This is a genomic window from Achromobacter sp., assembly GCF_050285585.1.
Taxonomy (GTDB): domain Bacteria; phylum Pseudomonadota; class Gammaproteobacteria; order Burkholderiales; family Burkholderiaceae_B; genus Achromobacter.
This window is the reverse complement of record NZ_JBLZXF010000030.1, coordinates 1-56123: the sequence shown is the minus strand read 5'-3', so window position 1 is coordinate 56123 and position 56123 is coordinate 1. Positions and strand designations below refer to the sequence as shown.

Below are 56123 nucleotides of genomic sequence, written 5' to 3'. Positions count from 1 at the left end.
GGTCGCCCTGTACGACCGCCACCTGCACGACCAGAACGAACGGCGCTTCATCATCGAGCACGATACCGGCCAGCCGGCCGGCCTGGTCGAACTGGTGGAGATCGATTACATCCACCGCCGCGCGGAATTCCAGATCATCATCGCGCCCAGCTACCAGGGCCGGGGCTACGCCAAGGCCGCGACCCGCATCGCGGTGGGCTATGCCTTCCGCGTGCTGAACCTGCACAAGGTCTACCTGGTCGTGGACAAGGAAAACAGCGCCGCCGTCCACATCTACGAACGCTGCGGCTTCCGCATCGAGGGCCTGCTGAAGGAGGAGTTCTTCTCCAACGGGGCCTACCGCGACGCCTACCGCATGGCGCTGCTGCAGAAAGACCATCTGCGCGACGTCGGCCCGGGTGCGCCGGACGCGCCCGTGCTGCGCGACTGGCCGCAGGAAGAGCAGGCGGGCTGAGGGCCGCGCCTGCCCGCCTGCTCACTTTGCTTCGGCGGGGGCTGCCTGCAGCAGCCGCAGTCCGTTGGCCACCACCAGCAGGCTGGCGCCCACGTCCGCGAAGACGGCCATCCACAGCGTGGCGTGGCCCGTCATGGCCAGCCCCAGGAACACCGCCTTGATACCCAGCGCCAGCGCGATATTCTGCACCAGCACGCTGTGCGTGGCGCGCGACAGGCGCAGGAACACACCGATCTTGCGCAGGTCGTCGTCCATCAGGGCCACGTCGGCGGTCTCGATGGCGGTGCCGGTGCCGGCCGCGCCCATGGCGAAGCCGATGTCGGCGCGGGCGAGCGCGGGGGCGTCGTTGATGCCGTCGCCCACCATGCCGACGCCGCCCTCGCGCGACAGTTTGCTTTCGATGGCGGCCAGCTTGTCCTCGGGCAACTGGTCGCCGCGGGCCTCGTCGATGCCGACCTGGCGCGCGATGGCCTGCGCCGTGGGGGTGTTGTCTCCCGTCAGCATCAGCGTGCGCACGCCCAGGGCGTGCAGGTCGGCGATGGCGGAGGCGCTGCTGGGCTTGACGGTGTCGGCCACGGCGGCCAGCGCCAGCACCCGCTTGCCGTCGGTGAGCGCGATGACGCTCTTGCCCTGGCGTTCCAGTTCGACCATGCGTGCTTCCAGCGCGTCGCTGGCAACGCCGGCTTCGCGCATCAGGCGGAGATTGCCCAACTGGAAACCGACGCCGTCGATCGAGCCGGAAACGCCGCGTCCGGGCAGGGCGGCGAAATCGGCCACGTCCAGCAAGGCGTTGCCGGCCTCGCGCGCCGCGGCCGCCACGGCCAGCGACACGGGGTGGTCCGAACGGGCCGCCAGGCTGGCGGCGACCAGCGCCGCGGGGTGGCGCGTCAGGTCGGACGCTTCCCAATCCTGCATATCGGTCTGCACGGGCTTGCCGTGGGTCAGCGTGCCGGTCTTGTCCAGTGCCAGCCACTTCAGGTTGCGGCCTTCTTCCAGGTAGACGCCGCCCTTGACCAGGATGCCGCGCCGCGACGCGGCCGTCAGGCCGCTGACGATGCTGACGGGCGTCGAAATCACCAGCGCGCAGGGGCAGGCGATGATGAGCAGCGCCAGCGCGCGGTAGATCGCGTCGTACCAGGGCTGGTCCCACAGCAGCGGAGGCGCCACGGCCACCAGCGCCGCGATGCCCACCACCACTGGCGTGTAGATGCGCGAAAAGCGGTCGATGAAACGCTGGGTCGGCGCGCGGGCGCCCTGGGCCTGCTCCACCGCGTGGATGATGCGCGCCAGCGTAGTGTTGCCGGCCGCGGCGGTGACGCGGTATTCGAAGGAGCCGGACGCGTTCACGGTGGCGGCGTAGACGGGGTCGTCCTGCGCCTTTTCCACGGGCAGGCTTTCGCCCGTAATGGGGGATTGGTCCACGGCGGAACTGCCGCTGACGATGATGCCGTCGGCCGCAATGCGTTCGCCCGGACGCACCCGCACGATGTCGCCCACGCGCAGGCTGGCGGCCGGGATTTCCGCCCAGCCGCCATCGGCCTGGCGCACCGTGGCGGTTTCGGGCGCCAGGTCGAGCAGGCCGCGGATGGCATGGCGGGCCCGGTCGAGGGAGCGGGCCTCGATCAGTTCGGCCACGTTGAACAGGAACATCACCATGGCCGCCTCCGGCCACTGTCCGATCAGCACGGCGCCGGTCACGGCGATGCTCATCAGCGCGTTGATGTTCAGGTTGCCGTTGCGCACGGCGATCCAGCCCTTGCGGTAGGTGCTGACCCCGCAGGCGAGGATGGCGGCCAGGGACAGGACGGCGGTGGCGGCCAGCGGCCAGCCCGCGAAATGCGAGAACTCGGACAAGGCGGCCAGCACGCCCGCGCCGCCGATCAACCACCAGTTCACGGGCTTGGCCGCGGGCGCCGGCGCCTGCGACGCGCCTTCGTTCAGCGGCTCCGGCGTCATGTCCAGGGACCGGATCGCGGCCATGATGCGGTCCAGCGCGCCCTCGGCGTGCACCACCGTCAGGACGCGCTGCATCAGGTTGAAGTCCAGCGCGTGCACGCCGTCCATGTTGTCCAGTTTCTTGCGGATCAGCGTTTCCTCGGTGGGGCAGTCCATCTGGCCGATGCGCAGGCGCGCCAGCGACTGGCCGGGGCCGGCGCTGAGCGCGGCCGCGCCGGCCGCCGATAGCGTGAAGGGCTGGGCGGCGTGGTCGTGGCCGCAGCACGACGCTTCGGCGTGGCGGCCGGCCGGGCCGACGTGATCATGGCCATGGCCGGAGTGACCGTGGCCGGAATGATCGTGGCCGGAATGATCGTGCGCCGCGTGGCCGTGATCCGCATGATCGGGCCCCTTGCGGGCGTGCGTGTCGCCCGGTTGTCCGCAGCAGGCGCCGCCGGGGCCGGCGGACGCGTGTTCATGTTGTTTGACTGGAGGTAAAGACATCGTCCTCTGCCTTGAAATATGCTGGTGACGCTATTGCACACCTTGGAGTTACTATAGGGTCAACCCCCAATATCATTCGGATGCGATCCGGGAGGCAATGATGCGTATCGGCGAATTGGCCACGGCGACCGGCACCACGGTCGAGACCGTCAGGTATTACGAGAAGGAAGGGCTGCTGCCCGCCCCGGAACGGGGCCTGAACAACTATCGCAGCTACGGGCCGCCTCATCTGGAACGGTTGCGGCTGATCCGCAACTGCCGGGCGCTGGACATGACGCAGGACGAAATCCGCGCCATTCTGTCCCTGGCGGACAATCATCAGACCGGCTGCGGCCCTATTAACGAATTGTTCGACGAGCACATCTCCCATGTGGACGAACGCATCGCCGAACTCACCCAGCTGAAGTCCCAGCTGACTGAATTGCGCCAGCGCTGCCTGTCGGCCCAGCCCGACGCGGAGAACTGCGGCATCCTGCATGGCCTGAACGAGATGCAGGTGGAGGAGCGCCACGAACGGCACACGCATCTGGGCTGAGTCCGGCCCGATGCCCTTGCTGCGCGCCGGGGGATCGGGCCCCCGGCCGGGCCCATCGCTTAATATGAGAATATGTTTCTTTCCCATTTGCGCAGGATTCCATGACCCTTACCCAGACCGCCACCCCGCTGCACGCCCTGATTTCCCGCCGTTCGTTCAAGTTCCTTCGCGCCCCGGCGCCCAAGCCCGAGGACCTCGAACAGATCCTGCAGGCCGCCATGTCGGCGCCGGATCATGGCGCCTTGCGCCCGTGGCGTTTCGTGGTGATCCGCGGCGAAGCCATCGGCAAGCTGGCCGACCTGGCGCTGGACGCGGTCAAGCGCAGCGGCGACCCGCGCATGACGCCTGAAAAGGAGAAGTCCGTGCGCGAATGGATGGCGGGCGTGCCGCTGTTCATCGCGGTGGCGCAGAAGATCGCGCACGACAACACCAAGATCCCCGAGCAGGAGCAGTTGCTCGCCACCGGCGCGGCAACCATGAATCTGCTGAACGCCGTGCACATGCTGGGATACGCCGCGTTCTGGAGCACCGGCATCGGCACCTATGTGGAAGAGGTCCAGAACGCGCTCGGCCTGGACTCCCTGGATTACCGTTTCCTGGGCTTCCTCGCCATCGGTACGCCGGCTTGCGCGGTGCCGCAGGCCAACCGCCCCGATTACCGCGAGTTCGTCACGGAGTGGAACGGTCCGGCCTGAGCCGTCCATCCCCCTTGCCAGACGCGAACCGGCCGTTGCGGCCGGTTTTTTGTGCGTGTCGAAAACGCCCCCTTGGGGCCTGCAAGCAGGCAAAGCCCGCGCAGCGTTGGCGGAGTTTCTATTGCCGACCCGTCGTGTCAGGCGTCGGCTTCGGACTCCCGGCCGAGTTCCGGCGCGTTGGCCACCAGCATGCGGCTGAGCAGGCGCGCCAGCAACTCGCGCTCCTGCGGCGTGAACATGGCGAGCAGCTCCTGTTCGGCCCGCGCGTGCGCGGGCATGGCCTTGTCGGCCAGGTGCCTGCCCTTGGTGGTCAGCGTGACCAGCACGCCGCGGCGGTCGGCCTTGTCGACTTCGCGGCGCACCAGACCCTGGCTTTCCAGCCGCTTGAGAATGTTGGACAGGCCGCCTGAACTGCACAGCAATCGCGCCTGCAATTGCGAGGGCGCCAGGCAGTAGGGCGCGCCGTCCACCCGCAAGGTGGTCAGTACCGCGTACTCGATGTACTTCAGGCCAAAGGGTTCCTGCGACGCATTGATGGCGCGCAGCACCACTTCCTCAAGCCGGATCAGGCGGCCCACGACCTCCTTGCCCGAACTGTCGATGTCCGGCCGCTCGCGTCGCCACTGCGCGATGCCGCGGCCGATGAGATCGTCGTCGGGATTCTGGTGGGAGCCGGGCGTGGCGGCGGCCGCGGCTTGCGTCGGGTTGTCGCGATGCGTCATGGATGCGTCCGGGATCGCCGGGTCTGTCCTGTCTGGAGAAGCATTTAACGCATTCCCGACAGCCTTTGCAAGCAGCGTGAAAACCCTCATTGAATTTATCTTTTCAGAAAGATAAATTTCCGAAAAGCACCAGATACCGGGGTTCCGTGCCTGATTGTCGTCAGGTAGAGACCCGGGCCCATCTTCTCGCGAGGAGGTTTCATGGACGTCAGGATTTCCAGGGCGCTTGCATGCGTCGCCATGGTCGGTATGTGCGGTTGGGGCGGCAATGCGCTGGCGGCCGACCTGGTGGTGGGTCTTTTCGGCGGTTCGTTCCTGGACGCATCGCGCGAATGCCAGATCAAAGCGTTCGAAAAGAAGACGGGCGCCCGGGTGCGCACCAAGCTGGGCAGTTCGGCCCAGTTCGCGGCCGCGGTCCGCGCCACGGGAGGCAAGTCCGACTTCGACGTGGTGTACCTCGACAATTCGCTCGCCACCCAGCTCAAGAGCGAGAATCTGCTCGAACCCATCGACCGCGCCCGCCTGGCCAATGCGAAGTCGGTGGCGCCTTCGGCCTTCGACGGCGATTCTCCGCACTATGTGAGCTTCATGACGGGGTCCACCGTCATCGTCTACGACACCACGCAGGTCAAGACGCCGCCCAAGTCCTGGAACGACCTTGCCGACCCTGCCTACGAAGGCAAGCTGGCCATCGGCGACATCAGCGGCACGGCGGGTTCGCAGTTCCTGCTGGCGTTGAACCGGATGCGCGGCGGCACGCTGGACAATCTCGACGCGGGTTTCGCCGCCATTGCGCCGCTGGCGAAGGCCTCGGCCCTGATGTATACGCAAGCCGACCAGATCGTGTCCCTGTTCGAGCGCAAGGAGATCGCCGTGGCCGTGTGGTACTCGGACCGCGCCGGGTCGGCCATAGACAGCGGCCTGCCGCTGGCGGTGGTCTATCCCGAGGAAGGTGCGGTCGGCATCCTGCCTTCGGTGGCGATTCCCAAGGGCAGCAAGAATCCCGACCTGGCCACGCAGTACATCGACGCGCTCTTGTCCAAGGAGGTGCAGACCTGCTTCGCCGAAAAAAAATACGCGGGGCCGGTCAACACCGAGGTCCAGCTGTCGGAGAAAGCGTCGCGGATCGTGGCGGTGGGCAAGCACTTCGACGAACTGTGGCTGCCCGATCCGGCGGCGGTGGCCCGCGGCATGCCGGCCTGGGTCGGCCGCTGGCAGCGCGAAGTCGCGCGCTGAGGCGCCGGAACACGGGATATCGCCATGCCTGCATTGACACTGGATCGTCTTGAAAAGCGCTATGAGGGGCATACGGCCGCCGCCGGCGTGTCCTTGTCCGTGAAGGACGGGGAATTCGTATCGCTGCTGGGGCCATCGGGCTGCGGCAAGACCACGGTGCTGCGCATGGTGGCGGGCCTGATCGCGCCCACCAGCGGCCGCATCCTGGTCGACGACCGCGACATCACCAGGCTGCCGCCCAACCAGCGTCAGGTCGGGCTGGTGTTCCAGTCGTACGCCTTGTTTCCCCACATGACGGTGTTCGAAAACGTGGCCTTCGGGCTGCGCCGGCAGGGCATGGGCGGGGCGGCCCTGCGGGCGCGCGTCGAGCAGGCCCTGGCCAGCGTGCGCCTGTCCGGCCTGGGCGAGCGCATGCCCAGGCAGCTTTCGGGCGGCCAGCAGCAGCGCGTGGCGGTGGCGCGTTCCATCGCGCCGCGCCCGAGCATCCTGCTGTTCGACGAGCCGCTGTCCAACCTGGACGCGGTGTTGCGCGATGAGATGCAGATAGAGCTCAAGCGCCTGCAGCGCGAGGTCGGCATCACGACGCTGTTCGTCACGCACGATCAGACCGAAGCCATGAGCATGTCCGACCGGGTCTGCGTGCTGGCCGGGGGCGTGGTGCAGCAATTCGACACCCCCGAGGCCATCTATCACCGGCCCGCCACGGGTTTCGTGGCCGGCTTCATCGGCCGGCCCAACCGGCTGCATGGCCGCCTGACCATCGACGGAAGCGGCCCGCAGGCGGAACTGCAGGGCGGGCACCGCCTGCCGGTGGCGCGCGCCGACGGGCTGGCGGCCGGCGACGCGCTGGACGTGGTGGTGCGCCAGGAGGATATTTCCATACAGCCGTTGAAGGACGCGGCCGGCCCGGGCCTGCCGGGCAGGATCGCGCTGCGTTCGTTCGTGGGCGCGCGGGTCCAGTATGTGGTGGCGCTGCCGGGCGGCGGGGAACTCATCGCCGATACGCCCACCAACGGCCCGCAGTCGGGGCTGGCGGCCGGCGTGGACGTGTGGCTGGGAGTGCGGCCCCAGCACGTGTACGCCACGCGCCGCGCCCGCGCGGAGACCGCGGCATGAGCCGCCGCTCGGCGGGCGCGCTGCTCGCGTCGCCCCTGTTGCTCGTGCTGCTGCTGGCCTTCGTGGGGCCGGCACTCTTCATGGCGCCGCTCAGCCTGCGCGAGTACCTGCCGGGCGCGGGCATAGGCACGGGCTATACGCTGGGCAACTACACCCGGCTGGCCACGGATCCGTTCTACCGCGAGGTCATTCTGCGCAGCCTGGGGCTGGGCTTGAGTGTGACGGCGCTTTGCCTGCTGCTCGGCTATCCGCTGGCCTGGGTCATCGCGCATGCGCGCCCGCGCCTCAAGCTGGCCCTGACCCTGCTGGTCATTTTCCCCATGCTGCTGAATCTGGTCGTGCGGTCTTTCGGCTGGATCGCGCTCCTGTCCAACCGCGGGCTGCTGAACAATGCCTTGATGGACCTGGGGCTGATCGAGCGTCCGCTCAAGCTCATGTTCAACCTGACCGGCGTCCTCGTGGGCATGGCGCATATCTTCCTGCCCTTCATGGTGCTGATGCTGGTGCCGGTCATCCAGGCTGTGCCGCGGGACCTGCGGGACGCGGCCTATACCTTGCAGGCGGGCAGGCTGCGCACTTTTCTGTCCGTGACGCTGCCGCTGACGGCGCACGGCATCCTGGCCGGGTCCATCATGGTGTTCGTGCTGACGATCAGCGCCCTGGTCACGCCCCGCATGCTGGGAGGGCCGACCTACAAGGTCATGGCCACCATGATCTACGACGACTTCCTGCTGACGCTGGACTGGCCGTCCGGAGCGGCGATGGCGTTCACGCTCACGGCGCTGACGCTGGCGGTGATCGGGGTTTCCAGCCGCATGCTGAAACGCTGGGGAGGCGAACAATGAGCGAACGCCGCGCGAGCGGGCCGGTCCTGACCGGCGTCGCCTTCCTGGTCGTGCTGTTCCTGCAGCTGCCGGTGCTGGTAGTGCTGCTGGCCGCGTTCAGCGACACGGCCTACCTGACTTTGCCGCCGAAGGGCCTGACGCTGAAATGGTTCGAGGCGGCGCTGAGCGATCCCGACTACCTGGAGGCCGCCTGGACCAGCCTGTGGCTGGCGGCCAGTTCGACCGCGGCGTCGCTGGCGCTCGGGCTGGCGGGCGCATGCGCCATCCAGCGCCGCATGGTGCCGGGCGCCGCCTGGCTGAATGCGCTGTTCATGGCGCCGCTGATTCTTCCTTCCGTGGTGCTGGGGGTGGCGCTGCTGCAGTACTACGCGGCGGCGGGGCTGCGCGGCAGCAATGTCGGCCTGTGGCTGGCCCACGTGGTCATCACGGTTCCCTACGTAGTGCGCGCGGGCCTCGCCAGCCTGGCGTCGGTGGACGAGGCTCTGGAGGACGCGGCCTGCGTGCTCGGCGCCGGCCGCCTGGAAGCATTCCGGCTGGTGACGCTGCCGCTGCTCAAGCCCGGCCTGGTGGCCGGGGGCCTGTTCGCCTTCATCACTTCGCTCGATAACGTGCCGGTCTCGGTGTTCCTGTTGTCCGCCAGCCAGAACACGCTGCCGGTGAAGATTTTCACCTCGGTGGAGCAGGGCGTGGATCCGTCGGTCGCGGCGGTTTCGGCGCTGCTCATCCTGGTGACCGGCATTGCCCTGGTGCTCGCGGAGCGCTGGACGGGTTTCCACAAGCATGTGTAAGACAAGGAGCGGCGATGTCCGTGACGAGTAAGGGTTTTCCGTTGTTCCTGACGTTCGACGTAGACGCCGAGACCATGTGGACGGCGCGCGATGCGGCGTACGCCAAGCGCCCGATCCTGATGTCGCAGGGCGCATACGGCTGGAAAGTGGGCGTGCCGCGCGTGCTGGCGCTGCTGGCGCGCCACGAGGTCAAGGCGACGTTCTTCGTTCCCGGCGTGGTGGCGCTGGCGCATCCGGACATGGTGCGCTCCATTGTGGACGGCGGCCACGAGGTGGCGCACCACAGCCATACGCACCGCTGGATCGTCAACCTGACGCCGCAGGAAGAGCGGGAGGAGATGGAACTCGGCATGGATGCGTTGGCGCGCACCGCGGGCTACCGGCCGCGTGGCTGGCGATCGCCGGCCGCCGAGTTCAGCGAGATCACGCTGGACCTGATCCGCGAGTACGGTTTCGACTATTCGTCGAATTTCTTCGACGACGATTCGCCCTATCTGCTGGAGATCGGCGGCCAGTCCACGGATATCGTGGAACTGCCGTTTCGCTGGGTGCTGGACGATGCGCCCTTTTTCCAGTATTCGATCGTGCTGCCCGGGCGCACCATGCAGTCGCCCTCGGCCGTGCTGGAAGCGTGGAAGCGCGAGTTCGACCTGTTGTACGCCGAAGACCGGATGATGATGCTGGGCATGCATCCCGAGATCATCGGCCAGCCGTCGCGCCTGTATGTGCTGGACGAGATGATCCGCTACGCCAAGGCGCACGAGCGGGTCTGGATAGACAGATGCGACGTGATGACGGACGACATCCGGCCGCGCCTGCGGAGCGCGGCATGAGCGGGGGCCGGCGCTTTTTGGTGGCGGGCGGCGCCAGCGGCATCGGGCGGGCGTTCTCGCGCCTGGCGGTGGGCCAGGGCGCGGCGGTCGCGATCCTGGACCGTGACGCGAGCGCGCTCGCGGAGGCCGGCCGCGAGCTGCCGCTGGCCGCCGCGCTGGCCTGCGACGTGACGGACAGCGCCGCCGTCGAACGCGCCCTGCGGGAGGCCGCCGACGCGCTGGGGGGCATCGACGGCGTGGTCAATTGCGCGGGCGTCGACCTGCTCGCCGACCTGGAGTCGATGCGGGACGACGACTGGAACCGCGTGCTCGCCGTGAACCTGAGCGGTCCCATGCATGTGTGCCGCGCCGCGGTGCCACACCTGAAGAAGGCGGGCGGCGGCAGCATCGTCAACGTGTCTTCCGCGGCAGGCCTCAGCCCGCTGCCGCAGCGCAGCGCCTATTGCGCCGCCAAGGCGGGGATCAACATGTTCGGCAAAGTGCTGGCGATGGAACTGGCCGCCTTCGGCATCCGGGTGGCGACCGTGTGCCCCGGCGCGGTGGACACGCCGCTGTTCCGTTCGAGCTACGAGGACGCCCCGGATCCGCAGGCCGCTCTGGCCGTCATACGCGGGCGCTACGCCTTGCGGCGCATCGCCAGGCCGGAGGAACTGGCCGAGGCCATTCTGTTCCTCAGCGGTTCCGGCGCCAGCTATATCACCGGGGCGACCCTGGCGGTGGACGGCGGCCGCAGCTTCCATTGAAGCCGCGCCAGCGCACTCTGCCGTGAAGAAAACGGACTGGACAGGACAATGCCATGAACGCGCGTTTCGAAGGGAAAGTCGTCGTCGCGACAGGCGGCGGGCAGGGCATAGGCGCGGCCGCGGCCCGGCGTTTCGCGGCGGAGGGCGCCCGGGTGGCGGTGCTCGATCTCGATGCGAAGGAGGCGCGCCGCGAGGGATGGGCCGCGCTGGCGGTCGAGGGCGACTGCACGACGCCCGCGGTCATGGAGGAGTTCTTCGCCCTCGTGGAATCCTCGTTAGGCCCGCCGGACGTGCTGTTCAACAACGTGGGCCAGAGCGCGCGCGAGCGGTCCGGTCCCTTCGCGGAATCGGAGGAGGCCACGTGGCGCTTCGTGCTAGAAGTCTCGCTGCTGACGGCGATGCGCGCGTCGCGGCTGGTCGCGCCGGGCATGCAGGCGCGTGGTTGCGGCCGCATCGTGAACATGAGCAGCGACGCCGCTTTCGCGGGCGACGCCGGGCTGGCCGACTACGCCGCCGCGAAGATGGGCGTCGTCGGGTTCACGCGTTCGCTGGCGCGCGAACTGGCGCCTTTCGGCGTCACGGTCAACGCGGTGAGCCCTGGCGCTATCCGAACCCGCGCGCATGAGCGCCTGTCGCCCGCGATCCTGCAGCGTATCGTGGCGCAGACCCCCGCGGGCTTCGTCGGCGGCCCGGACGACGTGGCCGCCGCCGTGGCCTTCCTTGCCTCCGAAGAGGCGCGTTTCATTACCGGGCAGACCCTGTTGATCGACGGCGGGCGCTGGATGGTCTAGGCCGGCTTCGGCGCCCAGGGACCGCAGGCGGCGCTTTTCTGTTTTACGGAGGAAGGAATGGATGAATTGACGAGCCTGGATGCAGTGACGCTGGCGGCGGCGATCCGGCGCGGACAGGTATCGCCGGTGGAAGCCGTGTCCGCGGCGCTGGCGCGCATCGCGGCCCGGGCCGACCTGAACGCGTTCATCACGGTGACGGCGGAGCAGGCGCTGGCCGCCGCCCGCGAAGCCGAGGCGGCGGTGCGCAGAGGCGATGCGCTGGGGCCGCTGCATGGCGTGCCGTACTCGGTCAAGGACCTGACCTTGACGGCGGGCGTGCGCACGACGATGGGATCCGCCATTTTCGAAGACTTCGTGCCGCGCGAGGATGCGGTGGCCGTGGCGCGGGTCAAGGGCGCGGGCGCCATCCTGATCGGCAAGACCACCACGCCCGAATTCGGGCACAAGCAAAGCACCGATGCGCCTCTGTTCGGCCGCACGCTCAATCCGGTCGATCCGCGCTACACCTGCGGCGCTTCCAGCGGCGGCGCCGCGGTGGCCGTCGCGGCGGGCATGGGGCCCTTGGCCCTCGGGACCGATGGCGGCGGCTCGATCCGCATTCCCGCGTCCTGCTGCGGCATCGTGGGCATGAAGGCCACGCTGGGCGCCATCCCCAATCTGCAGCCGGCGGATCTCTTCGGCGCGAACTCCTACGTGGGACCGATGGCCCGTAACGTCGCCGATACCGCCTTGCTTTACGGCGTGCTCCAAGGCGCCGACCGCCGGGATCCCTACGGCCAGCTGCCGCTTCCGGCGCGCGGGCCGGCCCGGGCGACGCTTGCGGGGCTGCGGGTCGCCTATCTGCCTGCTTGCGGCAATCCGGTGGACCCGGAGGTGCGGGCGGCCACGGACGCGGCGTTGCGGCTCATGGAGGAGGACGGCGCGCGCGTGGAGCCGGTGTCGCTGGATTTTGCGTCGCTGGAACGGCATTTCCTGGTCATCCTGGAATCGGTGACGGCGTCGCGCGTGGGGCCAAGGCTGGAGGCCTTCCGCGAACGTCTCGATCCTTCCCTGGTGGCGACGGTCGAGCGGGGCCGCGAACACGGCGCGGCGGCGCTGCTGGACGCGATCGCGGCGCGCACGCAGGCCTTCAATGCCCTGCAAGCCGTGTTCGAGCGTCACGATGTCCTGGCGTCGCCGACGGTGTCGGCGCCGCCCCTGCCGGTTACGCAGGACCCCAACGGCATCGTCGAGATCGCCGGCAAGCCCGCGGGCACGATACGCGGGGCCTGGTATCCCTACACCTATCCCATGAACCTCACGGGCCATCCCGCGCTGTCGATGCCCTGCGGCCGCTCGGCGGGCGGGCTGCCCATCGGGCTGCAGCTCTGCGGCCGTTGGCACGAGGACTGGCGGCTGCTCGACGTGGCGGCCCGCGTCGAGCGGCTGCTGGCCGGCTGAGGGCGCGCGTCAGTTCGGCTGCACCTTGGCCCGCTTCATGACGTCCAGCCACTTCTTGTTCTCGGCCGCCGCGAAGGCCGCGAATTCGGTGGCGTTCATCTTGCTGGGAATGATGCCGTCGGTGGCCAGCCGCTTGGCGACGGCAGGCATCGCGGACGCGTCCCGCATGGCCTGGTTCAGTTGATCGACGATGGCGCGCGGGGTGTCCTTCGGCACCCAATAGCCGTACCAGGAGGTGACGTCGAAGTCCGGGATGCCGGATTCGGCGATGGTGGGCACGTCGGGCAGCAGATCGATGCGGGCGGCGGAGGTAACGGCCAGGGCGCGCAGTTTGCCGCCCTTGATCTGCGGCAGTGCGCTGGCCACCGAGGCGTACAGCACGTCGACGTGCCCGCCCAGGACGTCCGTGAGGGCCTGGCCGGTGCCGTTGTAGGGAATATGGCTGATCTGCACGCCCGAGCGCACGTTGACGAGTTCGCCCACCAGGTGCGGCAGCGAGCCCAGGCCGCCCGAGGCGAAGGTGATGCTTGCGGGCTTGGCGCGCGCGGCCTCGATCAGGTCGCGGAAACTCTTGATCGGGGATCGGGCGCGCACGACGGCCACCATGGGCGCGAAGCCGAACACGCCTACCGGGGTGAAGTCCTTCATGGGGTCGAAGTGCAGCGTCTTGAATATGCCCGGATACATGACCTGGATGGACGCATTCATCAACCCGGTGTAGCCGTCGGGCTTGCTCAGCGCCACGTCGCGCGCGCCGATGGTGCCCGCCGCGCCCGGGCGCGACTCGATCACGATCGGCTGGCCCAGCAGCGTGCTCATCTCGGGGGTGAGCATGCGGCCGAAGGTCTCCGTGGTGGAGCCCGCCTGATGCGGCACGACGATGCGCACGGGCTGTGTTGGAAAGCTGTTCGCCGCCATGGCGCCCGGACCGGAAACCAGCATGGCCGCAAGCAAAGGCAGGTGATGCAATTTCATGGTTGTCTCCTGTTTATCGTATTGCCGGATGCCGCTGTGCCGCGGTTCATGTCATGGGCGGCGCGGGGCGCGCCGCCGGAATTCAGCGGGGCGGGCCGAGCGCCCCGGCTTCCCGCAGGCGGGCGATCTCGGCGTCGCCGTAACCTGCTTCGCGCAGCACTTCCTCGCCGTGCTCTCCCGGCAGCGGAGGAAGCGTCCGCAGCGAGGCGGGCGTGCGGCTCAGCTTGATGGGAAAGCCGGGCCCGCGGTACTCGCCCAGGGAGAGCGCCATTTCCCTGTGGGCGGCATGCGGCGTCGCGATGGCTTCGGCCACGTCCAGGATGGGCGCGACGGGCACGCCGGCGGCGGTCAGCGATTCGGCAAGCTTGCGGCCGTCCTGCTCGGCCAGCAGGCGCGCAAGCTCCTCGCGCAGTTCGCCGCGGTTGGCGATGCGGTCCACGTTGCGCAGGAACCGGGGGTCCCGCGCCAGGCCGGGATGCCCGAGCTCGGCGCACAGGGTGGCGAATTGCCGTTCGTTGCCCACCGCGACATACACGGGAACCGTGGCGGTGTCGAAGGCGTCGTAGGGCGCGATGTTGGGGTGGCCGTTGCCGGAGCGCGCCGGCGTCTTGCCCGTCCAGAGGTAGTTCGCCAGGTGGGGGTGGGCGACGCTCAGCGCGCAATCGTGCAGCGAGACGTCGCATAGCTGCCCGCGCCCCGACCGGGCGCGCTCGGCGAGCGCCGTGAGGACGGCGATCGCCGCCTGCATGCCGGTGGCGAGATCCACCATGGGCACGCCCAGCCGCAGGGGCGGGCCATCCGCCGCGCCGTTGACGCTCATCAGGCCGCAAGCGGCCTGCACCGCGGCGTCATAGCCCGGCCGGCCGCCCATGGGGCCATCGTCGCCGAAACCCGTGATGCGGCAATGGATCAGCCGGGGAAAGCGCTCGCAGAGGGCGGCGGGGTCGGGGATGCCCCAGGATGCGAGGGTGCCGGGCTTGAAATTCTCGATCAGCACGTCGGCGCCTTCCAGCATGCGCCAGAACACCTCGCGCGCGTCCTCTCGGTTCAGGTCCAGGACGACCCCGCGCTTGTTGCGGTTAAGCGCCTGGTAGTAGGCCGCGCCGCCGGCGTTCACCGGCGGGCCGAACGTGCGCGTTTCGTCGCCTGCCGGCGGCTCGATCTTGACGACGTCGGCGCCGTGATCGCCCAGCATCTGGCCGCAGTAGGGGCCGGCCAGCACGCGCGAGGCGTCGATCACCCGCAAGCCGGCAAGGCTGGATCCGTTCATGTCCGGGCTCCGGGGATGGGGCCGGCCAGGATGCCGCGCGGCGCGATCCGCCATTCGAATGCGCCTTCGCCCTGATCCAGGCGGCGCGCGACCTTGAGGTCCAGCCGGCGGTTGTGCGCCGACAAGGCGCCTTCCAGCAGGCAGTTCCAGGCGTCGAACGCCGCGCCGTGCAATTGAGTCAGCCCGGCCATCAGTTTCCAGCTGGCCTGGCGCACGCCGGGGGCGCCGCCGTCCTCGATCAGTTCGGCCTCGTCGCCCTGGGCGCGGGCAAGCGCCACCATGAAGCGCGCGAAGTCTTGCGCCGAGCCCTGGTCCGGCAGGCCGAATGCGGCGGCGGTGCCGCTGTAGAACTGCATGCCGACGAGGCGGGCGGTGATCCCGCCCAGCCAGGCGGCCTCGTGCGGGCCGTGCAGGGCGATGAGCTCGGGCAGGGCCGTGCGCACGTATTCCATGGCGTAGTTGCGCCGCGCCTTCTGCAGGCGGTCCTGCGGCCAGGTGGCGGTGGGCAGCGTGGGCGCGCGGGCGGGATCGAAGTCGGGAGCTTCCTCGCCCCGGGCGAAGCGCAGGCGCTCGTCCTCGGAAATGTCATGGTCGTACTCGCAGTAGTAGCCTTCCAGCCCCGGCTGCCCGTCCATGGCCTGCTTGGTGCACACGAAACCGAGCCGGCGCGTGCCCAGCGAGACGCCGTTGTGCGCGTGCCAGCCGCGCAGCACGGCGCGGGATACCTCGCCGGGGATGGCGCAGAGCGCCGTGCCCTGCCAGGCCCAGCGCGGCGTCGGATAGCGCACCCAGACCTTGCGGCTGGATTCCTCCATGTATTCCACGCGCACCCCGCCAATGGCGTTCGACAGGTAGTGGTAGCGCGCCGCGGCCACGGCGGGCGGCAGGCCGGCGATGCCCAGTTTTGCGAGGCCCGGCAGGAAGCGTTCCAGATGCTGGCGGCGGAAGATGTGGAAAACGAGCTCGGCCGCTTCGCGGCTGCCGCGCCGGGTGACCATGGTCATCACCAGGCCGGTGAAGTAGGCGTGGTACCACTCTGCGACGGCCGACCAGCGGGCCGCGTCGCCGCCGGGAGCGGCGGGGGCAGGGAAGGGTTGCATCGTCGTGTTCCTTGTCATTGGGCGGCGCCGGCCGCGGCGTCGAGTTGCATATCGGCGGCGGGCTGGTAGGCCTGGGTCAGGCCCGACAGCACGAAGGTGGCCAGGTGCGTGGCCAGGCGCTCGCGGTCGGCCGGGGTTTCGCCCGGGCGCGGCTGGTACCACATGGTGGTCCAGTTGATGGCGCCGAACAGCGGCTTGGCGGCCAGCCGGGGATTCTGGCGGGGAAGTTCGCCGGCCTCGATGGCCTGCGTCAGCACATTCACGAACAATTCTTCGTAGTGGTCGCGCAGGCTGATCACCGCGTCCAGGCGGGCGCGCTGCTCTTCGTTGATGCGGCCCATGAGATGCGACTCCAGCCCCTGGACGGCCACGCGCTGGTAGGACAGGTGCTTCATGACCTGCATCGCGTGCGCATAGGCCATCCGGTACAGGCGGTCCACGGCGCGGACGCCGGGCTGCCGCGCAATGGGTTCCACCGTGGCGATGTTCATTTCCAGGGCGCGCTGGTACACCGCCGTGAACAGGTGCGCCTTGCTGCGGTAGTGGTGATAGATGCTGCCCTTGGTGACGCCCAGCGCGTCGCCGATCTGATCCAGGGTCGTGGCGTCGTAGGTCTGCTGGGTGAAGGCGTTGGCGGCGGCATCGAGAATTTCCGCGACGCGGTCGGGCAATTCGCCGGCGCGGGGTATCGGGGCGTTGGACATGGCGGCTGGGGTTCCGGAGAGGAGGGGGGAGGGCGGCTGGATGGCGCCGGCGAGCAGGACGGCCTGGGCGTCCTGCGCGTCGGCGGTCGCGTGGTGGACGTGACGCGCGCGCAGCAGGGCCTGCAAGGCTGACGGGTCGGCCAGGGGCGAGGACCCGGCCAGTTTCATGGCCGCCGCCAGCATGCGTTCGGCCGATTCCCCGGCCGACAGCAACGCCATGGCGCTCAGCAGGCGGATGTCCTGGCCGGCATGGGCCGCGGCGCCGGCTTCGTGCAGCAGCGCGCGCGCCGCCGCGAATGCGCTGGCGCAGGCTGCCAGTTCGTGCGCGCCGCGGGCGGGCGCCGCCTCGCCGGGCTGCAGCGCGTTCGCGGCCTGCGCGTAGGCCGCGAGCGTGACGCCGTTGGCTTGCGCGGCCGCGGCCAGCCGGCGCAGCGCGTCGGTGCGCAGCATGGCGTCGCGGGCCTGTCCGGCCTGGCCCAGCAAGCATTCCGGGCCTACGCGGGCATCCACGCGGGCCATGCCGCCGGTCGCGCCCGCGCGGCCGGATTCGACGCCAGGGGCGTCGGCCGGCAGCAGAAAGGCGGAGACCGCGCCGGCATCGGCGTGATGGGCAAAGACCAGCAGTGGCGCGCCGGGATCGGCGCCGATCCAGGCGCCGCCGCCCTGGATGCGCCAGGAGCGGCCTTCAGGGCGGGCCAGGAAGGCGGGCAGGCCGTTGGCGGGATCCAGCGCGCGGGCCGGACAGGCCCACGCCGCGCCCGCTTCCCGCCTGGCGCGCGCCGGCGCAAGCTCGCCGATCGCGGCCGCGGCGCACCAGGCGGCGGCGAGCGAGGTCGATAGCGCGGGGCGCCGGGCGGACAGGATTTCAATAACGGCCAGGAGGGTGGCGGGCGGCGATGGCGGTTGCGTGCCGCAGAGCGCGGCCAGGCCGGACTGCGATACCGATGGGCTTGCCGCCGTATCGTCGGGCGTGGCGGCCAGCCGGCGCGCGCGGGCCAGCCAGCGGGCGGACACGCCTGGAGCAGAAGGCCAAGTGAGTGTCATCGAACGGAATCCTTATGCGTATCCGGGACCATACTTGAAGGTATGTTAGATGCCGGGAATCCCTATTTCAACAGAAAAAAAGGATTGATTCATAAGGAAAACCCTTGGGTATGCAGCGGTCCATACCAATGAGTATGTCGTTAGACTGTGAATTCCACGACGACGATACCGAGGACGTTCATGAGCACCGCTTTCCTTCCCCTGCATCAGCGCGAATCGATGGATCTTCCGTTCTTCGAGCCCGCCCACAAGGACTATCTGCGGCAAGTGGAGGCCTTCGCCGACGGCCGCGACGATCCGCCGGCGACCGCCGCCAATGTCGACGCCAACTGCCGCGAACTGGTGCGCGCGATGGGGGCCGCCGGCCTGCTGCGCGCCAGCGTGCCGCAGGCTTACGGCGGCGACGCGCCGGCCATCGAGTCGCGCCGGCTGGCGCTGGCACGCGAAGCGCTGGCCTATCGGCACGGGCTGGCGGATTTCGCTTATGCGATGCAGGGATTGGGCAGCGGCGCCATCAGTCTTGCGGGTTCGGAGGCCCTGAAAGCCGAGATCCTGCCCAAGATCGTCAGCGGCGAATGCATCCCGGCTTTCGCCTTGTCGGAGAAGGGCGCGGGTTCGGACGCCGCGGGCATGGCCTGCCGCGCCCGTCTCGAAGGCGGCCACTACGTCATCGATGGCGAGAAAACCTGGATATCCAACGGCGGCATCGCCGACGTCTACACGGTGTTCGCCCGCAGCGAAGCGGCGCCCGGCACGCGCGGGATCTCGGCTTTCGTGGTGTACCCCGACGATCCCGGATTCTCCATCAGCGAGCGGATCGACGTCATGGCGCCGCATCCGCTGGCGACGCTGCGTTTCGACAATCTGCGGATCCCGGCCGAGCGTCTGCTGGGGGCGCCGGGCGAAGGCTTCAAGCTGGCCATGCGCACGCTGGACATCTTCCGCGTGTCGGTAGCGGGCGCCGCGCTGGGGTTCGCGCGCCGGGCATTCGACGAGGCGCTGGCCCACGTGCGCGACCGGCGCCTGTTCGGCGGCACCCTGGGCGATTTGCAGCTGACGCAGGCCAAGCTGGGCGACATGGCCGTCGCCATCGACGCGGCGGCGCTGCTGACGTATCGCGCGGCCTGGCGGCGCGATGCGCTCGGGCTGTCGACCACGCGGGAAGCCGCCATGGCCAAGCTGGCGGCGACCGAGAACGCGCAATCCGTGGTGGACATGGCCCTGCAGCTGTTCGGGGCGCGCGGCGTGAAGGTCGGAGAGACCCTGGAAAGCCTGTACCGGGAGATCCGGGCGCTGCGCATCTACGAGGGCGCCAGCGAAATCCAGAAGGTCATCATCGCGCGCGATGCGCTGAGGACGGCGGCCGCCGCATGAGCGCCGCCATTGGCGCGCAAGCCATAAATCCCCGGCGGCGCCAGTCTTCATGCGGGTCGCCCAATGGCGGCGGAGGCTGTGCTATTGTCTTTAACCGGCTGGCTGCGATCATCATTCCGCAGCCGAGCCGGCGATGATGCGGCCCGAGGCTACCTCCTTGCGCCGCGTCCTTGGCAAGAATAAACGCATGACACGATCAAGCGTGGAGACAATACATGAGCCAATACGGGCCGCTGAAGTTGCACGTCCCGGAACCCACTGGGCGTCCGGGTTGCAAGACCGATTTTTCCTACCTGCACCTGTCGCCGGCCGGCGACGTGCCCAAACCTCCCATTGATGTTGCCGCGGTCGATACCGGCGCCCTGGCCTACAGCCTGGTCCGGGTGATCGACGACGACGGCCGCGCCGTCGGCCCCTGGGCGCCGGATGTCAGCGACGATCTGCTGCGCGCCGGCATGCGGACCATGCTCAAGACGCGCCTCTTCGACGGGCGCATGCTGACGGCGCAGCGCAAGAAGAAGATCTCGTTCTACATGCAGAGCCTGGGCGAGGAGGCCATCGGGTCGGCCCATGCGCTGGCGCTGGAGCAGGGCGACATGTGCTTCCCGACGTACCGGCAGCAGAGCATCCTGCTGGCGCGCGACGTCTCGCTGGTCACGATGATGTGCCAGCTGATGTCCAACGAGCGCGACCCGCTCAAGGGCCGCCAGCTGCCGGTGATGTACTCCGACCGGGAGCGCGGCTTCTTCAGCATTTCGGGCAATCTGGCCACGCAATTCATCCAGGCGGTGGGCTGGGGCATGGCGTCGGCCATCAAGGGCGACACGCGCATCGCATCCGGCTGGATCGGCGACGGCGCCACGGCCGAGGCCGACTTCCACACCGCGCTGACCTTCGCCCACGTGTACCGCGCGCCGGTGATCCTGAACGTGGTCAACAACCAGTGGGCCATCTCCACCTTCCAGGCGATCGCAGGCGGCGAAGGCGCCACCTTCGCGGGCCGCGGCGTGGGCTGCGGCATTGCGTCGCTGCGCGTGGACGGCAATGATTTCCTGGCCGTGTATTCGGCGTCGCGCTGGGCCGCCGAACGCGCCCGCCGCAACCTGGGGCCGACCCTGATCGAGTGGGTGACCTACCGGGCGGGCCCGCACTCCACCTCCGACGATCCTTCCAAGTACCGCCCCGGCGACGACTGGAGCCACTTCCCGCTGGGCGACCCGATCGAGCGCTTCAAGAAGCACCTGATCCAGCGCGGCGTCTGGTCGGACGCCGAGCACGACGCCGTGCGCGCCGAACTCGACGCCGAGATCCTGGCCGCGCAGAAGGAAGCGGAAAGCTTCGGCACCCTGGTGGACGGCCACGTCCCCAGCGCCGCCAGCATTTTCGAAGACGTCTACAAGGACATGCCGGAGCACCTGCGCCGGCAGCGCCAGCAGCTCGGAGTCTGATCATGGCAATCGATAACAACATCGGTCCGGCGTCCGCGTCGATGACCATGATCCAGGCTTTGCGCTCGGCCATGGACGTGATGCTGGAGCGCGACAGCAACGTGGTGGTGTTCGGCCAGGACGTGGGCTATTTCGGCGGCGTGTTCCGCTGCACCGAAGGCCTGCAGGCCAAGTACGGCAGTTCGCGCGTGTTCGACACGCCGATCTCCGAAGGCGGCATCGTCGGGGTGGCGGTGGGCATGGGAGCCTATGGCCTGCGCCCCGTCTGCGAGATCCAGTTCGCCGACTACTTCTACCCGGCTTCCGACCAGATCGTGTCCGAGGCCGCGCGCCTGCGCTACCGCTCGGTCAACGAGTTCGTCGCGCCCATGACGATACGCATGCCCTGCGGCGGCGGCATCTACGGCGGGCAGACGCACAGCCAGAGCCCCGAAGCCATGTTCACGCAGGTCTGCGGGCTGCGGACCGTGATGCCTTCCAACCCCTACGACGCCAAGGGCCTGCTGATCGCCGCCATCGAGAACGACGATCCGGTGATCTTCCTGGAGCCCAAGCGCCTCTACAACGGCCCGTTCGACGGCCACCACGACCGCCCCGTCACGCCCTGGACCGGACGTCCGGGCAGCGTGGTGCCCACCGGCTACTACACCGTGCCGCTGGACTCCGCCGCCATCGTGCGCCCAGGCAGCGAACTGACCGTGCTGACCTACGGCACCACGGTCCACGTCTCGCTGACGGCGGCCGAGGAAACCGGCATCGACGCCGAGGTCATCGACCTGCGCAGCCTGTGGCCGCTGGACCTGGACGCCATCGTCAATTCGGTGAAGAAGACCGGCCGCTGCGTGGTGGTGCACGAGGCCACCCGCACCTGCGGCTTCGGCGCCGAACTGATTGCGCTGGTGCAGGAGCATTGCTTCCATCATCTGGAAGCGCCCGTCGAGCGCGTGACCGGCTGGGACACGCCATATCCGCACGCCCAGGAATGGGCGTACTTCCCCGGCCCGCGCCGGGTCGGCGAAGCGTTCAAGCGCGCGATGGAGGGTTGAGCGATGGGTATTCATATCATCAAGATGCCCGACATCGGAGAAGGCATCGCGGAAGTCGAACTGGTGGGTTGGCACGTCAAGGTGGGCGATACCGTCGCCGAAGACCAGCCGCTGGCCGACGTAATGACCGACAAGGCCACGGTGGAGATTCCTTCGCCGGTGGTGGGCCGCGTGGTGGCGCTGGGCGGCGAGGTGGGCGAAGTGATGGCGGTGGGCGGGGAACTGATCCGCCTGGAAGTGGAGGGCGAGGGCAACGTCAAGCCGGGCGCGGACGCGCCGCCGGCCAAGGCGCCCGCGGCGGCGCAGGCCGCCGCTACCTCCGGGGCGTCCCGGGAGGCGCCCGAGCCGGCCGCGCCCGAGCCGGCCCCGGCCAGGCCTGCCGCGGCCAAGCCGGCTTCTCGCCAGGCGCCCGCCGCCGTCGCGCGGCAGCCCGGCGAGAAGCCGCTGGCGTCTCCCGCCGTGCGCAAGCGCGCCTGGGACCTGGGCATCGAACTGCGCTACGTGCACGGCAGCGGACCCGCCGGCCGCATCCTGCACGAGGACCTGGACGCCTATCTGCAGGGCCAGGGCGCATCGGGCCAGGCGCGCGGCGGCGTGGCATACGCCGAGCGCAACGACGAAGAGAACGTGCCGGTGATCGGCCTGCGCAGGAAGATCGCGCAGAAGATGGCGGAATCGAAGCGCCGCATCCCGCATTTCAGCTACGTCGAGGAGATCGACGTGACGGAACTGGAAGAACTGCGCGCCCAGCTCAACCTGAAATGGGGCGAGTCGCGCGGCAAGCTGACCCTGCTGCCGCTGCTGGCGCGCGCCATGGTGGTGGCGCTGCGCGATTTCCCGCAGATCAACGCGCGCTATGACGACGAGGCGGGCATGGTGACGCGCTACGGCGCCGTGCACATCGGCATCGCCACGCAAAGCGACGGCGGCCTGATGGTGCCGGTCATGCGCCACGCCGAGGCGCGCGATCTCTGGTCGATGGCGGCCGAGATCGGGCGGCTGGCGCAGGCGGTGCGCACCGGCAGCGCCGGGCGCGACGAACTGTCGGGTTCGACCATCACCATCACCAGCCTGGGGCCGCTGGGCGGCATCGTCACCACGCCGGTCATCAACCATCCCGAGGTCGGCATCGTGGGCGTGAACCGCATCGTCGAGCGGCCCGCCTTCCGCAATGGCGCGGTGGTGGCGCGCAAGCTGATGAACCTGTCGTCGTCCTTCGACCACCGCGTGGTCGACGGCATGGACGCCGCGCGTTTCATCCAGGCCGTGCGCGCCCTGCTGGAACAACCCGCGCTGCTTTTCGTGGAGTAAGCATGAGCCAGACAACCAAGACGACAACCCTGCTGGTGATCGGGGGCGGACCTGGCGGCTACGTGGCCGCGATCCGCGCGGGCCAGCTGGGCGTGCCCACCCTCCTCGTGGAAGGCGAGCGGCTGGGCGGCACCTGCCTGAACATCGGCTGCATTCCCTCCAAGGCCCTGATCCACGCGGCCGAGGAGTACGAGAAGGCGCGGCATTACGCGGAAGGCTCGGCGCTGGGCATTTCGGTGTCCGCGCCGTCGATCGACGTGGCGCGGACCGTCGCGTGGAAGGACGGCATCGTCGGCAAGCTGACCGGCGGCGTCGCCGCGCTCCTGAAGAAGAACGGCGTGGAAGTGGTGCAGGGCTGGGCCCGGCTGCTGGACGGCAAGACCGCCGAGGTCGAAACGGCCGCCGGCCTCGTCCGTATCCAGTGCGAACACCTGCTGCTGGCGGCGGGGTCCGAGCCGACCCCGCTGCCGTCCGTGCCTTTCGGCGGCATGGTGGTGTCTTCCACCGAAGCGCTGTCGCCGGCCGACATTCCAAAGAAGCTCGTGGTGGTCGGGGGCGGCTACATCGGCCTGGAACTGGGCACGGTGTACCGCAAGCTGGGGGCGGAAGTGGCCGTGGTCGAGGCCCAGGACCGCATCCTGCCGACCTACGACGCCGAACTGACCAAGCCCGTGGCCGCCGCATTGGCGAAGATGGGCGTCGAACTGCACCTGGGCCGCAAGGTGCTGGGGCTGAACGGCAAAGGCAACGCGGTGCGCATACAGGACGCCACCGGGGCCGAAACCCAGCTGGCCGCCGACCGCGTGCTGATCGCGGTGGGGCGCCGTCCGCGCACCCAGGGCTGGGGGCTGGAGAGCCTGCAGCTGGACCGCAAGGGCAATGCCCTGCGCATCGACGACCAGTGCCGCACCTCGATGCGCGACGTCTGGGCGATCGGCGATATCGCGGGCGAGCCGATGCTGGCGCACCGGGCGATGGCGCAGGGCGAGATGGTTGCGGAACTGGTGGCGGGCAAGCGCCGCCATTTCACGCCGGCTTCCATTCCCGCGGTGTGCTTCACCGATCCCGAGGTCGTGGTGTCGGGGCTGTCTCCGGCGGACGCGGAGAAGGCGGGGCTGGACTGCCTGTCCGCCTCGTTCCCCTTCGCTGCCAACGGCCGGGCGATGACGCTGGAATCCACCGACGGTTTCGTCCGCGTGGTGGCGCGGCGCGACAACCACCTGGTGATGGGCTGGCAGGCCGTGGGCCGGGGCGTCTCCGAGCTGGCCGCGGCGTTCTCGCAGTCGCTGGAAATGGGCGCCACGCTGGAAGATGTGGCGGGCACCATACACGCGCATCCGACGCTGGGCGAAGCCGTCCAGGAGGCCGCGCTCAAAGCCTTGGGGCACGCGCTGCATATCTAGCGCGTGCGCGGGGCATCGTCCGGCAACGATGCTCCCTCCGGCGGCCCGGACCGCGGGCCGGCCGGAGCCCTGCCGGTTCCTAGCGGCTGCCGTCGACGTAGGGCCGCGCCTGCAGGATCAGGATGTCGTCGCCGACCGCGGCCCATTCGATGTCCTGGTCCGCGCTGCCGCCCAGCGCCTGCTTGACCCGCCGGCCCACGGCGGCCAGCCGCGCGACCCGTGCATCGTCCAGCACCTGGCGCGAGCCGCTGACCGGCACCTCGCGCACGCCGCCCGCGGCGTCCGGAACCAGCTGGGTGTCTTCGGCCGAGCGGCTCAGCACCTGGACCGCCTTGGACCAGCTCGAATACATCACCTGTTCCGCCTGGCGCTTGCCTTCCACTACCTTGATGCCCAGGCCGCGCTTGGCCGAAATGTAGGTCACGAAGCGCCGGCTGGCGTCGAAGGGATCGCGCGTGATCATGACGCCCGAACTCTCGGAGGGCGCCGCCAGCTGCACCAGCACGGCCATCGCTACGGCGTCGTGGCCGATGCCGGCGGCGCGGCGGGCCTCGTAGGCCTCGAAGTTGTAGACGGAGGCCCAGACGGCCAGCACCGCCCGGGCCAGCGCGTCGGCCTGCGTTACGTTGGGCACGGTGGTGTAGAGGCCCGCGCCGCTGAATCCGGGCAGGTCTTCGGAGTTGGACGAACTGCGCACGAAAACCCCGCGCCCTTTGAGGCGCGTCTGCCATCGCTCGCGCCAGGCGCGAACCTGTTCCGCGCCGGGCCGGGCCTGCTCGATGTCGTGACGCAGCGCGGCCAGTTCCGCGCGCCGCACGTTGGCGTCGCCGGCGAAATCGGCGCGCTGCTCCAGCGCCGCGATGCGGCCGGGGATGTCCAGCCGCGCCATGAAGTCCGCGAACTGGGCGTAGGGAATGCAGAACCCGTCCGGCACGCCGGCCAGGGGCGGCAGGGTCTTTTTCAGGGTTCCCAGATTGGCGGCCTTGACGCCGCAATAGCGGCTGTCGCGCGCGGCGAGCGCGTCCAGCGGCTTGAGCGCGCGCACGGTCAGGTCGGGCTTGGGCAGGGAACGCGCCGCCTGAGGCCGTTCGGGGACGGCGGGCGGGTCGATCGGCGTCACCCGGTAGCCGTTGCCCGCCACCGTCAGCTCGACCCATTTACCGTCATGCTCGCGCAATGCCGCCACGGCATCGCGGACATAGGCGTTGGGGATGCGCCAGCCCTTGGCCAGCAGGTTGACGTGCGACAGCAGGGTGGAGGGCCGTTGCGTGACCAGCCCCGCCACCGGCGGCAGCGCCACGGGGACTTCGTCCAGCACCACGATATCGGCGGGCGACAGATCCGTCGCGTCGTCGATCGAGGCGACGATGCGCAGCCGGCCCTGCGCGCGGCCGGTATTCAGGGGCAGGAAGGATTGTTCGCGCAGCAGCGCCTCCTGCGTCACGAACGCCAGGCCCGCTTGCCGGGCGGTTGCCTCCTGCCGCGTGGAGTTGGTCTTGAAGCGCAGCGTTTCATAGAACGCCGGGCGCAGCGTCGCGTCGGCGAGGGCCAGCAGCTCGGGCGTGAGCCGGTCGCCTTCCCAGAATTCGTAGGTGTAGCCGGGCAGATCCCGTTGCCAGCTCAAGGTACCGAACAGGAAGCGCCGCTTGGGGTCCTTGTATTGGGCGATCAGCGTCGCCTTGTCCATGCCTGGCATCAGCCCCCCCTGGCGCACGAAATTCTCGTGCAGCGCATAGCGCGGCGTGTCGATGAAGTAGAGGCGGTTGGCGCGTTCCCGGTCGATCACGAACAGCACGTGCGGAATCTCGAGCGGCGTGCCCGGGTTATAGACGCGCGCCAGCCGGGTGAATTCGGCCTGGCTGCCGATCTGGCCGGCCGACGGCGGCGCGGCCCGGCGAGCCTCGGGGGCGGCGCCGGGCGCGCCTTCTATCCGTAGCTGCTGCTGGTTCTCGTACGGCGAGGGCTTGCGGGCCGTCTGGGCCTGGGCCGGCGGCAGCAGGGCCGCGAGCAGGCCGGCGCCGGCCAGCAGGATGAAGGAGTAAGAGGACGGAAAACGCCCAGGCCGCGCACGCGACAGACCCATGCTTCAGGAACCATGAACACAGAAAGCCGGGATGATAATGCAGACGCGCGTAGCAGACGCGTGTAGCAGACGCGCGTAGCGGACGCGCGTAGCGGACGCGCGTAGCAAGCCCGCGGCCGAAGGCGCCTGCGGGGCGCCGCCGGACCGTGTTTCAGCTCGCGGCGGCTTCCTGGCGTCCGGCCGCAAGGGCGTCCAGCCCCAGCTCCGCCAGGATGCCCGCCGTGTGCTGCCCCAATGCGGGCACCGCGCCCATCGCCGCGCCGGCGCCGGACAGCGTGGCGGGCGGCAGCAAGGCCTGGATCGGTCCGCCGGGGGTGGCCACTTCGCGCCAGCGGCCGCGGGCGGCTAGCTGGGGATGGTCCCAGACTTCGTGCATGGTGTTCAAGGCGGAGTTGGCGATGCCGCCGCGATCCAGCCGGGCCAGCACCTGTTCGCGCGATAGCGGGGCGAAGCATTGCGCGATGCGTTCGTCGAGCGCCTGGCGGTTCCGCACGCGCTGGACATTGGTGGCGAAGCGTTCGTCGCCGGCGAGCGCGGGGTCTTCCAGCACGGTGGCGCAGAAACTCTGCCATTCGCGGTCGTTCTGCAGGCCGAATATCACCGGCTTGCCGTCGCCCGCCAGGTACTGGCCGTAGGGGGCGATCGCGGGGTGGGCCACGCCGTTGCGGGCGGGCGGCGTGCCGCCGTAGTGCGCGAAGTTCAGGGCATAGGAGGTCCATTCCGTCAGCGCCTCCAGCATCGTGACTTCGATCCGCAGGCCGGCGCCGGTGCGGGAACGCTGGATCAGCGCGGACAGGATGCCGGAATAGGCATACATGCCCGCCGCGATGTCGGCGATGGAGATGCCCGCGCGCGCCGGCGCCTCGGGCGTTCCGGTCACGGAGATGAGGCCGGACGCCGCCTGGATCAGCAGGTCGTACGCTTTTTTGTCACGGTAGGGGCCGTCGTCGCCGTAGCCGGAGATGTCGCACACGATCAGTCTGGGGAAGTCCGCGCATAGCGTCGCATAGTCCAGGCCCATGCGGCGCGCGGCGCCGGGCGCGAGGTTCTGGATGAAGACGTCGGCCTGGCCAAGCAGCCGCCGCAACACTTCCGGCGCGCCCGGCGCCTTGGTGTCCAGCGCCAGGCTCTCTTTGCCGCGGTTGGTCCAGACGAAGAAGGATGACTGGCCATGCACGGTGTCGTCGTAGCCGCGCGCGAAATCGCCGGTGTCCGGCCGTTCAATCTTGATGACGCGGGCGCCCAGGTCGGCCAGCTGGCGACTGGCGAAAGGGGCGGCGATGGCGTGCTCAAGCGCGACGACGGTGATGCCGTCTAGGGGTCTGGGTGCTGCGGTCATATCGTCCTGGAATCGGGATGCCGGGGCGCGTGCCGGGCCCGGCGGCGGCGAAGCATTATGGAATGCCCTTTCCGCGCGCGGCCAGTCGATATTTTCAAAGCGGGATTCGAGTTTTTCTAATCGTCGTCCAGGGTTTCATCGGGCTGCGTCACGTAGCCGATGAAGGCGCGCGCGTAGCCGGGCAGGGCGTCTTGGTCGCGCATCACCGCGCGCTGTTCGCGCACCGCCCAGGACTCCTCGATCTGCACGCATTCGACTTTGTGCTGCGCCAGGGCGGGGGCGGCCACGGACCGCGGCACCAGTGAAATGCCGGCCCCTTCCTGCACGCAGCGCAGCACCGCGTCGAAGTTGGGCGCGTGCACGCGGACCCTGGGCTTGAGGCCCATCTGCTCGGCCATTTGCTGCAGGTACAGGAAATTGCTGCTTTTACGGCCGATGGCAACCAGATCGTGCGATAGCGCGGTTTCGAGCGAAACGCGGGGATGGAGGGTCAGCGGATGGCGCGGCGGGACGATGAAGACAAGCTCGTCCTGTCCGTAGCTGATGTATTGCAGCCCCCGCATTTCGATCGCGCCGGCAACCAGCCCGATGTCCGCGCGGCCGTCCAGCACGGCCTTGACGGTTTCCTCGCTGAGATGTTCCTCGAGATTCACGTTGACGTTCGGATAGGCGGCCAGAAACCGGCTCAGCGCGCCTGGCAGGCTGCTCAGGGTGCTGCTGTTGGCGTAGACGCGGATGTGGCCCTCGACGCCGTCGGTGTGGCGGCGCATTTCGGCCTGCAGGCGTTCGACGTTGCCCAGGATGGTCTGCGCATAGCGCAGCACGGTCATGCCGGCGGCCGTGAGCGACATGCCTTTCTGGGTCCGCACGAACAGCGGAACGCCCATGGCCTGTTCGAGATTCTTGAGGCGGTAGCTGGCCGACGGCGCGGTCAGGTGCAGGTCGGAGGCGCCGCCCGTGAGGCTCTTGGCTTCGGCGATGGCGACAAAGACGCGCAGGTCGGTCAGTTCGTAACGCAAAGGGGACACCTGGATTCTGGCGGCAAAGCGCCGGGGCAGGCCGCTGTTAGAAAGGCTCTAAGCCGGATAAGAAACTTTCGACTATTCCTCGGTTCGGCCTCGTCTCTATATTGTGCCGCACATAAAAGACCAACGGAGACGAGCATGAAGCATGGATTTCCCTGGCGCGCCCTGGCGGGCGCCGCAGTGATCGCAGCGGGCGCGCTGGCAGCGGGCGCCGCGGTGGCGCAAGACTATCCCGCCAAGCCGGTGCGCCTGGTGGTGCCGTATGCGGCGGGCGGGCCCACCGATACGTTTGCACGGGCCCTGGCGGAGAGCTGGGGCCGCAAGCTGGGCGCGACGCTGGTGGTGGAGAACCGGACGGGCGCTGGCACGCTGGTCGGCACGGAAACCGTGGCCAAGGCGACCGCCGACGGGTACACGCTGCTGCTGACCACCGTGGCGCATGCCGTCAATCCCAGCATTCACGCCACCCTTCCGTACCGCACCGTCGAGGACTTCGCGCCGGTGGGCCTGGCCGCCAAGGCGCCGCTGGTGCTCGTCGTCAACAAGCATGTGCCCGCCCGGACCCTGCCGGAGTTCATGGCCTATCTCAAGGCCAATCCGGGCAAGGTCAATTACGGCTCGGCCGGAATCGGCAGCGCGCCGCACCTGGGCGGCGAGCTTCTGAACTACCTGGCGGGCGTGCGCGCCATGCATGTGCCGTACCGCGGCAGCGCGCCGGCGATGGCGGACGTCATCGGGGGCCATTTGGAGTTCATGATCGACAGCGCGCCCACCGGCCTGGCGCAAGTGCAGGCCGGCACGGTGAGGCTGCTGGCGACGTCCATGGCGCAGCGCCTGCCGCAGACGCCCGATACGCCGCCCATCGCGGATGCGGTGCCCGGCTACGAGGCCTATACCTGGAACGCCGTGTTCGCGCCGGCGGGCACGCCCGCGCCGGTCGTCGAAAAGCTCAACGCGACGCTGCGCGCCGCGCTCGCCGATCCGGAATTGCGGCGCCGCGCCTACGATATGGGCCTGGTGCTGCAACCCGACACCACGCCGGCGGAACTGGCGGCGTTCCTGCAAAGCGAATTGAAGAAGTGGAGCGAAGTCGCCCGCGCGGCGCACATGGCCGCGAACTGAAGCCCATCAATGCCAAGGAAGGAATATTCCGCATGCCCAAGCACCAACTCTGCGCCCAGCGTTATTTCGAGGACTTCGAGACCGGCGAGGTGTTCGTCCTGCCGTCGCGCACCATGACCGACGCGCTGTTCGCCGCATTTCAGCTCGCCAGCGGCGACAACCATCCCGTGCACTACGACGTCGAGTACTGCCGCGCCCATGGCATGCCGCACATGCTGGCGCACGGCTTCCAGGTGGCCATCCAGACCGCGGCCGGCGCAGGCCTGTTTCCGCACATGGTGGAAGATTCGCTCAAGGCGTTCCTGGAGCAGAGCAGCCGTTTCCTGAAGCCCGTGTTCGTCGGCGATACGCTCTACGCGTCGCTGACGGTGTCGGAACTCGTGCCTGGGCGTACGACCGGCGTGCTGGTCATGCAGAGCCTGGTGCGCAACCAGCGCGACGAAACCGTAATGGACGGCGTACAGAAGTATCTGTTGCGCAAGCGCGGGACGCAGTAGCGCGGCGGCCGCGCCCGCGGGCTGCGCCGTTCAGTGCCCGCCCGCGGGCCGGATCCGGGCGATGCAGGGCACGGCCAGGACGGCAAGCAGCGCCACCGCCGCCGCCGCGCCGCCAACGCTGGCCAGCCCCCATTGCGGGATCGCCATCCCGCCCAGCATCGCTCCCAGCCCGATGCCGGCATTGGCCGCCGACACGTTCAGCGTGCCGGCCAGCGCCTGGGCCTGCGGCGCGGCCTTCATGACGCGCACCTGGCAGACCGGATACAGCGCGGTATTGGCTATGCTCCATGCGGCCAGCGCCGGCAACCGCCATGCGGACGCGCCGGCCAGGGCGGTGCTGGCCAGCGCGCCCAGCCCCAGCAGCCCTGTGAAGACGAGCGTCGCGCCCAGCGGCCTGCGATCCACCGCCCGGCCGCCCAGCCAGTTGCCGGCGAGTCCCGCGGCGCCGAATCCCATGAGCCACCAGCCCACGTCCTGCGGCGGCACGCCGGCCAGGCGTTCGAGGATGTCCGCCAGATAGGTATAGGCAGTGAACATCGCGGTGAACACGGTCACGGACAGCGCCACGTTGGCGATCAGCAGCGGATTCTTGAGCAGGCGCGCCTGGCGCCTGAGCGGGGGCCTGGCCGGTTGGGGCAGGGCGGGGAGGCCGGCGCGGGTCAGCGCGGCCAGCAGCAGCGACAGCGCCGCCAACGCCCAGAAACTGCCGCGCCAGCCGACGGCGGATGCCGCCAGCGTGCCTAGCGGGATGCCGAAAAGCATGGCGGCGGCGATGCCCAGATAGACGCGCGACACCGCCTGGCCCGCCCGCGACGGGCCGGCCAACTGGGCGGCGGTTTCGCTGGCCGTGCCCCAGAAGACGGGCAGCGCCAGGGCCGGGATGAAGCGCGCCAGCGCCAGGACCCAGAGATCCGAGGCCAGCGCGGCGAGGGCATTGGCGGCGGCGAAAACCAGCAGGATGGCGGTGAACAGGCGCCGGCGCTCCAGGTGCGAGAGCGCCGCCGTCAGGAACGGGCCCGCCAGCATGACGGTGAAGGCGAACAGCGTGACGAGCTGGCCGGCGGCGGAGACGGACAGGGCGAGATCGCGCGCCATCGCGGGCAGCAGGCCCACGATCAGGAACTCCGTGGAGACGATGGCAAAGGCGGCGACGGCAAGAACGCCGATGGCAAGGCCGCTCGCGGGCGGGGCCGCGGGGCGCGCGGCGACGGAATGCGTAGACATGGAAGAACCCTTCGGACTGAGATGCGTCGAAGGATATTCAAGATTTAAATGATTATCTCGGGTATAAATTCCATCCATTGAAGAAAATAATTCCATTATTAAGCCGCCAATGATTCCTTCCGAACGCCTCAAGGGCATAGAGGCCTTCGTCTGCACAGTGGACGCGGGCAGCTTCACCGCCGCGGCCGAGCGGCTCAATCTCACCGCGTCTGCCGTGGGCAAGAGCGTAGCCCGGCTGGAGGCGCGCCTGAACTCCCGCCTGTTCGAGCGCAGCACCCGGCGCCTGGCGCTGACCGACGCCGGCCGCGCCTTCTACGGCACGTGCGTGCGCGTGCTGGCCGAGTTGCAGGACGCCGAGGCAGTGCTGGCCGCGCAGCGCCGCGAGCCCTCGGGACGGCTGCGGGTGGATCTGCCGGCCACGTTCGGCCGCCTGAAGGCGCTGCCGCTGTTGCTGCGCTTCGCCCGCCAGTATCCCCGGCTGCGGCCGCATATCTCGTTCACGGACCGCTTCGTCGACCTCGTGGAAGACGGCATCGACGTGGCCGTGCGCATCGGCGGGCCGGAACGCTGGGCGCCCGGGCTGGGGCATCGCTACCTGGGATCCGAGCGCGTGGTCTTCTGCGCGTCGCCGGATTACCTGGCCCGCCGGGGCGAACCGCGGGCCGCGTCCGACCTGCTGCGGCACGATGCCGTGGCGTACGGGCGCGCGGACGGCGAGGCCCCGGCGTGGCGGATTGCGCAGGAAGGCGGGCCGGTCCGCCTGCATCCTGTCGAGGGCGCCATCGTGCTGGATAGCGCCGAGGCCCAGGTGGAGGCGGTCGCGGCGGGTTGCGGCATCGCCCAGCTGGCCACCTGGCTGGCGGCCGATGCCTTGCGCGAGGGGCGGGTGGTCGAGGTGTTGCCGCAGATGGCGACCGAGGGCCTGCCCCTGTATCTGGCCTGGCCATTGCGCCGCCAGCTGTCGCCCAAGGTGGACGCGGCGCTGGAAATGTTGGGCGAGTCGTTGCGGATCGCCTGAACCCGGTTGCGGCGGCCCCATGCGACAAGGCCCCCGCGATGGGGGGCCTTGCAGGGCAGGCCGGCCAGGAACCGGAGCACCGGTTCGCCGGATCGGCGGATCAGCCTTCGGCGGTTTCCGCCAGGACGCGCCTGGCTTCCTCGGCCACGCGTTCGGGGGCGGTGCCGCCCACGTGCTTGCGGGCCGCGACGGAGCCTTCCAGGGTCAGGACCTCGTGGACGTCCTCGCCGATGCTGGCGTGGTAGGCCTGCAGGTCTGCCAGGGACAGGTCGGCGAGGTCGCAGCCGCGCTGCTCGCAGTCGCGGACGGCGTGCGCCACCACTTCGTGGGCGTCGCGGAACGGCACGCCGCGCTTGACCAGGTAGTCGGCCAGGTCGGTGGCGGTGGCGAAGCCCTGCAGGGCGGCGGCGCGCATGTTGTCGGCCTTGACCTTGATGCCGCCGGCCATGTCCGCGAAGATGGTGAGCGTGTCGCGCAGCGTGTCCGCCGTGTCGAACAGGCCTTCCTTGTCTTCCTGGTTGTCCTTGTTGTAGGCCAGGGGCTGGCCCTTCATCAGGGTCAGCAGGGCGACCAGGTTGCCGTTGACGCGGCCGGTCTTGCCGCGGGCCAGTTCGGGCACGTCGGGGTTCTTCTTCTGCGGCATGATCGAGCTGCCGGTGCAGAAGCGGTCGGCCAGGTCGATGAAGCCCACGCGTGGGCTCATCCAGAGCACCAGCTCTTCGGACAGGCGCGACACGTGCGTCATGATCAGCGCGCCGGCGGCGCAGAACTCGATGGCGAAGTCGCGGTCGGACACGGCGTCCAGCGAATTGCGGCACACGCCGTCGAAGCCCAGGGTCTTGGCGACGCGTTCGCGGTCGATCGGGAACGAGGTGCCGGCGAGCGCGGCGGCGCCCAGCGGCAGGCGGTTCACGCGGCGGCGGCAGTCGGCCAGGCGCTCGGCGTCGCGGCCGAACATCTCGGCGTAGGCCAGCAGGTGATGGCCGAAGGTGACGGGCTGGGCGACTTGCAGGTGCGTGAAGCCCGGCATGATGGTGCCGGCGTTCTCCAGCGCGACGGAGGCCAGCGCGTGGCGCAGCTGGCGCAGCAGGTCTTGCAGGTTGTCGATTTCGGCGCGCAGCCACAAGCGGATGTCGGTGGCGACCTGATCATTGCGCGACCGGCCGGTGTGCAGGCGCTTGCCCGCGTCGCCCACCAGCTCGACCAGGCGCTTTTCGATGTTCAGGTGCACGTCTTCGAGGTCCAGCAGCCATTGGAAGCTGCCGGCATCGATTTCGGACAGGATCTGGGTCATGCCGCGCTGGATGTCGGCGAGGTCCTGGGCGCCGATGATGCCCTGGGCGGCCAGCATGTCCGCGTGCGCGAGCGAGCCCTGGATGTCGAAGCGCGCCAGGCGCTTGTCGAAATCCACGGACGCCGTATAGCGCTTGACGAGTTCGGAAACCGGTTCCGAGAACCGGGCGGACCAGGCCTGCGCCTTGTTGGCGAACTGGTTTTGATCGGGGGAGGGAGTCTTTGCCATGATGGGCGGAATTATAGGGCCTCGCGCGGCGGCGGGCGACGGCGGCGGGGTTTTCCGGGCGGAGGATCTCCCGATCCGCCGACTTGTCGGATAATCCATCGTTGGTTTCAAGAACTTAGAGCGAGAAGAGGCCCTATGCCCCTGGAATGGGAAGAGCTGGTCACCCAATTGGATACCCATCTGCCGCGCGAAGCCTGGGCGCAGACGCTGATCGGGATAGGCGTGCTGATATTGATCGCGCTGTTCATACAGTGGGTGGTCGCCCGGGTCGTGCTGCTGCTGGCCCATCGCGTGCTGGTGCTGAGCGGCCGGGGGGACTGGGACAAGGCCCTGCAGCGCCGCCGCGCCTACCAGAACCTCTGGTACGCCGTGCCGTTCGCCGTGGTGTCGCTGGGCATCGGCCTGGTGCCCCACGCGGAACGGGCGGTGACGATCGTGGGGCGGCTGGCCCACGCCGGCGCCTGGATCTGCGTGTTCGTGGCGTTCTCGGGCGTGCTGAGCGCCTGGCAGGACACCTATTCGGCCACCACGCGGGCGCAGACCCGCTCCATCAAGGGCTACATCCAGATCGGCAAGCTCATCCTGATGGCGGTTTGCACCGTCCTGGTGCTTTCCATCCTGATCGACCGCTCGCCCCTCTGGATGATCTCCGGCCTGGGCGCGCTGTCGGCCGTGCTGCTGCTGGTCTTCAAGGACACGCTGCTGTCGCTGGTGGCCAGCACCCAGCTGACCAGCAACGACATGCTGCGCATCGGCGACTGGATCGAAATGCCGCAGTCCAACGCGGACGGTTTCGTGAAGGACATCGCGCTGCATACGGTCAAGGTGCAGAACTGGGACAACACCGTCACCACCGTGCCCACTTACAAGCTGTTCTCGGAAAGCTACCGCAACTACCGGCACATGTTCGAATCGGGCGGCCGCCGGATCAAGCGCACCATGCGCGTGGACGCCGCCAGCGTGCGGTTCCTGACCGACGAGGAGTCCCAGCGGCTCATGCGCTTTCGCCTGCTGCACGATTACCTCCAGGCCAAGACCAGCGATATCGCCCAGGCCAATCAGACCATGGGGGAGCTGGCGAGCGTGCCGGCCAACCGCCGCCGCCTGACCAATATCGGCACCCTGCGCGCCTATGCGCTGGCCTACCTGAAGCAGAATCCGGAAGTCCGCCAGGACATGGCGATGATGGTGCGCATGATGGAGCCCACCTCCGAGGGCATCCCGGTCGAGGTCTATTGCTTTACCGCCGTGACCGCCTGGGTGGAGTACGAGCGCATTCAGGGCGATATCTTCGACCATCTGCTCGCCATCCTCCCCGAACTGGGGCTGCGCCTGTACCAGCAGCCGTCGGGCGCGGACATCGGCGCGATGGGGAGTTCGCTGCGCGAGGGCGCCTGGCAATCGGCGCTGGCGGCCTCGTCCGAACGCGGGCTTACCGACGCCAAGATGCCGCGCTAGCGCGGCCCGCCCGCATGAGATAATCCGGCTATTGCCGTCAATAGGCCCCAGCTGATGTCGAACCCGTTCTTCAACCTGTATTCCCACGGCTTCGCCCGGGTCGCGGTCGGCGTGCCCGAATGCCGGGTCGCGGACCCGGCGTTCAACGCCGCGCAGACCATTCTGCTGGCTCAGCAGGCCGCCCAGGGCGGCGCGGTGCTGGCGGCGTTCCCCGAGCTGGGCCTGTCCGCCTATACCTGCGACGATCTCTTTCACCAGAAGGCCCTGCTGGACGCCTGCGAGGCGGCGCTGGCCCAGGTGGTGGCGGAGACGGCGGAACTGGACATCACCATCATCGTCGGCGCGCCGCTGCGCGTGGCCCACCAACTGTTCAATTGCGCGATCGTGGCCGCGGGCGGCCGGGTGCTGGGCGTGGTGCCCAAGACCTATCTGCCCAATTACGGCGAGTTCTACGAGGCGCGCCAGTTCAGCGCCGCCGATTGCGCCGCCGCGGCCGAGATCCGCCTGCTGGGCCAGACCGTGCCCTTCGGGTCCGAGCTGGTCTTCCAGCTGGAGCAATTGCCGCTGTTCCAATTCCACGTGGAAATCTGCGAGGACGTCTGGGTGCCGATCCCGCCGTCCTCGTTCGCGGCGCTGGCCGGCGCCACGGTGCTGGTCAACCTGTCGGCCTCGAACATCGTGGTCGGCAAGTCGGAATACCGCCACCAACTGGTGGCGCAGCAATCGGCGCGCTGCCTGTCCGCCTATATGTATACCTCCGCCGGCCGGGGCGAATCCTCGACCGACATGGCCTGGGACGGCCAGGCGCTGATCTACGAAAACGGCGAACTGCTGGGCGAATCCGAGCGGTTCCTGGGCCATTCCCACCTGCTGTTCTCGGACGTGGACCTGGAGCGCCTGTCGCGCGAGCGCATGCGCCAGACGACCTTCGGCCAGTCGGTGCGGCGCCACCAGGACGAGGTGCGCAAGTTCCGCGCCGTGCCGGTGCCGGTGCGGCCGCCGCTGGACGATGCCGAACTGCCGCTTGAACGCCGCGTGGCGCGCTTTCCGTACGTGCCGGCCGATCCGCAGCGCCGCGACGCCCGCTGCAAGGAGGTCTACAACATCCAGGTGCAGGCCCTGGTCCAGCGCCTGTCCGCCAGCGGCATGTCCAAGGTGGTCATCGGTATTTCCGGCGGGCTGGACTCCACCCATGCGCTGCTGGTCTGCGCCGAGGCGATGGACGCCCTGGACCTGCCGCGCTCCAACATCCTGGCGGTCACGATGCCGGGCTTCGCCACCAGCACCCGCACGCTGCAGCAGGCGCGCCGGCTGATGGCTGTGGTGGGCTGCACGGCGTCCGAGATCGACATCCGGCCCAGCTGCCTGCAGATGCTCAAGGACCTGGGCCATCCCTATGCGGACGGCCAGCCCGTCTACGACATCACCTTCGAGAACGTGCAGGCGGGCGAGCGCACCAACCACCTGTTCCGCATCGCCAACTTCAGCAACGCCATCGTCATCGGCACGGGCGACCTGAGCGAACTGGCGCTGGGCTGGTGCACCTACGGCGTGGGCGACCACATGTCGCATTACAGCGTCAACGCCAGCGTGCCCAAGACACTGATCACGCACCTGGTGCGCTGGGTGGCCGAGTCCGGCCGCCTGGGCGACGAGGGAGCCGCGGTGCTGCTGGACGTGCTGGGCACCGATGTCAGCCCCGAACTGGTGCCGGGCGGCGCCGATGACAAGCCGGTGCAGAAGAGCGAAGATGCCATCGGCCCGTATGAATTGCAGGATTTCAACCTGTATTACACGCTGCGCTATGGCTTCGCGCCCACCAAGGTCGCCTTCCTGGCGCTGACGGCTTGGCGCGACCGGGAGGCCGGCGCCTGGCCCGAGGGCGGCCACGTGGCCCGCAATCAGTACGGCCTGGCCGCGATCAAGCGCAACCTGAAGATCTTCCTGGACCGCTTCTTCCGCCTCAGCCAATTCAAGCGCACCTGCGTGCCCAACGCCCCGAAGGTGGGCTCGGGCGGCTCGCTGTCGCCGCGCGGGGATTGGCGCGCGCCCAGCGACTCCGAGTCGGCGGTGTGGATGCGCGACGCCGACCGGATTCCGGACGAGGCGCCGTAGAGTATTCTCTTATCCATCGCGCCTTGCCGCCATGCCGCGGCAGGGCGCCGCAACAGATCGAAAAACCAGGACGACCAACGTGAAACAAGTCACCGCCATCATCAAACCCTTCAAGCTCGACGAAGTCCGCGAAGCGCTGGCCGAAGTCGGCGTCAGCGGCCTGACCGTTACCGAAGTGAAGGGTTTCGGCCGCCAGAAAGGCCATACCGAGCTCTACCGCGGCGCCGAGTACGTAGTGGACTTCCTGCCCAAGATCCGCGTCGAGGTCGTGCTGCCCGACAGCCAGGTCGAAGCCGCCATCGAAGCCATCGTCAAGGCCGCCCGCACCGGCAAGATCGGCGACGGCAAGATCTTCGTCACCCCCGTCGAACAGGCGATCCGCATCCGCACCGGCGAAAGCGACGAAGAGGCGCTGTAAACCGGAACGGGGCGGCGGTTTCCCCGGCGCAGGGCGCCGGGCACGGCCCGCCGCCCATCCCTCCCGCCTAGCGTATGAGCTGATTCATCTCCAGGATCGGCATCATCACCGCCAGCACGATCAGCAGCACGAATCCCCCCATCAGCAGGATCAGCGCCGGTTCCAGCAGGGCCGTCATGGCCATGGCGCGCCGCTCCAGGTCGCGCGACAGGTTCTGCGCGCCGCGGTCCAGCAACTCGGGCAGGCGGCCCGTCTTCTCGCCGCTGGCGATCAGGTGCACCAGCAGGGACGGGAATACCTTCTGCGCGCCCAGCGACGCCGACAGCGCGGCGCCTTCGCGCACGCGCGCCGAGGCGTCGTCCACCGCCTGGCGCAGCACGTCGTTGCCGAGCGTGCGGCGGGCGGCGTCCAGCGCGGTCAGGAGCGCCACGCCGCTGCCCGACAGGATCGCCAGCGTGGAAGCGAAGCGCGCCGCGTTCACGCCCAGCACGAAGCGCCCGGCCAGGGGCAGTCGCAGCAGGCGGGCATGCCAGGCGCGCCGCGCCGCCGGGGCCCGCAGCGCATAGCGCCACAACGCGGCGGCCGCGGCCAGCGCCAGGCCCGTGGCCGCGCCCCATTCGCGCACGTAGTCCGACAGCGATAGCATCACCCGGGTCAGCAGCGGCAGTTCCTGCTTGGCCTGGCTGAACGCGGACACCACCTGCGGCACCACGTAGCCCAGCAGGAAAATCACGATGACCACCGAAACGCAGGCCACGACCGCGGGGTAGATGAAGGCGGTCATGACCTTGCTGCGCAAGGCGTTTCGTTCCTCGATGTAGTCCGCCAGCTTCTCCATCACCTGCGCCAGGTCGCCGGATTCTTCGCCGGCGGCGATCAGCGCGCGATAGATCTCCGGAAAATCGCGCGGCCGCGAAGCCAGCGCGACGGACAGGCGGTGGCCGGCGCGCACGTCGTCGCGCACGCCGCCCAGGCTGGCGGCGATGTGTTTTTTCTCGGCCTGTTCCAGGGTCGCGCTCAGGGCCGCGTCCAGCGGCAGCCGCGCGGCCAGCAGGCTGGCGAGCTGGCGCGTGATCCAGGCAAGGTCGGCATCGGACAGGCGCGCGCGCAGCGTGGCTCCAAGCCCCTCGGCGCGGGCCGCCGGCGCGGTCGACAGCGGCAGCAGGCCGCGGCCCCGCAGCTGGTTGCGCGCGCCGTGCTCGGAATCGGCGTCGATCGTGCCGCGCACGATTTTTCCCAGCGCGTCGGTAGCTTCGTAACGAAAGGATGGCATGGTCGAAAAGCATGTGCCGCGCGCGCGTGCGATCGCGCGAGAGGCCCGTATTCAAAGGGTTTCCAGGCCGTCACCTTGCCTTTGGAATGTGACCGTAGTGTTGCAGTGTCACCCCGTATACTCCGACGCGCTTTCACGTTTTTTCACTCGATTTCACGTTTCAGGCACTGATCCCGTCATGCGTCACTTCGCGCAATTCAGCCTTGCGGTTTTGCTTGCGGCAAGCCAACTCGGACCCGCGGCCAGCACGGCTTACGCTCAACAGGCCGACAATCGCGTCAGCCTGAATTTCGTCGACACCGACATTCCCGCCGTGCTGCGCGCGCTGTCGCTGTTCACGCAGCGCAACTTCCTGGTGGACCCCCGCGTCAAGGGCAAGCTCACGCTGGTCTCGGACCGGCCCGTGGACAGCGGGCAGGCGCTGGCGATGCTCACCGGCGCGCTGCGCCTGCAAGGCTTCGCCATCGTCGACGTGGACGGCGTGACGCGGGTGGTGCCCGAGGCCGACGCCAAGCTGCAGGGCAGCGCGGTGGTGGGAGACCCCAGGCCGGCCGCGCGCGCTTCGGGCGGCGCGGGCGGGCCGCCGGCTCCGGTGCCCGTGTCGGCGTTCACGAAGGGCGCCGGCGGGCGCGGCGGCGAAATGCTGACCCGCGTGTTTCCCCTGAAGTACGAAAACGCGGCCAATCTGGTGCCGGTGTTGCGCCCGATGGTGCCGCCGAACAACCCCATCAATGCCTATCCGGGCAACAACACGCTGGTCGTGACCGACTACGCCGATAACCTGGAACGGATCGCCAGCGTCATCGCGCGCATCGACGTGCCCAGCTCGATCGATACGGACGTGGTGCCGGTGCGTTCGGGCATCGCATCCGACATCGCCGTGCTGGCGTCGCAACTGCTGGACACGCAGAGCAGCGATCCGACGCAACGCATCGCGGTCGTCGCGGATCCGCGCAGCAACAGCGTGCTGGTGCGCGCGGGCAGCCCGGCGCGCACGCGGCTCGCCCGCGATCTGATCATGAAACTCGACGCGCAGCAGAACCGCGCTGGCAACCTGCACGTGGTGTACATGCGCAACGCGCAGGCCACCCGCATTGCCGAAGTGCTGGGCGGGCTGCTCGCCGGGCAGGCCAATTCCGCCCCGGGCGCGGCGAACGCCGCGGGGGGAGCCGGCGCCGCCCCGTCCGGCGCGCGCCCGCAGAACGCGGCGGGCAACAACGCGGCGCAGGCGGGCCTGGGCATGTCCGGCGGATCCGGTTCCGGCAAGGGCGGCCTGTCGGGCGAGCAGGAGCGCATTGCGCGCGAAGACGGGGGCACGCAGGCGGTGTCGTATTCGGCGGGCGGCGCCACGATCCAGGCCGACCCCGCCACCAATTCGCTGATCATCTCGGCCCCCGAGCCGCTGTACCGCAGCCTGCGGGAAGTCATCGACCAGCTCGACCAGCGCCGCGCGCAGGTGCTGGTGGAAAGCCTGATCGTGGAAGTGAGCGAAGAGAAGGCGGCGGAATTCGGCATCCAGTGGATGACGGGCGCGGGCAACATCAACAGCGGCGGCACCAGCTTCATCGGCGGCACCAACCTGGGCGGCAGCGGGATTACGGGCACGGGCCCGTCCTCCATCGACGCGCTGGCCAACGGCCTGAGCCTGGGCGTGGTCAAGGGCACGGTGGACGTGCTGGGCAACGAGGTGATCAATCTGGGCGTGCTGGCCCGCGCCATGCAGAACACGGGCGAAGCGAACATCCTGTCCACGCCGAACCTGCTGACGCTGGACAATCAGTCGGCCAGCATTCTGGTGGGCAAGACCGTGCCTTTCGTGACGGGCCAGTACGTGACCTCGGGCAGCAACGGAAGCTCCAATCCCTTCCAGACGATCGAGCGCGAGGACGTGGGCCTGAAGCTGAACATCCGGCCGCAGATTTCCGAGGGCGGCGCGGTCAAGCTGGACATCTACCAGGAGGTCAGCAGCATCGACGAGGCCCGTTCCTCGCCCACCACGGGCATCGTGACGAACAAGCGCGCCATCGATACCAGCGTGCTGATCGACGACGGACAGATCATCGTGCTGGGCGGCCTGCTGGAAGACAGCGTGTCGCTCAGTTCGGACAGCGTTCCGGGCCTGGGGTCGATTCCGGTGCTGGGCGCGCTGTTCCGCTACGACACGCGCAAGCGCACCAAGACCAACCTGATGGTGTTCCTCAGGCCCTACGTGGTGCGCGACGCGCGCCGCAGCGCCAGCGTCACCATGGACCGCTACGACTACATGCGCCGCGCCCAGGCGGGCGCGCAGCCGGGCAAGCATTGGCTGCTGCCGGACATGCAGGCGCCGATGCTGCCGCCGCCCGGGTCGGCGCCTTCGGTGTCCAATAACGCGTACGATATGCGGCCGGAGCAACTGGCGGACACGATGCGCCGTCCGCCGCCGGTCACGGTGGAGTCTTTCGCGGTGCGGCAGTATCCTGCCGCGGCGCAGGCCAGCGACCCGTCGTTGCCGATACGCGTGAACCTGCCCCGGGGCGTGAGCGTGGCGGTGGATCCGGATTCGCTCTACGGCGAAGCGGACCGCAGCAGCACCATCCTGCAGTTCGCTTCCGTCGAGGCGCGGGCCGACGCGGACAAGATCGCGCAGCGGGTCCGCGCCAGCGGCCTGCAAGCCTATGTGCAGCTCGGTCCGGGAGGAATGGGCTATGTGGTGCGCAGCCAGGTGGCCAAGGATCCGGGCACGGTATCGACCGCCACCGCGCTGCTGCGCGAACTGGGCTACAAGAGCGAAGTGGTGTCGCAGCTATGAGCGGGCATCCCTTGCCCTATGCCTGGGCCCGCGCGCAGCGCGCGGTGCTGTCGTTGCGCGGAGGGCGCGCGCAGCTGACGGTGAGCCCGCGCACGCCCGAGTGGGCGGTCCGCGAGATCCGGCGCTGCCATGGCGACATCGCCCTGGCCCAGGTGGACGACGAGGCGCTGGAAACCCTGCTGACGGCCGCCTACAGCCATTCCGAGGACGCGGCCTCGGTCATGGGGGTGGCCGAGAACGAGATCGACCTGGACCGGCTGCTGCAGGACATGCCCGAAGTCGCGGACCTCCTGGAAGCGCAGGACGACGCGCCCGTGATCCGCATGATCAACGCGCTGTTCGCGCAGGCGGCGCGCGACGGGGCCAGCGACATCCATATCGAACCGTTCGAAACCCATTCGGTGGTGCGCTATCGCGTCGACGGCACGTTGCGCGACGTGGTGTCGCCGCGCAAGGCGCTGCATGCCGCGCTGATTTCGCGCATCAAGATCATGGCGCATCTGGACATTGCCGAGAAGCGCCTGCCGCAGGACGGGCGCATCGCCCTGCGGGTGGGCGGGCGGCCGATAGACGTGCGGGTGTCGACGCTGCCCACGGGGCATGGCGAGCGAGCCGTGCTGCGCCTGCTGGACAAGGAGGCCGGGCGCCTGCAGCTGGAGCGGCTGGGCATGGCCCCGGGCGTGCTGGAGCAGCTGGACCGCCTGATCCGCCAGCCGCACGGCATCGTGCTGGTCACCGGACCGACCGGCAGCGGCAAGACCACCACGCTCTACGCCGCGCTGAGCCGCCTGGACGCCGCCACCAGCAATATCCTGACGGTGGAGGATCCTATCGAATACGACCTGCCGGGCATCAGCCAGACACAGGTGAACGCCAAGATCGACATGAGCTTCGCGTTGGCGCTGCGCGCCATCCTGCGGCAGGACCCGGATGTGATCATGATCGGCGAAATCCGCGACCTGGAGACCGCGCAGATCGCCGTGCAGGCGTCGCTGACGGGCCATCTCGTGCTGGCGACCCTGCACACGAACGATTCGGTTTCGGCCGTGACCCGGCTCACCGATATGGGCGTGGAACCCTTCTTGCTGGCCTCGTCGCTGCTGGGCGTGCTGGCGCAGCGGCTGGTGCGCAAACTGTGCCCCGAATGCAAGCAGCCGGCCATGCAGGACGGCGAGCGCGTGTTCCACCCGGTCGGCTGCGAGGCCTGCAATCACACGGGCTACAGCGGGCGTTCGGGCATCCACGAACTCTTCACCGTGGACGACGAGGCGCGCCGGTTGATCCACGAAGGCCGGGACGAGCGCGAGCTGCGGCGGGCTGCCGCGGCCGCCGGCATGCGGACCATGCGCGAGGACGGGCGGCGCTGGGTGGGGGGCGGGCAGACCTCGCCCGAGGAAATCGTCCGCGTCACGCGCGACGCGTAGGGCTTGCGGCCCTCAGGTGCCGAACGCCACCGTGTCGCCCGAGCGCCGTCCCAGCATGGACATCAGGCCGTCCAGCGCGGCGCGGTCCGATTCGTCCGCCGTGCTCGCATAACTGGCCTGGCCCTGGAAGCGCACGCCGCGTCCGGTGGCGCTGCCCTGGCCGGTCACGTCGAGCAGGCCGCTTTCCGTGCTCAATGCCAGCGTGGCGCCGCCCTTGCCGCCTTGCACGCGCAGCAGGTAGGTGCCGACGGACGCAACCGGGGCGAGCGCGGTGGCCGCGTTGCGCCAACGCAGTTCGGCCACCGGGCCCGGCGGGAGGGCGGCGCCCAGGCGCAGCGGCTGCCAGGCGATTTCCAGCATGCCCTGGGGCGCGAGCGTGTTCCATGGCGCGCCCAGCGCGGCCAGCACGGAGGCGGGCGCGCGCAAGGTCTGGCCGGACACCGACACGCCGTTCCAGGCGGGGCTGGCGCGCATGGGGCCCTGCAGCCAGGGATGCGAGATTTCGACGGCCAGCGCGTCCCAGCGCCACTGCCATTGCACCGGCTGCGGCAGCATGCGGCGAGCTCCCGGCGGCCCCAGCGCGATCCAGGCGCGGCCGCGCCATAGCGTGCCGCTGGCGTCCGCCAGCGTGACCGGCGTATCGGCGGGCAATACGGCGAACAGCCAGCGCGCGGGCAGGACGGCGGCCCCGGCCGCCGCCGCGCAGGCCAGGCCGGCCAGCAGCAGCGCAGCCTTTCTTCCGGAAAAGCGCGACCCGGCCATGTCAGCTCCGCCCCGGCGCCGGAGGCGGAACCAGTTCCACCTCGCCATTGACCAGGCCCGGCAGCGGACGCCCGTGGGCATTGGCGGCGCGAGCCAGCTCGACGCGCCGGATGGCGAGCCCCCAATCGCGGGCCGCGCCGTCCAGCCAGCGCAGCAGCGCCGAGGAGGGCGCCTGGCTCAGGGTCAACAACACGCCCGGCCCCTTCCCGGGTTCGCCGAGCGTCCATTGCGCGGCGGGAAGTCCGGCGCGCTCCAGCGACGCGGCCACTTCGGCGGCCGGGGGCACCGTGCCCGCGGGAGCGGCGGAGCGCCGCCGCAGGGCCATGGCCTGGGAGCTCAGGTCGGCGACGGTCGCCGCCTGCCCGCGCAGCGCCGGCAGTTCGGCATGGAGCTTGCGCACCGTGTTCAGGGGCGGTTCGATCAAGCCAACGAAGACGAGCGCGGCGCCCAGCGCCAGCGCCGCGCCGGCCAGCAGGCGCCGTTCGCGGGGCGCCAGCGCCTGATACCGCTGGCGGGCGCGGGCGAACGCGGGATCCAGGGGTTTGCGGACCGATTGCCAGGCGGCATGCAGGCGTTCAGAGAGAGTGGTCATGGCTGCGCGCGCACGATGCGCCAGGTGTGATCGGTATCGGTGCGCTCCAGCTTCAGGCCCAGGGCGGCGGCCTGCTGAATGAGCGCGGGGGTTTCGGCGATGCGCTGGGACTGTTCGCCGGCATCGGCCAGTTGCAGCGTGAGGGCCTGATCGGCATAGGTCAGACGGGCGACCTTGTCGGCGGCGAAGGGCAGCGCCTGCGCCGCGGCCCTGGCCAGCGGCAGGAAATCGGCGGCGCTGGCCGCGCCCCGGTTGGCTTGCAGCGCCTCCAGGCCCTGCTGGGCCTGGCGCGCGGGGTCGAGCACCACGGGCAGGTCGGGAAAGGCGGCCAGCACCTGGCGGCGCATGCCGTCCCGCAGCGCATCCGCCTCCGACTGCAGTTGCGAGGCGTAGAGGTTCAGCCCGCCTATCCAGACGGCCGCCGCCGCCGCGCCCCAGCGCCAGGCGGGGCGCCAGCGGGAGGCGCGCGCCGGCGCCAGTTGGGGCATGGCCAGCGACCAGGACGGGGAGGGCGCGAGCCAGCGCGGATCGGCCGGGTCGCGCAAGGGCGCCGCCGCGTCGGGGCCCAGGGTCTGCGGCGCGATCAGGGCGTGGACGCGCAGGCCTTGCGCGTTCAGCAGGCTCCACGCGCGCCGCACGGATTCGCGCGCGGCCCAGGCCAGCGGCACGGAGCCGTCGGCGGCTCGCGGGCCGTGGCCGATCGCCAGCGCGTCCAGATCGCTAAGCACCAGCGGTTCCAGCGCGCCATGGACGGCGGCGGCATAGCGCGCGCGGGCCACGGCGGGGATCTGCACGGTGGTGGCGATTACGTCCGCCGGGTGCAGCACGGCTTCGCAGGAAGCCTGCGGGTACGCGTGGCCCAGGGCGCGCAGCGCGAGCTCGCCCTGCCGCGCGCAACGGCCCCGCCGGTCGAACCAGGCATAGGGCAGAGGGGAATCCTCGCCGAATTCAGCGAGGGCGGGCAGCGCGATGCGCAACGTGTTCTTCAAGGGTTTTCTCTTGTCCATAGCGTGTCGGGCGCGGCCGGCGGGCTGCTGCGCATCAGCGCGTGCAGGGAGATCCGCGCGCGCTCGTAGGCCACGGTGCCCGTGGCGAGGAACCAGCCGCTGTTGGTGGCGACGGCGGGCGCGGCGCCCTTGACGCCGGTGCCGGCCAGGCGGTTGGCGAAGTCGCCCGCGTTGTTGAACCAGTTGCCGCGGTCGCGCTCGCCCGTCATGGCCTGGGCCTGGCTGAGGGACATCCCGGGCACGAGGGCGGCGATGACTTCGGGCGGAGCGGTATTGACGTTGACCGGCGTGGCCTCGGGCAGCACCGTCATCGTGCGGCGCAGTTCGTTGCGCGCGGGCGGGTCCAGCGCCAGCAGGGCGGCGATCTCGTCCACGCCCCGGGGAAGCGGCGCGCGGGCGCGGGGAGCGGCGCCAGGCCGCCCCTGCGGCGCGGAGGCCGTATCGGAGGCGGGCGCGGCCTCGGGCGGTTGCGCGGCCGCGACGATGTCGATGATCTGCGCGGCCAGCGCGTCGGGCAGTTGCTGCAGGCTCAGCAGGCGGCGCAGCACGCGCTCCTGCTCGGGTTGTGGCACGCCGTTGCTGGCCAGGTTGTAGAGGTTGTACTTGCCTTGCTCGTCCTGGACCCGGCCCGAGAACACCGCGACCCGGTCGTCGCCGGGCCGTTCGATGCGCGTGTCGAGAATGGGGGTGGCCCAGATCTGGTCGCCGCGCGTGATGGGCTCGCGCCGGCCATGGTCCCGCAGCACCAGCCGCGCCCAGTCTATTCCGCCGGCCAGCATGGCGCGCGCCTGCACCCGCGCCAGTTCATTCTCGACGCGCCGGGTGCTGGCGGTCTGGCGTTGGAACAGGCTGGTGGTCAGCGCCGCGACGATGGCCACGATGATGAGGGCGCTGATGACGGCGGCGCCGCGTTCGTGCTTGCGGGCGGCTTTCACGGCAGCTCCAGGACACGGCTGAAACGCTGCGGCGCGGCGGCGCCGCCGCGTTCCAGCGTGATCTCCATTCCGGTGGGCGCGGCCGCGAGGCTGGCGTCCGCGTCGACCCAGCCGCTGCCCGGCATCCACACGCGCAGGGTCAGGGCGCGCACCCCGGGCAGGAGCAGGGTGCCGCCCTCCGGGGCGGGCAACGGGCCGCGCGCCGCGGAGGGGCCCGCCGCGCGCCAGAGACCGTCCTGGCGCACCTGCCAGTGGACGCGCTGCCAGAGGCCGTTGCCGTCGGGATCGGGGCGCAGCACTTCAAGCGTCTGGCCGCCGCTGGCGCGACGCAGCAGGCGCAGGCCGCTGGTATAGGATTGGACGTCCTGGCCGGCCGCCTCGAAGGGCGGGCCGGTGTAGGACAGCTCCACGTCGCGCGCGATCTGTCCCAGCGCGCGGACGATGGCGTCGGTGTCCTCGGCCTGTTCCTCGATGCGGTCGCGGGCGCCGGACACGCTGGCCAGGCCGCGCCAGGCCAAGATGCTGACGAGCGCCATCAGCGCCAGCGCCACCAGCACCTCCATCAGCGTGAAGCCGGATTGCGAGCGGAAAGACGGGCGCATGGCTATCGGACGCCGGACAAGAGGCCGTCCAGCTGCAGCAGGACGGCGTCGGGACGCGATGCGGAGGCGTCGCGCACCCGCACCGATACCTGGCGGAAACTGCGGTTCATCGAATTCTTGAACTCCAGGTCGCATTGCAGCGCCCGGCCGCCCTGTTCGCAGGGCAGGGTCCGCGTGCCCGCGCGTGGCAGGACCTGTTCCAGGCGCAGCTGGGCCAGCGCGTTCTGCGCGGCCAGCAGCGCCAGCGTCTTGTCCTGCAGCGCGCGGTTGTTGGCCGCCATGACACCGGTTGCGCGCAGCGCCGCGCCCATGGCCACGGCGATGATGGCCAGGGCCACCAGCACTTCGATGAGCGTAAAGCCGCGTTCGCGGCCGGGCGGGCGGGGTCTTTCAATGGATGTCATAGCGTCCGGCGGCGTCGCGCTGAAGAACGACGCGGGCGTCTCCGGCGCGCAGCGTCAGCGTGATGGGCGCGGCAACCCATTCCGTGTTGAAGACCAGGGGACGGTCCGGATCCAGGCGCAGCGCCACCGCGCCCGCCGACCAGGCCTGCGGCCGCAGCACGTCGTCCCCTTCCATCCGGTCCACGGGCAGCGGCGCGTCTTCCTCGGCGCTGGCTCCCGGCAAGCGGCCCCGGCGCTCGAAGGACCAGCCCTGCCCGTTGGGCAGCCAGCGGATCGGGCGGCCGTCGCTGCGGGCTTCGCTCTGCGCCACGGTGAAGGCGTCGGCCAGGCGCTGCGCGTCGCCGCGCAGACGGTTCTCCCCCTGGCCGACGGACAGGCTCACCATGCTGGCCGCGATGGCCACGATCACCAGCACGACCAGGACTTCGACCAGCGTGAAGCCGCGCTCAGAGTTCCCAGGAGCCGATGTCGGCATCGCCGTTCTCTCCGCCGGGCTTGTTGTCGGCGCCGAACGAGAACACATCGATATCGCCTTTGACGCCAGGGCTCAGATATTGGTAGGGGTGGCCCCAGGGATCGTTGGGCAGTTTGTCGAGGTAGCCGCGCCAGTTGGCGACGCCCTGCGGTTTTTCCACCAGCGCGCGCAGGCCCTGGGCGGTGGTGGGATAGCGGCCGTTGTCCAGGCGGTAGAGTTTGAGCGCCTGCATGATGCCGGCGATGTCCTGCCGGGCCGCAACCTGGCGCGCCTGGTCGGGACGATCCAGCACGCGGGGGACGATCAGCGCCGCAAGAATCCCCATGATCACGATGACCACCATGATCTCGATGAGGGTGAAACCTTGCTGGCGGGCAAGCCCGCGCGGTAACTGACGCACTTTGCAACTCCGATCTTCAGTAGAAGCGGAGGATTGTGGTCATGAAATATGACAGCAATATTGGCGCGGCGGCTTTTGCCTCGCGTCAGCCCGCGCGCGTAATGCCGGCAGGCGCGGGCTGGGCCGCGGGGGCGGCCAGGCGGCTGCCGCGCCCGGCCTGTTCCACGGTCACCGCGTCCGCGGCGATTTCGCGCAAGACGATCCCGGGCGCCACTTCGTTGCCGACGCGCCAGGCCAGGGGAGGACCGCCGTCGATGCTGAGGACGGCGGCGCCGTCCGGACCGGCGGCGATCACGCCCAGCACGGTGATCTGCGTGCGCATCGCTTCGTCCTTGCCGAACCACACCGCCACGGGCCCGTTGTCGGCCGCGCGCGGCGCGATCGCGGCGGATACCGCCGGCGGCAGCGCCGCGGGCTTGGGCGCAAGCAGGATGGACGCCCATACGCCCACGCCGGCGGCCAGGGCCAGGACGGCAACGATACGAAGCGCCGCGGGCGCGGCGGGCAGGGCGGAACGCAATGAAAGAGGCATGGGGGGCGCGGTGCGGGCGTGGATCGACGCGCACGACTATAGCGGGACTTCATGACAGGACGGCGCGGCGCCAGACAAAAAGAATCTGATCCGTCGATCAGCCATTCTCTTACTCGCTTCACGGGCCTTTCACGTTCGGCGGCCACCATGTGCGCCAACGCAAAACCTGTTCATGAAGCGAGAAGAGAAGCATGCAAGCATTGGATTGGAGAAAGTGGTGCGCCATGTTGCTGGCGGCCAGCGCATTGGCCGGCTGCGGCGGCAGCGACGACGATAGCGATGAAGCCGCTGCGCCGCCGCCGACCCAGCCTCCGGTGACTCAGCCTGACCAGGCCCGCGCCGACAAAGTGCTGTTCATCGGCGTAGACGGCCTGACCTACGACGCGATGCGCCGCGGGGTGGCCGACAAGTCCCTTGCCAATATCGGTCAACTGACCGCCACGCGGGCCTGGACCGGCGGCGTGACGGGAGCGGTCACGCAGCAGCCCACGCTGCCCGCGCCCGGTTGGGCGACGCTGCTGACGGGCCAATGGGCCGACCAGCACGGCGTGCGTTTCAGCGTGCAAGGCGAAGTCATGAAAACGCCCACGCTGTTCCAGCGCGTCAAGTCGGCGCTGCCCGAGGCGCGGACCGCCGCCGCCTTCAATTCGACCATGCTGGCCGGGCTTCTCGGCGGCGACCGCGACGCGGGCTATCTGCAGGCCCTGACCGATTGCGCCGGTGTCGACGATTGCGTGGCCACGCAGGCGCGCGACCGCATCACGGAAGGCTATGACGTGGTGGTGGCCCAGTTCGGCGCGCCCGCGCGCGTCGCGTCGGAATCGGGCTTCGGCGGCGCGTACGACGAGGCCGTCCGCCGCGCGGACGCCGCGATCGGCGTCCTGGCCAGGCAGATCGCCGACCGCAAGGCGGACCATCCGGGCGAGAACTGGCTGGTCGTCGTGGCGTCCAGCCATGGCCTGGGCAAGACCGGCGCCAGCGACGGCCGGCCTTTCTCGTCCAACAAGACGATCCTGCTGGCCGCGAACCAGCCGGCGCTTCTGGGCGGCAGCGCCGACGACGCTTCGTTCGACGGCCTCTGGGACAACAATTGGTACGCGCTGCCTAGCGCGGCCGACGTGACGCCGACCCTGCTGCAGCATCTGGGCGCGTTGCCGGCCGTGGCCGGCTACGACATGGCGGGCACCTCGCTCGCCGGATCGCTGGCCCTGCGCAAGGCCTCGGCGCGCACGTCCATGGACAACAAGAGCGTGACGCTGAACTGGGTGCGCGTGGGCGAGCCGGCCGGCGATATCGTGATCAGCCGCGACGGCGTGGAAATCGCGCGCGTGCCGGGCACGGCGGCCGAATACGTCGACAGGAACCTGTCGTTCGATACCGAAGGCCTGCACACGTTGAACTACAGCCTGTCCGTGGGCAGCGCCGTCAGCGCGGTGCGCGCGACGGTCACCTATACCAAGCCCCTGCCTCTGCTGGCCTCGCTGCGCACCGGCCTGACGATGCTGTTCCCGTTCGAAGGCAGCCTCGCCGACGTGGCCGCGGGCGGCGGCGCCATCACGCCCTATGACGGCGTCCAGGCGCCGGCCTACGCCGACGCGGGCGTGTTCGGCAAGATGTTCAAGAACGACCGCAGCGCGGATCCGATAGGCGCGTTCAAGCTGGACTACCCGGCGGGCATGCTCGACGCGGCGTCGGCCTTCACCATCGGCTTCTGGTACCAGTCCGACGGCACCGCCAGCGACCGCTCCATCGTGGGCAACAAGGACTACAACTCCGGCGGCAATCCTGGAATCACGATCGCGCAGTGGGCCGGCCCGGTGCTGTATTTCAACCTCGCGGGCGGCGGAGTCCGGGTCGATATCAACAACGTGAAGTTCACCCCGAACAAGCCGGTGTACATCGCGATGACCGTCGACAAGACGGCCAAAACGATGACCGCCTCGGTCTACGACAGCGAGCTGGGCTTTTCGAGCCGCACCGTCAACACGGGCGGGGTCGATCTCAGCAAGGTGGCCGGCAACTATGGCCCGCACCTGGGCTTGAACGAGGACGGCCGCGGCACCTACGGCATCTGCTGCGCCGGCACCAAGGGTCCGTACACGATGTATTTCGACGACCTGGCGTATTGGTCGCGCGCCCTGACGGAAGACGAGGTGAAGTCCCTGGCCCTGTCCGGCAAGTCCGTCTCCGAACTGTTCCCCTGATGTTCCAAGGATAGAAAACGATGAGCAAGTCCATGATTTTGCGAGGTTTCCTGCGCCTGGGCGCGGTGCTGACCCTGAGCGCCACGCTGGCCGCCTGCGGCGGCGACGACGGCGACAGCGGCGAGGCGCCCGGCAACGGCGCCCAGCCGGAGACGCCGGCCCCGGTGCCGCCCACGCCCGCGAAGCCCGAATTGCGCTGCGCGCCCTGAGCCCGCTTTCCCCGAATCCATAGGAATAGAATCCGTGACGTCCGATAAAGACCAGGTCCACGCCGGCAAGCGCCGGTTCCTGCGCAACGCCGCCGCCTCGACCGCGGGGCTGACCGCGCTGTCGATGTTCCCGCCCGCCATCCGCCGCGCGCTGGCGATTCCCGCCAACAACCGCACGGGCACCATCAACGATGTCGAGCACGTGGTCATCCTGATGCAGGAAAACCGCTCCTTCGACATGTATTTCGGCACGTTCAAGGGCGTGCGCGGTTTCGGCGACCGCATCACCATCCCGCTGCCCGACCAGCGTTCGGTCTGGGAGCAGAGCAATGGCACGCGAGTGGTGATGCCCTATCACCTGGACAGCACCCAGGGCAACGCCCAGCGCGTGGCCGGCACGCCGCACGACTACGTGGACGCGCAGATGGCCTGGGACGGCGGCCGCATGGACCAATGGCCGCGCTACAAGCAGAACCAGTCCATGGGCTATTACCGCCAGAAAGAGGTGGAGTTCCAGTTCGCGCTGGCCGAAGCCTTCACGCTGTGCGACGCCTACCATTGCTCCACGCACGGCGGCACCAACACCAACCGCCTGTTCCACTGGACCGGCACCAACGATCCGCTGGCGCAGGGCAATGGCCCGTCCACCCGCAATCAATGGGACAGCCTGGGCGCCTCGTCCACCGGCTGGACCTGGAAGACCTATCCCGAGCGCCTGCAAGAGGCGGGCGTCAGCTGGAAGGTCTACCAGAACCTGCCCGAGAACTTCGGCGACAATCCGCTGGCCGGGTTCCGCCAATACCGCCGCGCCAACGAGCTGGCGGGCAATGGCGCCAACGGCTCTCCGTATCCGGCCTGGACGCCGGCCATGGACGCGGCCAACCCGCTGTACAAGGGCACGGCCAACACCATGCCCGACGGCGGCTTCCTGCAGTCGCTGCGCGACGACGTGATGAACGGCGCCTTGCCGCAGGTGTCGTGGATCGTGGCGCCCGCGACCTATTCCGAGCACCCCGGCCCGTCCAGCCCCATCCAGGGCGCCTGGTACATCCAGGAAACGCTGGATGCCCTGACCGCCAATCCGGAAGTCTGGAGCAAGACCGTGCTGCTCATCAACTTCGACGAGAACGACGGCTACTTCGATCACGTGCCGCCGCCCGCCGCCCCGTCGCTGAATCCGGACGGCTCGATGGCCGGCGCCTCCACCGTCAATACCGACCTGGAGCGCCACACGCGCCCCTCCGCCCAGGACGCCGCCGACAACCGGGTCTACGGCCCCGGTCCGCGCGTGCCCATGTACGTGGTGTCGCCGTGGAGCCGAGGCGGCTGGGTCAATTCCCAGGCCTTCGATCACACCTCGGTGCTGCGCTTTCTGGAGACGCGCTTCGGCGTGGCCGAGGACAACATCAGCCCCTGGCGCCGCGCCGTGCTGGGCGACCTGACTTCGGCTTTCAACTTCGCCACGCCCAACGACGAAAAGCTGCCGGACCTGAACCTGCTGACGCGCGCGGGCGCCGACCAGGTGCGCGCCGACCAGCAGGCGCTGACCGCCGTGCCGCTGCCGGATCCGTCGACCCAGGCCCGGCCGGTGCAGGAGAAGGGCGTGCGCTACTCCCGCGCCTTGCCCTACGAACTCCACACCAGCGGCCGCGCCCAGCCCGGCACGGGCGCCATGCGCCTGGTCTGCGCCAACACGGGCGCCGCCGCGGCGGTCTTCCATGTGTATGACCGCCTGCACCTGGACCGCCTGCCGCGCCGCTACACGGTGGAATCCAACAAGCAGCTCGAAGGCAGCTGGGACGCCGCGGCCGACAGCGGCAAGTACGATCTGTGGGTACTGGGCCCCAACGGCTATCACCGGCATTTCGCGGGCGATCTGGCGCTGGCGCGCACGGCGGGGCTGGAGGCGGAGATCCGCGTCTGCTACGACGTCGCCAACGGCGATATCTACGTCAGCTTCATCAATGGCGGCCAGGCGCCTTGCACTTTCGTCGTCGCGCCCAACGCCTATTACGCCAACCACGAGCGCTGGACGTTCACGGTGCCCGGGGGCGGGCAGGTCGAGCAGCACTGGGCCCTGTCGGGCAGCGGCGGCTGGTACGACTTCACGGCGACCCTGCAGGAAGACCCCGCGTACCGACGCCGTTTCGCCGGCCGGGTGGAAACCGGCAGGGCCTCGGTGACGGACCCGGCGATGGCGTCGTAACGATTACGGGGCCGTCTGCGCGCCGCGCTCCTGGAAGGCCGCGGCGCAAGCCGCGCAGATTGCCGCCGTAATGCCCTGGCGGGCGTGCTCGCGCCGCTCCAGCATGCCGATGGAGCGCGCGAGCGGCCCCAGGTCCGGCGGCAGGCGGAGGATCCGCAGTTCGGGGCTCTGCTGCCAGTTGGAGCCGTGGATCAGGGGCAGCAGGGTCACGCCCACCTCCTGGCGCACGAGTTCCACCAGCGTCTCGATCGCATTGAGTTCCAGGAATTCGTCCAACGGCACCGCCAGGCGGCGCAGCAGACGGTCGATCTGCAGGCCGGTGCGCTGGGTGCGGTCGAAGCGCAGGAAAGGGTTGGCCGCCAGCACCTGGCGCGCATCCTCGCCGCGCGCGGACCGGGGCGCGATGACCACCAGCTCCTCTTCATATAGCGCCGTCCAGCGGGTGCTGGCCATTTTGCGGCCGGCCTCCACCAGGAAGGCGGCGTCCAGCTCGCCGTCCTCCACCTTGCCCGCCAGCTCGCTGGCCTTGCCCGACAGGATGCGCACGTCGAGCTTGGGATGGCGCTTCTTCATGCCCGACACCACCTTGGACAGGGTGCCCATGCACGACACGATGCTGCCCACCGACACCGAGCCGGCCAGCTCGCCGGGGACGGTGCGCGGCAGCCTCATGCGGTCGTAAAGATCCAGCAAGTGCTTGATTTCGGGTAGCAATTCCCGGCCGGCTGCGTTAAGAATGGCAAGACGGCCGCTGCGGTCGAACAGTTCCCGGCCCAGTTCCGCCTCCAGCGCCCGCATCTGGAAGCTGACGGCCGCCTGGGTCAGGGCTACTTGCTCGGCGGCTTCCGAGAAAGAACCATGGTGGGCGACGGCCAGGAAAGTGCGCAGGAAGCGGATCGTACTCATAAAAAAGTCTTTTATGACGGATCAAAAAATCAAATTGATTTAATTAGATCACAAGAGTACTTTCGCCTGGGTCTATGCATCCCAACCCGTTATGAGACTCGCCATATGAAATCCTTCGACTGGGGCAACCCGTATCCTTCCGTCCGCATCCCGCTGTTTGCCCGCAACGTGGTCTCCACGTCGCACCCGCTCGCAGCCCAGGCGGGACTGCGCATGCTGCTCAAGGGCGGCAACGCCGTGGACGCCGCCATCGCCGCGGCCGCCACGATCGTGCTGGTCGAACCGGTTTCCTGCGGCCTGGGCGGCGACTGCTTCGCCATCGTCTGGGACGGCAAGGAACTGCACGGCCTGAATTCGTCCGGCGTGGCGCCGGCGGCCTGGAACGTCGAGTACTTCAAGCGCAAGTACGGCGTGGGGCCCAACGGCCTGGCCATCCAGCCCAAGCGCGGCTGGGACGCGGTGACGGTGCCGGGCGTGGTGGCCGGCTGGGCCGCGCTGCACGAAAAACTGGGCAAGCTGCCGTTCGAGCAGCTGTTCGAGCCCGCCATCGAGATCGCCGAGCGCGGCTACGCCGTGCCGCCCGTGGTGGCGCACAAGTGGGCCGCCGCCGCGGAAGAGCTGCGCTCGCAGCCCGGCTACGCCCAGGCCTTCCTGCCCGAGGGCCGCGCGCCCAAGGTCGGCGAGCATTTCCGCTTCCCGGACGCCGCCAACACGCTGCGCCGCATCGCCGAATCCAAGGGCCGCGATTTCTACGAAGGCGAGCTGGCCGAGCGCATCGCCGCCTTCAGCAAGGAATGCGGCGGCGCGATGACGCTGGAGGACCTGCGCGGCTATCGTCCGGAATGGGTCAAGCCGATCTCCAAGTCGTACCGCGGCTACGAGCTGCACGAGATCCCGCCGAACGGGCAGGGCATCGCCGCGCTGATCGCGCTGGGCATCGTCGAACGTTTCGACATGGCCGACATGCCGGTGGATTCGGTGCAATCGCAGCACGTCCAGATCGAGGCCATGAAGCTGGCCTTCGCCGACCTGTACAAGTACGTGGCGGATCCCCGCTCCATGCGGGTCACCCCCGAGGAAATGCTGTCGGACGCCTACCTGGATAGCCGCGCCAAGCTGATCCGACTGGACCGCGCCACCCACTTCGAGGCCGGCCGCCCGCATGCCGGCGGCACCATCTACCTGACGGCGGCCGACGAGAACGGCATGATGATCTCGTTCATCCAGTCCAACTACATGGGCTTCGGCTCGGGCGTGGTCGTGCCGGG

The 56123-nt window shown here is 69.4% G+C and carries 50 protein-coding genes (1 of these 50 running past the window's edge); 28 read left to right on the top strand and 22 right to left on the bottom strand.

Annotation, left to right across the window (positions count from 1 at the left end; all coding sequences use genetic code 11):
• On the top strand, window positions 1–454 hold the 3' portion of the coding sequence (speG, locus tag ACN6PJ_RS25750; protein WP_043545604.1) for a spermidine N1-acetyltransferase. The gene continues 131 nt to the left of window position 1, outside the view; 454 of the gene's 585 nt are visible here — the last part of the coding sequence; the start codon falls outside the window, past its left edge; the stop codon is at window positions 452–454.
• A 21-nt stretch (window positions 455–475) separates the two neighbouring features.
• On the opposite strand, the gene ACN6PJ_RS25745 is transcribed toward speG, so the two are convergent.
• On the bottom strand, window positions 476–2893 hold the full coding sequence (locus tag ACN6PJ_RS25745; RefSeq protein WP_427998623.1) for a heavy metal translocating P-type ATPase: 2418 nt from the start codon (window positions 2891–2893) through the stop codon (window positions 476–478).
• 100 nt (window positions 2894–2993) lie between these two features.
• Here ACN6PJ_RS25745 and cadR point away from each other — a divergent pair, with 100 nt between their 5' ends.
• Both cadR and ACN6PJ_RS25735 read left to right on the top strand, forming a co-directional pair.
• Window positions 2994–3428, top strand: a complete 435-nt coding sequence (gene cadR, locus ACN6PJ_RS25740; RefSeq protein ID WP_427998627.1) for a Cd(II)/Pb(II)-responsive transcriptional regulator — start codon at window positions 2994–2996, stop codon at window positions 3426–3428.
• A 101-nt stretch (window positions 3429–3529) separates the two neighbouring features.
• Window positions 3530–4123 (top strand): nitroreductase family protein, encoded by a 594-nt coding sequence (locus ACN6PJ_RS25735; protein WP_427998622.1) that lies wholly within the window; start codon window positions 3530–3532, stop codon window positions 4121–4123.
• Window positions 4124–4260: 137 nt separating this feature from the next.
• Here the strand turns inward: ACN6PJ_RS25735 and ACN6PJ_RS25730 are convergent, their stop codons facing one another.
• The gene (locus ACN6PJ_RS25730) at window positions 4261–4845 is read right to left on the bottom strand and encodes a MarR family winged helix-turn-helix transcriptional regulator (protein WP_427998621.1); all 585 of its coding nucleotides are present in this window, start codon (window positions 4843–4845) and stop codon (window positions 4261–4263) included.
• 201 nt (window positions 4846–5046) lie between these two features.
• On the opposite strand from ACN6PJ_RS25730, the gene ACN6PJ_RS25725 reads away from it, so the two are divergent.
• From ACN6PJ_RS25725 to ACN6PJ_RS25690, 8 genes are read left to right on the top strand one after another with little or no spacing between them, the layout of a single operon-like run.
• Window positions 5047–6081, top strand: a complete 1035-nt coding sequence (locus ACN6PJ_RS25725) for an ABC transporter substrate-binding protein (RefSeq protein ID WP_427998620.1) — start codon at window positions 5047–5049, stop codon at window positions 6079–6081.
• Window positions 6082–6105: 24 nt separating this feature from the next.
• On the top strand, window positions 6106–7197 hold the full coding sequence (locus ACN6PJ_RS25720) for an ABC transporter ATP-binding protein (protein WP_427998619.1): 1092 nt from the start codon (window positions 6106–6108) through the stop codon (window positions 7195–7197).
• Window positions 7194–8042, top strand: coding sequence for an ABC transporter permease (locus tag ACN6PJ_RS25715; protein WP_427998618.1), 849 nt, complete (start codon window positions 7194–7196; stop codon window positions 8040–8042). The genes ACN6PJ_RS25720 and ACN6PJ_RS25715 overlap by 4 nt, the downstream gene beginning before the upstream one ends.
• Window positions 8039–8830 (top strand): ABC transporter permease, encoded by a 792-nt coding sequence (locus ACN6PJ_RS25710; RefSeq protein ID WP_427998617.1) that lies wholly within the window; start codon window positions 8039–8041, stop codon window positions 8828–8830. Before ACN6PJ_RS25715 ends, ACN6PJ_RS25710 begins: the two co-directional genes overlap by 4 nt.
• A gap of 14 nt (window positions 8831–8844) precedes the next feature.
• On the top strand, window positions 8845–9663 hold the full coding sequence (locus tag ACN6PJ_RS25705) for a polysaccharide deacetylase family protein (RefSeq protein WP_427998616.1): 819 nt from the start codon (window positions 8845–8847) through the stop codon (window positions 9661–9663).
• A complete protein-coding gene (locus tag ACN6PJ_RS25700; RefSeq protein WP_427998615.1) occupies window positions 9660–10406 on the top strand; it encodes an SDR family NAD(P)-dependent oxidoreductase in 747 nt (248 codons plus the stop codon). The genes ACN6PJ_RS25705 and ACN6PJ_RS25700 overlap by 4 nt, the downstream gene beginning before the upstream one ends.
• Window positions 10407–10459: 53 nt before the next feature.
• Window positions 10460–11197: an SDR family NAD(P)-dependent oxidoreductase gene (locus ACN6PJ_RS25695; protein ID WP_427998614.1), complete on the top strand. Its 738-nt coding sequence runs from the start codon at window positions 10460–10462 to the stop codon at window positions 11195–11197.
• Between the two features lie 57 nt (window positions 11198–11254).
• Window positions 11255–12637 (top strand): amidase, encoded by a 1383-nt coding sequence (locus tag ACN6PJ_RS25690; protein ID WP_427998613.1) that lies wholly within the window; start codon window positions 11255–11257, stop codon window positions 12635–12637.
• 9 nt (window positions 12638–12646) lie between these two features.
• On the opposite strand, the gene ACN6PJ_RS25685 is transcribed toward ACN6PJ_RS25690, so the two are convergent.
• The 4 genes from ACN6PJ_RS25685 to ACN6PJ_RS25670 all read right to left on the bottom strand — a co-directional run bounded on the left by ACN6PJ_RS25685 (window position 12647) and on the right by ACN6PJ_RS25670 (window position 17730).
• A complete protein-coding gene (locus tag ACN6PJ_RS25685) occupies window positions 12647–13612 on the bottom strand; it encodes a Bug family tripartite tricarboxylate transporter substrate binding protein (RefSeq protein ID WP_427998612.1) in 966 nt (321 codons plus the stop codon).
• 82 nt (window positions 13613–13694) lie between these two features.
• Complete coding sequence (locus tag ACN6PJ_RS25680) at window positions 13695–14882, bottom strand: CaiB/BaiF CoA transferase family protein (protein WP_427998611.1); 1188 nt, start codon at window positions 14880–14882, stop codon at window positions 13695–13697.
• Window positions 14879–15982, bottom strand: a complete 1104-nt coding sequence (locus tag ACN6PJ_RS25675; RefSeq protein WP_427998610.1) for a hypothetical protein — start codon at window positions 15980–15982, stop codon at window positions 14879–14881. Before ACN6PJ_RS25675 ends, ACN6PJ_RS25680 begins: the two co-directional genes overlap by 4 nt.
• Before the next feature lie 14 nt (window positions 15983–15996).
• Window positions 15997–17730 carry a TetR family transcriptional regulator gene (locus ACN6PJ_RS25670; RefSeq protein ID WP_427998609.1) on the bottom strand — a complete coding sequence of 578 codons (1734 nt, stop codon included), beginning with the start codon at window positions 17728–17730 and terminating at the stop codon, window positions 15997–15999.
• A 180-nt stretch (window positions 17731–17910) separates the two neighbouring features.
• Here ACN6PJ_RS25670 and ACN6PJ_RS25665 point away from each other — a divergent pair, with 180 nt between their 5' ends.
• The 5 genes from ACN6PJ_RS25665 to lpdA all read left to right on the top strand — a co-directional run bounded on the left by ACN6PJ_RS25665 (window position 17911) and on the right by lpdA (window position 24312).
• A complete protein-coding gene (locus ACN6PJ_RS25665) occupies window positions 17911–19104 on the top strand; it encodes an acyl-CoA dehydrogenase family protein (RefSeq protein WP_427998608.1) in 1194 nt (397 codons plus the stop codon).
• A gap of 215 nt (window positions 19105–19319) precedes the next feature.
• Window positions 19320–20552: a 3-methyl-2-oxobutanoate dehydrogenase (2-methylpropanoyl-transferring) subunit alpha gene (locus ACN6PJ_RS25660; protein ID WP_427998607.1), complete on the top strand. Its 1233-nt coding sequence runs from the start codon at window positions 19320–19322 to the stop codon at window positions 20550–20552.
• A 2-nt stretch (window positions 20553–20554) separates the two neighbouring features.
• Complete coding sequence (locus ACN6PJ_RS25655; RefSeq protein WP_427998606.1) at window positions 20555–21598, top strand: alpha-ketoacid dehydrogenase subunit beta; 1044 nt, start codon at window positions 20555–20557, stop codon at window positions 21596–21598.
• A 3-nt stretch (window positions 21599–21601) separates the two neighbouring features.
• Entirely contained in the window at window positions 21602–22909 is a 1308-nt protein-coding gene (locus tag ACN6PJ_RS25650; protein ID WP_427998605.1) for a dihydrolipoamide acetyltransferase family protein, read from the top strand.
• A gap of 2 nt (window positions 22910–22911) precedes the next feature.
• Window positions 22912–24312, top strand: a complete 1401-nt coding sequence (gene lpdA / locus ACN6PJ_RS25645; RefSeq protein ID WP_427998604.1) for a dihydrolipoyl dehydrogenase — start codon at window positions 22912–22914, stop codon at window positions 24310–24312.
• A 79-nt stretch (window positions 24313–24391) separates the two neighbouring features.
• Here lpdA and ACN6PJ_RS25640 read toward each other — a convergent pair whose 3' ends face one another.
• The 3 genes from ACN6PJ_RS25640 to ACN6PJ_RS25630 form a co-directional block, all read right to left on the bottom strand.
• Window positions 24392–26395 carry a PEP/pyruvate-binding domain-containing protein gene (locus tag ACN6PJ_RS25640; protein ID WP_427998603.1) on the bottom strand — a complete coding sequence of 668 codons (2004 nt, stop codon included), beginning with the start codon at window positions 26393–26395 and terminating at the stop codon, window positions 24392–24394.
• Between the two features lie 151 nt (window positions 26396–26546).
• Entirely contained in the window at window positions 26547–27734 is a 1188-nt protein-coding gene (locus ACN6PJ_RS25635) for a CaiB/BaiF CoA transferase family protein (RefSeq protein WP_427998602.1), read from the bottom strand.
• Window positions 27735–27850: 116 nt separating this feature from the next.
• The gene (locus ACN6PJ_RS25630) at window positions 27851–28753 is read right to left on the bottom strand and encodes a LysR family transcriptional regulator (protein ID WP_427998626.1); all 903 of its coding nucleotides are present in this window, start codon (window positions 28751–28753) and stop codon (window positions 27851–27853) included.
• Window positions 28754–28897: 144 nt separating this feature from the next.
• Here ACN6PJ_RS25630 and ACN6PJ_RS25625 point away from each other — a divergent pair, with 144 nt between their 5' ends.
• Entirely contained in the window at window positions 28898–29881 is a 984-nt protein-coding gene (locus ACN6PJ_RS25625) for a tripartite tricarboxylate transporter substrate binding protein (RefSeq protein WP_427998601.1), read from the top strand.
• A gap of 32 nt (window positions 29882–29913) precedes the next feature.
• On the top strand, window positions 29914–30378 hold the full coding sequence (locus ACN6PJ_RS25620; protein ID WP_427998600.1) for a MaoC family dehydratase: 465 nt from the start codon (window positions 29914–29916) through the stop codon (window positions 30376–30378).
• Between the two features lie 30 nt (window positions 30379–30408).
• Here the strand turns inward: ACN6PJ_RS25620 and ACN6PJ_RS25615 are convergent, their stop codons facing one another.
• The gene (locus tag ACN6PJ_RS25615; RefSeq protein WP_427998599.1) at window positions 30409–31602 is read right to left on the bottom strand and encodes an MFS transporter; all 1194 of its coding nucleotides are present in this window, start codon (window positions 31600–31602) and stop codon (window positions 30409–30411) included.
• Between the two features lie 109 nt (window positions 31603–31711).
• On the opposite strand from ACN6PJ_RS25615, the gene ACN6PJ_RS25610 reads away from it, so the two are divergent.
• Window positions 31712–32620, top strand: coding sequence for a LysR substrate-binding domain-containing protein (locus ACN6PJ_RS25610; RefSeq protein WP_427998598.1), 909 nt, complete (start codon window positions 31712–31714; stop codon window positions 32618–32620).
• Window positions 32621–32720: 100 nt separating this feature from the next.
• On the opposite strand, the gene argH is transcribed toward ACN6PJ_RS25610, so the two are convergent.
• The gene (argH, locus tag ACN6PJ_RS25605; protein WP_427998597.1) at window positions 32721–34142 is read right to left on the bottom strand and encodes an argininosuccinate lyase; all 1422 of its coding nucleotides are present in this window, start codon (window positions 34140–34142) and stop codon (window positions 32721–32723) included.
• Window positions 34143–34277: 135 nt separating this feature from the next.
• Between argH and ACN6PJ_RS25600 the strand changes: the two genes are divergently transcribed.
• The 3 genes from ACN6PJ_RS25600 (at window position 34278) to ACN6PJ_RS25590 (ending at window position 38133) form a co-directional block, all read left to right on the top strand.
• A complete protein-coding gene (locus tag ACN6PJ_RS25600) occupies window positions 34278–35600 on the top strand; it encodes a mechanosensitive ion channel family protein (RefSeq protein WP_427998596.1) in 1323 nt (440 codons plus the stop codon).
• A 54-nt stretch (window positions 35601–35654) separates the two neighbouring features.
• Window positions 35655–37715 carry an NAD(+) synthase gene (locus ACN6PJ_RS25595; RefSeq protein WP_427998595.1) on the top strand — a complete coding sequence of 687 codons (2061 nt, stop codon included), beginning with the start codon at window positions 35655–35657 and terminating at the stop codon, window positions 37713–37715.
• A gap of 79 nt (window positions 37716–37794) precedes the next feature.
• Window positions 37795–38133, top strand: a complete 339-nt coding sequence (locus ACN6PJ_RS25590; protein WP_043545647.1) for a P-II family nitrogen regulator — start codon at window positions 37795–37797, stop codon at window positions 38131–38133.
• A 67-nt stretch (window positions 38134–38200) separates the two neighbouring features.
• On the opposite strand, the gene gspF is transcribed toward ACN6PJ_RS25590, so the two are convergent.
• Window positions 38201–39406 carry a type II secretion system inner membrane protein GspF gene (gene gspF, locus ACN6PJ_RS25585; RefSeq protein ID WP_427998594.1) on the bottom strand — a complete coding sequence of 402 codons (1206 nt, stop codon included), beginning with the start codon at window positions 39404–39406 and terminating at the stop codon, window positions 38201–38203.
• A gap of 178 nt (window positions 39407–39584) precedes the next feature.
• On the opposite strand from gspF, the gene gspD reads away from it, so the two are divergent.
• Window positions 39585–42197 carry a type II secretion system secretin GspD gene (gene gspD, locus ACN6PJ_RS25580; protein ID WP_427998593.1) on the top strand — a complete coding sequence of 871 codons (2613 nt, stop codon included), beginning with the start codon at window positions 39585–39587 and terminating at the stop codon, window positions 42195–42197.
• Window positions 42194–43621 carry a type II secretion system ATPase GspE gene (gene gspE, locus ACN6PJ_RS25575; protein ID WP_427998592.1) on the top strand — a complete coding sequence of 476 codons (1428 nt, stop codon included), beginning with the start codon at window positions 42194–42196 and terminating at the stop codon, window positions 43619–43621. Before gspD ends, gspE begins: the two co-directional genes overlap by 4 nt.
• A gap of 12 nt (window positions 43622–43633) precedes the next feature.
• On the opposite strand, the gene gspN is transcribed toward gspE, so the two are convergent.
• The 9 genes from gspN to ACN6PJ_RS25530 form a co-directional block, all read right to left on the bottom strand.
• The gene (gspN, locus tag ACN6PJ_RS25570; RefSeq protein WP_427998591.1) at window positions 43634–44383 is read right to left on the bottom strand and encodes a type II secretion system protein N; all 750 of its coding nucleotides are present in this window, start codon (window positions 44381–44383) and stop codon (window positions 43634–43636) included.
• A gap of 1 nt (window position 44384) precedes the next feature.
• A complete protein-coding gene (gspM, locus tag ACN6PJ_RS25565) occupies window positions 44385–44975 on the bottom strand; it encodes a type II secretion system protein GspM (RefSeq protein WP_427998590.1) in 591 nt (196 codons plus the stop codon).
• Window positions 44972–45964 (bottom strand): type II secretion system protein GspL, encoded by a 993-nt coding sequence (gene gspL / locus ACN6PJ_RS25560; RefSeq protein ID WP_427998589.1) that lies wholly within the window; start codon window positions 45962–45964, stop codon window positions 44972–44974. Before gspL ends, gspM begins: the two co-directional genes overlap by 4 nt.
• Entirely contained in the window at window positions 45961–46917 is a 957-nt protein-coding gene (gene gspK, locus ACN6PJ_RS25555; RefSeq protein WP_427998588.1) for a type II secretion system minor pseudopilin GspK, read from the bottom strand. Before gspK ends, gspL begins: the two co-directional genes overlap by 4 nt.
• A complete protein-coding gene (locus ACN6PJ_RS25550; protein ID WP_427998587.1) occupies window positions 46914–47519 on the bottom strand; it encodes a PulJ/GspJ family protein in 606 nt (201 codons plus the stop codon). Before ACN6PJ_RS25550 ends, gspK begins: the two co-directional genes overlap by 4 nt.
• A gap of 2 nt (window positions 47520–47521) precedes the next feature.
• The gene (gspI, locus tag ACN6PJ_RS25545; protein WP_427998586.1) at window positions 47522–47923 is read right to left on the bottom strand and encodes a type II secretion system minor pseudopilin GspI; all 402 of its coding nucleotides are present in this window, start codon (window positions 47921–47923) and stop codon (window positions 47522–47524) included.
• Complete coding sequence (gene gspH / locus ACN6PJ_RS25540) at window positions 47910–48398, bottom strand: type II secretion system minor pseudopilin GspH (RefSeq protein WP_427998585.1); 489 nt, start codon at window positions 48396–48398, stop codon at window positions 47910–47912. The genes gspI and gspH overlap by 14 nt, the downstream gene beginning before the upstream one ends.
• Complete coding sequence (gene gspG, locus ACN6PJ_RS25535; protein WP_427998584.1) at window positions 48370–48798, bottom strand: type II secretion system major pseudopilin GspG; 429 nt, start codon at window positions 48796–48798, stop codon at window positions 48370–48372. Before gspG ends, gspH begins: the two co-directional genes overlap by 29 nt.
• A gap of 85 nt (window positions 48799–48883) precedes the next feature.
• Window positions 48884–49330, bottom strand: coding sequence for a hypothetical protein (locus ACN6PJ_RS25530; RefSeq protein ID WP_427998583.1), 447 nt, complete (start codon window positions 49328–49330; stop codon window positions 48884–48886).
• A 191-nt stretch (window positions 49331–49521) separates the two neighbouring features.
• Here ACN6PJ_RS25530 and ACN6PJ_RS25525 point away from each other — a divergent pair, with 191 nt between their 5' ends.
• From ACN6PJ_RS25525 to ACN6PJ_RS25515, 3 genes are read left to right on the top strand one after another with little or no spacing between them, the layout of a single operon-like run.
• Window positions 49522–51534, top strand: coding sequence for a nucleotide pyrophosphatase (locus ACN6PJ_RS25525; protein ID WP_427998582.1), 2013 nt, complete (start codon window positions 49522–49524; stop codon window positions 51532–51534).
• A gap of 20 nt (window positions 51535–51554) precedes the next feature.
• Window positions 51555–51743: a hypothetical protein gene (locus ACN6PJ_RS25520; RefSeq protein WP_427998581.1), complete on the top strand. Its 189-nt coding sequence runs from the start codon at window positions 51555–51557 to the stop codon at window positions 51741–51743.
• Between the two features lie 34 nt (window positions 51744–51777).
• Window positions 51778–53949 carry a phosphocholine-specific phospholipase C gene (locus ACN6PJ_RS25515; protein WP_427998580.1) on the top strand — a complete coding sequence of 724 codons (2172 nt, stop codon included), beginning with the start codon at window positions 51778–51780 and terminating at the stop codon, window positions 53947–53949.
• Window positions 53950–53952: 3 nt separating this feature from the next.
• On the opposite strand, the gene ACN6PJ_RS25510 is transcribed toward ACN6PJ_RS25515, so the two are convergent.
• Window positions 53953–54855, bottom strand: a complete 903-nt coding sequence (locus ACN6PJ_RS25510; RefSeq protein WP_427998579.1) for a LysR family transcriptional regulator — start codon at window positions 54853–54855, stop codon at window positions 53953–53955.
• A gap of 105 nt (window positions 54856–54960) precedes the next feature.
• On the opposite strand from ACN6PJ_RS25510, the gene ACN6PJ_RS25505 reads away from it, so the two are divergent.
• The coding region (locus ACN6PJ_RS25505; protein WP_427998578.1) for a gamma-glutamyltransferase family protein at window positions 54961–56123 on the top strand (1163 nt) is incomplete at its 3' end.

Excerpts from the sequence above, each read along its gene's own strand:
- ACN6PJ_RS25745 (WP_427998623.1), bottom strand. The coding sequence starts at position 2,893 with ATGTCTTTACCTCCAGTCAAACAACATGAACACGCGTCCGCCGGCCCC.
- cadR (WP_427998627.1), top strand. The coding sequence starts at position 2,994 with ATGCGTATCGGCGAATTGGCCACGGCGACCGGCACCACGGTCGAGACC.
- ACN6PJ_RS25735 (WP_427998622.1), top strand. The coding sequence starts at position 3,530 with ATGACCCTTACCCAGACCGCCACCCCGCTGCACGCCCTGATTTCCCGC.
- ACN6PJ_RS25730 (WP_427998621.1), bottom strand. The coding sequence starts at position 4,845 with ATGACGCATCGCGACAACCCGACGCAAGCCGCGGCCGCCGCCACGCCC.
- ACN6PJ_RS25725 (WP_427998620.1), top strand. The coding sequence starts at position 5,047 with ATGGACGTCAGGATTTCCAGGGCGCTTGCATGCGTCGCCATGGTCGGT.
- ACN6PJ_RS25720 (WP_427998619.1), top strand. The coding sequence starts at position 6,106 with ATGCCTGCATTGACACTGGATCGTCTTGAAAAGCGCTATGAGGGGCAT.
- ACN6PJ_RS25715 (WP_427998618.1), top strand. The coding sequence starts at position 7,194 with ATGAGCCGCCGCTCGGCGGGCGCGCTGCTCGCGTCGCCCCTGTTGCTC.
- ACN6PJ_RS25710 (WP_427998617.1), top strand. The coding sequence starts at position 8,039 with ATGAGCGAACGCCGCGCGAGCGGGCCGGTCCTGACCGGCGTCGCCTTC.
- ACN6PJ_RS25705 (WP_427998616.1), top strand. The coding sequence starts at position 8,845 with ATGTCCGTGACGAGTAAGGGTTTTCCGTTGTTCCTGACGTTCGACGTA.
- ACN6PJ_RS25700 (WP_427998615.1), top strand. The coding sequence starts at position 9,660 with ATGAGCGGGGGCCGGCGCTTTTTGGTGGCGGGCGGCGCCAGCGGCATC.
- ACN6PJ_RS25695 (WP_427998614.1), top strand. The coding sequence starts at position 10,460 with ATGAACGCGCGTTTCGAAGGGAAAGTCGTCGTCGCGACAGGCGGCGGG.
- ACN6PJ_RS25690 (WP_427998613.1), top strand. The coding sequence starts at position 11,255 with ATGGATGAATTGACGAGCCTGGATGCAGTGACGCTGGCGGCGGCGATC.
- ACN6PJ_RS25685 (WP_427998612.1), bottom strand. The coding sequence starts at position 13,612 with ATGAAATTGCATCACCTGCCTTTGCTTGCGGCCATGCTGGTTTCCGGT.
- ACN6PJ_RS25680 (WP_427998611.1), bottom strand. The coding sequence starts at position 14,882 with ATGAACGGATCCAGCCTTGCCGGCTTGCGGGTGATCGACGCCTCGCGC.
- ACN6PJ_RS25675 (WP_427998610.1), bottom strand. The coding sequence starts at position 15,982 with ATGCAACCCTTCCCTGCCCCCGCCGCTCCCGGCGGCGACGCGGCCCGC.
- ACN6PJ_RS25670 (WP_427998609.1), bottom strand. The coding sequence starts at position 17,730 with ATGACACTCACTTGGCCTTCTGCTCCAGGCGTGTCCGCCCGCTGGCTG.
- ACN6PJ_RS25665 (WP_427998608.1), top strand. The coding sequence starts at position 17,911 with ATGAGCACCGCTTTCCTTCCCCTGCATCAGCGCGAATCGATGGATCTT.
- ACN6PJ_RS25660 (WP_427998607.1), top strand. The coding sequence starts at position 19,320 with ATGAGCCAATACGGGCCGCTGAAGTTGCACGTCCCGGAACCCACTGGG.
- ACN6PJ_RS25655 (WP_427998606.1), top strand. The coding sequence starts at position 20,555 with ATGGCAATCGATAACAACATCGGTCCGGCGTCCGCGTCGATGACCATG.
- ACN6PJ_RS25650 (WP_427998605.1), top strand. The coding sequence starts at position 21,602 with ATGGGTATTCATATCATCAAGATGCCCGACATCGGAGAAGGCATCGCG.
- lpdA (WP_427998604.1), top strand. The coding sequence starts at position 22,912 with ATGAGCCAGACAACCAAGACGACAACCCTGCTGGTGATCGGGGGCGGA.
- ACN6PJ_RS25640 (WP_427998603.1), bottom strand. The coding sequence starts at position 26,395 with ATGGGTCTGTCGCGTGCGCGGCCTGGGCGTTTTCCGTCCTCTTACTCC.
- ACN6PJ_RS25635 (WP_427998602.1), bottom strand. The coding sequence starts at position 27,734 with ATGACCGCAGCACCCAGACCCCTAGACGGCATCACCGTCGTCGCGCTT.
- ACN6PJ_RS25625 (WP_427998601.1), top strand. The coding sequence starts at position 28,898 with ATGAAGCATGGATTTCCCTGGCGCGCCCTGGCGGGCGCCGCAGTGATC.
- ACN6PJ_RS25620 (WP_427998600.1), top strand. The coding sequence starts at position 29,914 with ATGCCCAAGCACCAACTCTGCGCCCAGCGTTATTTCGAGGACTTCGAG.
- ACN6PJ_RS25615 (WP_427998599.1), bottom strand. The coding sequence starts at position 31,602 with ATGTCTACGCATTCCGTCGCCGCGCGCCCCGCGGCCCCGCCCGCGAGC.
- ACN6PJ_RS25610 (WP_427998598.1), top strand. The coding sequence starts at position 31,712 with ATGATTCCTTCCGAACGCCTCAAGGGCATAGAGGCCTTCGTCTGCACA.
- argH (WP_427998597.1), bottom strand. The coding sequence starts at position 34,142 with ATGGCAAAGACTCCCTCCCCCGATCAAAACCAGTTCGCCAACAAGGCG.
- ACN6PJ_RS25600 (WP_427998596.1), top strand. The coding sequence starts at position 34,278 with ATGCCCCTGGAATGGGAAGAGCTGGTCACCCAATTGGATACCCATCTG.
- ACN6PJ_RS25595 (WP_427998595.1), top strand. The coding sequence starts at position 35,655 with ATGTCGAACCCGTTCTTCAACCTGTATTCCCACGGCTTCGCCCGGGTC.
- gspF (WP_427998594.1), bottom strand. The coding sequence starts at position 39,406 with ATGCCATCCTTTCGTTACGAAGCTACCGACGCGCTGGGAAAAATCGTG.
- gspD (WP_427998593.1), top strand. The coding sequence starts at position 39,585 with ATGCGTCACTTCGCGCAATTCAGCCTTGCGGTTTTGCTTGCGGCAAGC.
- gspE (WP_427998592.1), top strand. The coding sequence starts at position 42,194 with ATGAGCGGGCATCCCTTGCCCTATGCCTGGGCCCGCGCGCAGCGCGCG.
- gspN (WP_427998591.1), bottom strand. The coding sequence starts at position 44,383 with ATGGCCGGGTCGCGCTTTTCCGGAAGAAAGGCTGCGCTGCTGCTGGCC.
- gspM (WP_427998590.1), bottom strand. The coding sequence starts at position 44,975 with ATGACCACTCTCTCTGAACGCCTGCATGCCGCCTGGCAATCGGTCCGC.
- ACN6PJ_RS25550 (WP_427998587.1), bottom strand. The coding sequence starts at position 47,519 with ATGCGCCCGTCTTTCCGCTCGCAATCCGGCTTCACGCTGATGGAGGTG.
- gspI (WP_427998586.1), bottom strand. The coding sequence starts at position 47,923 with ATGACATCCATTGAAAGACCCCGCCCGCCCGGCCGCGAACGCGGCTTT.
- gspH (WP_427998585.1), bottom strand. The coding sequence starts at position 48,398 with ATGCCGACATCGGCTCCTGGGAACTCTGAGCGCGGCTTCACGCTGGTC.
- ACN6PJ_RS25530 (WP_427998583.1), bottom strand. The coding sequence starts at position 49,330 with ATGCCTCTTTCATTGCGTTCCGCCCTGCCCGCCGCGCCCGCGGCGCTT.
- ACN6PJ_RS25525 (WP_427998582.1), top strand. The coding sequence starts at position 49,522 with ATGCAAGCATTGGATTGGAGAAAGTGGTGCGCCATGTTGCTGGCGGCC.
- ACN6PJ_RS25520 (WP_427998581.1), top strand. The coding sequence starts at position 51,555 with ATGAGCAAGTCCATGATTTTGCGAGGTTTCCTGCGCCTGGGCGCGGTG.
- ACN6PJ_RS25510 (WP_427998579.1), bottom strand. The coding sequence starts at position 54,855 with ATGAGTACGATCCGCTTCCTGCGCACTTTCCTGGCCGTCGCCCACCAT.